The 57,671-nt window shown below is 40.5% G+C and carries 43 protein-coding genes and 1 pseudogene (2 of these 44 running past the window's edge); 21 read left to right on the forward strand and 23 right to left on the reverse strand.

Translation table 11 applies throughout. The features are described 5' to 3' along the window. Both gltB and AC0UA9_RS02730 read left to right on the forward strand, forming a co-directional pair. On the forward strand, positions 1–2,715 hold the 3' portion of the coding sequence (gltB, locus tag AC0UA9_RS02725; RefSeq protein ID WP_475656679.1) for a glutamate synthase large subunit. 1,893 nt of this gene lie to the left of the window's left edge; the window shows 2,715 of its 4,608 coding nt (coding positions 1,894–4,608); its start codon lies beyond the left edge, outside the window; the stop codon is at positions 2,713–2,715. A 20-nt stretch (positions 2,716–2,735) separates the two neighbouring features. Beyond that, entirely contained in the window at positions 2,736–4,226 is a 1,491-nt protein-coding gene (locus AC0UA9_RS02730; protein ID WP_475656681.1) for a glutamate synthase subunit beta, read from the forward strand. 94 nt (positions 4,227–4,320) lie between these two features. Here AC0UA9_RS02730 and AC0UA9_RS02735 read toward each other — a convergent pair whose 3' ends face one another. The 7 genes from AC0UA9_RS02735 to rplU form a co-directional block, all read right to left on the reverse strand. Next, positions 4,321–5,889 (reverse strand): Na+/H+ antiporter NhaC family protein, encoded by a 1,569-nt coding sequence (locus AC0UA9_RS02735; protein ID WP_475656683.1) that lies wholly within the window; start codon positions 5,887–5,889, stop codon positions 4,321–4,323. Further along, the gene (gene folA, locus AC0UA9_RS02740; RefSeq protein ID WP_475656685.1) at positions 5,849–6,430 is read right to left on the reverse strand and encodes a type 3 dihydrofolate reductase; all 582 of its coding nucleotides are present in this window, start codon (positions 6,428–6,430) and stop codon (positions 5,849–5,851) included. The genes AC0UA9_RS02735 and folA overlap by 41 nt, the downstream gene beginning before the upstream one ends. A gap of 165 nt (positions 6,431–6,595) precedes the next feature. Beyond that, positions 6,596–6,910 carry a YkgJ family cysteine cluster protein gene (locus AC0UA9_RS02745; RefSeq protein WP_475656687.1) on the reverse strand — a complete coding sequence of 105 codons (315 nt, stop codon included), beginning with the start codon at positions 6,908–6,910 and terminating at the stop codon, positions 6,596–6,598. A gap of 145 nt (positions 6,911–7,055) precedes the next feature. Next, entirely contained in the window at positions 7,056–7,541 is a 486-nt protein-coding gene (locus tag AC0UA9_RS02750; RefSeq protein ID WP_475656689.1) for a hypothetical protein, read from the reverse strand. Between the two features lie 425 nt (positions 7,542–7,966). After that, positions 7,967–9,130: an Obg family GTPase CgtA gene (cgtA, locus tag AC0UA9_RS02755; protein ID WP_475656693.1), complete on the reverse strand. Its 1,164-nt coding sequence runs from the start codon at positions 9,128–9,130 to the stop codon at positions 7,967–7,969. Between the two features lie 163 nt (positions 9,131–9,293). Then, complete coding sequence (gene rpmA / locus AC0UA9_RS02760; RefSeq protein ID WP_475656696.1) at positions 9,294–9,551, reverse strand: 50S ribosomal protein L27; 258 nt, start codon at positions 9,549–9,551, stop codon at positions 9,294–9,296. A gap of 16 nt (positions 9,552–9,567) precedes the next feature. Then, on the reverse strand, positions 9,568–9,879 hold the full coding sequence (gene rplU, locus AC0UA9_RS02765; RefSeq protein WP_475656700.1) for a 50S ribosomal protein L21: 312 nt from the start codon (positions 9,877–9,879) through the stop codon (positions 9,568–9,570). Between the two features lie 312 nt (positions 9,880–10,191). On the opposite strand from rplU, the gene ispB reads away from it, so the two are divergent. Both ispB and AC0UA9_RS02775 read left to right on the forward strand, forming a co-directional pair. Beyond that, positions 10,192–11,178 (forward strand): octaprenyl diphosphate synthase, encoded by a 987-nt coding sequence (ispB, locus tag AC0UA9_RS02770; protein WP_475656704.1) that lies wholly within the window; start codon positions 10,192–10,194, stop codon positions 11,176–11,178. A 62-nt stretch (positions 11,179–11,240) separates the two neighbouring features. Then, the gene (locus AC0UA9_RS02775; RefSeq protein ID WP_475656894.1) at positions 11,241–11,651 is read left to right on the forward strand and encodes a VF530 family protein; all 411 of its coding nucleotides are present in this window, start codon (positions 11,241–11,243) and stop codon (positions 11,649–11,651) included. Positions 11,652–11,712: 61 nt separating this feature from the next. Here AC0UA9_RS02775 and mdh read toward each other — a convergent pair whose 3' ends face one another. Then, positions 11,713–12,645 carry a malate dehydrogenase gene (gene mdh, locus AC0UA9_RS02780; RefSeq protein ID WP_475656707.1) on the reverse strand — a complete coding sequence of 311 codons (933 nt, stop codon included), beginning with the start codon at positions 12,643–12,645 and terminating at the stop codon, positions 11,713–11,715. 239 nt (positions 12,646–12,884) lie between these two features. On the opposite strand from mdh, the gene argR reads away from it, so the two are divergent. Further along, positions 12,885–13,358 (forward strand): transcriptional regulator ArgR, encoded by a 474-nt coding sequence (argR, locus tag AC0UA9_RS02785; RefSeq protein ID WP_475656709.1) that lies wholly within the window; start codon positions 12,885–12,887, stop codon positions 13,356–13,358. Positions 13,359–13,415: 57 nt separating this feature from the next. Here argR and AC0UA9_RS02790 read toward each other — a convergent pair whose 3' ends face one another. From AC0UA9_RS02790 to AC0UA9_RS02810, 5 genes are all read right to left on the reverse strand, one after another. After that, positions 13,416–16,733 carry an ATP-binding protein gene (locus AC0UA9_RS02790; RefSeq protein WP_475656711.1) on the reverse strand — a complete coding sequence of 1,106 codons (3,318 nt, stop codon included), beginning with the start codon at positions 16,731–16,733 and terminating at the stop codon, positions 13,416–13,418. 253 nt (positions 16,734–16,986) lie between these two features. Continuing rightward, a complete protein-coding gene (locus AC0UA9_RS02795; protein ID WP_475656715.1) occupies positions 16,987–17,775 on the reverse strand; it encodes a sugar-binding protein in 789 nt (262 codons plus the stop codon). Then, the gene (locus AC0UA9_RS02800) at positions 17,768–18,352 is read right to left on the reverse strand and encodes a gluconokinase (protein WP_475656720.1); all 585 of its coding nucleotides are present in this window, start codon (positions 18,350–18,352) and stop codon (positions 17,768–17,770) included. Before AC0UA9_RS02800 ends, AC0UA9_RS02795 begins: the two co-directional genes overlap by 8 nt. Then, entirely contained in the window at positions 18,345–20,732 is a 2,388-nt protein-coding gene (locus AC0UA9_RS02805; protein ID WP_475656723.1) for a GH36-type glycosyl hydrolase domain-containing protein, read from the reverse strand. The genes AC0UA9_RS02800 and AC0UA9_RS02805 overlap by 8 nt, the downstream gene beginning before the upstream one ends. Positions 20,733–20,743: 11 nt before the next feature. Beyond that, positions 20,744–22,132 (reverse strand): MFS transporter, encoded by a 1,389-nt coding sequence (locus AC0UA9_RS02810; protein WP_475656726.1) that lies wholly within the window; start codon positions 22,130–22,132, stop codon positions 20,744–20,746. A gap of 434 nt (positions 22,133–22,566) precedes the next feature. Between AC0UA9_RS02810 and AC0UA9_RS02815 the strand changes: the two genes are divergently transcribed. From AC0UA9_RS02815 to AC0UA9_RS02850, 8 genes are all read left to right on the forward strand, one after another. Then, positions 22,567–25,548, forward strand: coding sequence for a TonB-dependent receptor (locus AC0UA9_RS02815; RefSeq protein ID WP_475656728.1), 2,982 nt, complete (start codon positions 22,567–22,569; stop codon positions 25,546–25,548). Between the two features lie 99 nt (positions 25,549–25,647). After that, entirely contained in the window at positions 25,648–27,195 is a 1,548-nt protein-coding gene (locus AC0UA9_RS02820; RefSeq protein ID WP_475656732.1) for a tryptophan halogenase family protein, read from the forward strand. Positions 27,196–27,235: 40 nt separating this feature from the next. Then, complete coding sequence (locus AC0UA9_RS02825) at positions 27,236–28,720, forward strand: tryptophan halogenase family protein (protein WP_475656736.1); 1,485 nt, start codon at positions 27,236–27,238, stop codon at positions 28,718–28,720. Positions 28,721–29,143: 423 nt separating this feature from the next. Next, a complete protein-coding gene (locus tag AC0UA9_RS02830; protein WP_475656738.1) occupies positions 29,144–30,475 on the forward strand; it encodes a GH1 family beta-glucosidase in 1,332 nt (443 codons plus the stop codon). A 123-nt stretch (positions 30,476–30,598) separates the two neighbouring features. After that, positions 30,599–32,134, forward strand: coding sequence for an MFS transporter (locus AC0UA9_RS02835; RefSeq protein ID WP_475656742.1), 1,536 nt, complete (start codon positions 30,599–30,601; stop codon positions 32,132–32,134). A gap of 16 nt (positions 32,135–32,150) precedes the next feature. Next, positions 32,151–33,479 (forward strand): glycoside-pentoside-hexuronide (GPH):cation symporter, encoded by a 1,329-nt coding sequence (locus AC0UA9_RS02840; protein WP_475656745.1) that lies wholly within the window; start codon positions 32,151–32,153, stop codon positions 33,477–33,479. Positions 33,480–33,569: 90 nt separating this feature from the next. After that, a complete protein-coding gene (locus tag AC0UA9_RS02845; protein ID WP_475656748.1) occupies positions 33,570–34,574 on the forward strand; it encodes a LacI family DNA-binding transcriptional regulator in 1,005 nt (334 codons plus the stop codon). Between the two features lie 426 nt (positions 34,575–35,000). Next, a complete protein-coding gene (locus tag AC0UA9_RS02850; protein ID WP_475656752.1) occupies positions 35,001–36,581 on the forward strand; it encodes an AbgT family transporter in 1,581 nt (526 codons plus the stop codon). A gap of 83 nt (positions 36,582–36,664) precedes the next feature. Here AC0UA9_RS02850 and AC0UA9_RS02855 read toward each other — a convergent pair whose 3' ends face one another. The 3 genes from AC0UA9_RS02855 to AC0UA9_RS02865 all read right to left on the reverse strand — a co-directional run bounded on the left by AC0UA9_RS02855 (position 36,665) and on the right by AC0UA9_RS02865 (position 38,244). Continuing rightward, on the reverse strand, positions 36,665–37,309 hold the full coding sequence (locus tag AC0UA9_RS02855) for a DsbA family protein (RefSeq protein ID WP_475656755.1): 645 nt from the start codon (positions 37,307–37,309) through the stop codon (positions 36,665–36,667). Next, positions 37,309–37,761 (reverse strand): disulfide bond formation protein B, encoded by a 453-nt coding sequence (locus AC0UA9_RS02860; protein ID WP_475656759.1) that lies wholly within the window; start codon positions 37,759–37,761, stop codon positions 37,309–37,311. Before AC0UA9_RS02860 ends, AC0UA9_RS02855 begins: the two co-directional genes overlap by 1 nt. Before the next feature lie 147 nt (positions 37,762–37,908). Continuing rightward, positions 37,909–38,244 carry a c-type cytochrome gene (locus tag AC0UA9_RS02865; RefSeq protein WP_475656763.1) on the reverse strand — a complete coding sequence of 112 codons (336 nt, stop codon included), beginning with the start codon at positions 38,242–38,244 and terminating at the stop codon, positions 37,909–37,911. Between the two features lie 438 nt (positions 38,245–38,682). On the opposite strand from AC0UA9_RS02865, the gene clrA reads away from it, so the two are divergent. The 6 genes from clrA to AC0UA9_RS02895 all read left to right on the forward strand — a co-directional run bounded on the left by clrA (position 38,683) and on the right by AC0UA9_RS02895 (position 47,216). Continuing rightward, entirely contained in the window at positions 38,683–41,469 is a 2,787-nt protein-coding gene (gene clrA / locus AC0UA9_RS02870; protein ID WP_475656766.1) for a chlorate reductase subunit alpha, read from the forward strand. Next, on the forward strand, positions 41,466–42,446 hold the full coding sequence (gene clrB / locus AC0UA9_RS02875) for a chlorate reductase subunit beta (RefSeq protein WP_475656770.1): 981 nt from the start codon (positions 41,466–41,468) through the stop codon (positions 42,444–42,446). The genes clrA and clrB overlap by 4 nt, the downstream gene beginning before the upstream one ends. A gap of 10 nt (positions 42,447–42,456) precedes the next feature. Beyond that, positions 42,457–43,200 (forward strand): molecular chaperone TorD family protein, encoded by a 744-nt coding sequence (locus tag AC0UA9_RS02880; protein ID WP_475656772.1) that lies wholly within the window; start codon positions 42,457–42,459, stop codon positions 43,198–43,200. A gap of 28 nt (positions 43,201–43,228) precedes the next feature. Continuing rightward, positions 43,229–44,092: an ethylbenzene dehydrogenase-related protein gene (locus AC0UA9_RS02885; protein ID WP_475656775.1), complete on the forward strand. Its 864-nt coding sequence runs from the start codon at positions 43,229–43,231 to the stop codon at positions 44,090–44,092. 116 nt (positions 44,093–44,208) lie between these two features. Further along, positions 44,209–45,297, forward strand: a complete 1,089-nt coding sequence (locus AC0UA9_RS02890) for a P-loop NTPase (protein WP_475656778.1) — start codon at positions 44,209–44,211, stop codon at positions 45,295–45,297. A gap of 62 nt (positions 45,298–45,359) precedes the next feature. Further along, positions 45,360–47,216 carry a WD40/YVTN/BNR-like repeat-containing protein gene (locus AC0UA9_RS02895; protein ID WP_475656782.1) on the forward strand — a complete coding sequence of 619 codons (1,857 nt, stop codon included), beginning with the start codon at positions 45,360–45,362 and terminating at the stop codon, positions 47,214–47,216. Between the two features lie 54 nt (positions 47,217–47,270). Here AC0UA9_RS02895 and AC0UA9_RS02900 read toward each other — a convergent pair. The 3 genes and pseudogenes from AC0UA9_RS02900 to AC0UA9_RS02910 form a co-directional block, all read right to left on the reverse strand. After that, positions 47,271–48,095 (reverse strand): annotated as a pseudogene (locus tag AC0UA9_RS02900) (TorF family putative porin). A gap of 119 nt (positions 48,096–48,214) precedes the next feature. Then, positions 48,215–49,774: a Fic family protein gene (locus AC0UA9_RS02905; RefSeq protein WP_475656785.1), complete on the reverse strand. Its 1,560-nt coding sequence runs from the start codon at positions 49,772–49,774 to the stop codon at positions 48,215–48,217. Between the two features lie 299 nt (positions 49,775–50,073). Then, positions 50,074–50,454: a tyrosine-type recombinase/integrase gene (locus AC0UA9_RS02910; protein ID WP_475656787.1), complete on the reverse strand. Its 381-nt coding sequence runs from the start codon at positions 50,452–50,454 to the stop codon at positions 50,074–50,076. 185 nt (positions 50,455–50,639) lie between these two features. On the opposite strand from AC0UA9_RS02910, the gene AC0UA9_RS02915 reads away from it, so the two are divergent. After that, the gene (locus AC0UA9_RS02915; RefSeq protein WP_475656789.1) at positions 50,640–50,804 is read left to right on the forward strand and encodes a hypothetical protein; all 165 of its coding nucleotides are present in this window, start codon (positions 50,640–50,642) and stop codon (positions 50,802–50,804) included. A 335-nt stretch (positions 50,805–51,139) separates the two neighbouring features. On the opposite strand, the gene groL is transcribed toward AC0UA9_RS02915, so the two are convergent. The 3 genes from groL to AC0UA9_RS02930 form a co-directional block, all read right to left on the reverse strand. Next, positions 51,140–52,798, reverse strand: coding sequence for a chaperonin GroEL (gene groL, locus AC0UA9_RS02920; protein WP_475656792.1), 1,659 nt, complete (start codon positions 52,796–52,798; stop codon positions 51,140–51,142). Between the two features lie 183 nt (positions 52,799–52,981). Further along, a complete protein-coding gene (locus AC0UA9_RS02925; RefSeq protein WP_475656794.1) occupies positions 52,982–53,272 on the reverse strand; it encodes a co-chaperone GroES in 291 nt (96 codons plus the stop codon). A gap of 104 nt (positions 53,273–53,376) precedes the next feature. After that, positions 53,377–53,925, reverse strand: a complete 549-nt coding sequence (locus tag AC0UA9_RS02930; protein WP_475656796.1) for an FxsA family protein — start codon at positions 53,923–53,925, stop codon at positions 53,377–53,379. Between the two features lie 443 nt (positions 53,926–54,368). Between AC0UA9_RS02930 and AC0UA9_RS02935 the strand changes: the two genes are divergently transcribed. Continuing rightward, on the forward strand, positions 54,369–56,252 hold the full coding sequence (locus tag AC0UA9_RS02935; protein ID WP_475656897.1) for a protein-disulfide reductase DsbD: 1,884 nt from the start codon (positions 54,369–54,371) through the stop codon (positions 56,250–56,252). A gap of 162 nt (positions 56,253–56,414) precedes the next feature. Here AC0UA9_RS02935 and AC0UA9_RS02940 read toward each other — a convergent pair whose 3' ends face one another. Beyond that, positions 56,415–57,671, reverse strand: partial view of a putative bifunctional diguanylate cyclase/phosphodiesterase gene (locus AC0UA9_RS02940; RefSeq protein ID WP_475656799.1) — the 3' portion only. 1,188 nt of this gene lie beyond the right edge of the window; the window shows 1,257 of its 2,445 coding nt (coding positions 1,189–2,445); the start codon falls outside the window, past its right edge — the gene reads right to left on this strand; its stop codon occupies positions 56,415–56,417.

The raw sequence follows: 57,671 nt of genomic DNA on the forward strand, positions 1-57,671 counted from the left end.
GACCGCGAGGTTGACAGTGATCATGTTGCTATTCCCTCAATTTTGGCCACAGCGGCGGTTCATCATTATTTAATTCGTGAGAAACTCCGATCAAATGCCGATATCATCCTTGAGGTTGGTGATATTCGTGAAACTCATCACTTTGCCACCGTTATTGGCTACGGTGCTGCGGCAGTAAACCCATACTTAGCACTAGAAAGTATGTATGCTTTACGCAACGATGGGGTGCTTGACGCTGAATTAACCAATGAGCAAATCACTAAAAAATACACTGCTGCCGTTGGTAGTGGCTTATTAAAAACGTTTTCTAAAATGGGCATTTCAACACTCCAGTCTTATTTAGGCGCGCAAGTGTTTGAAGCTTTGGGCATTAACTCAGACGTTATTGACCAGTACTTTACTGGTACAGTCAGTCGTATTGGTGGCTTAAGTTTAGATCAAATAGCACAAGAAGCCCTGCTACGTCATCGTGAAGGTTTTCCTGAAGCGAACCGTATCGCCATTGAAAACTTGTTGCCAACAGGCGGTGAATACTCTTGGCGTCATGATGGCGAACGTCACCTGTTTAGCCCTACGGTCATTCGTCTGCTACAGCATTCAACCGCAAGTAACAATACTAGCCAATTCAAGGAATATGCAAAAACCGTTGATGCACAAAGTAAAGAAGCATTTACATTACGTGGTTTATTGGCATTCAACAGCGACCGGCCTTCAATTGCCTTAAGTGAAGTAGAGCCCGTTGAAAACATTTTCAAACGCTTTGCCTCGGGTGCTATGTCTTTTGGTTCAATTTCATGGGAAGCACATACCACGTTAGCCATCGCAATGAACCGTATTGGCGGGAAAAGTAACAGTGGTGAAGGCGGCGAAGATCCAATCCGCTATAAGCCGTTAGAAAATGGCGACTCAATGAACTCACGCATTAAGCAAGTGGCATCAGGTCGTTTTGGTGTGACTAGCCATTATTTAGCGAATGCTGACGAATTACAAATTAAAATGGCGCAAGGAGCGAAGCCTGGTGAAGGTGGACAATTACCTGGCGATAAAGTAGATGCTTGGATTGGCAAAACCCGTGGTTCTACGCCTGGCGTTGGTTTAATCTCACCACCACCACATCACGATATTTATTCGATTGAAGATTTATCACAATTAATATTCGATCTTAAAAATGCTAACCGAGATGCTCGCATTAACGTTAAATTAGTGTCAGAAGCTGGTGTAGGCACTATCGCTTCAGGGGTTACAAAAGCCTACGCAGATGTGGTACTTATTGCTGGCCATGACGGTGGCACTGGCGCTTCACCATTAAGCTCAATTAAGCATACTGGTTTACCTTGGGAGCTAGGTTTAGCTGAAACTCATCAAACCTTAGTACGTAATAAATTACGTAGCCGTATTACAGTACAAACCGATGGGCAGCTTAAAACGCCGCGTGACCTCGCCATTGCAACCTTACTTGGTGCAGAAGAATACGGTATGGCAACCACAGCACTTGTGGTTGAAGGCTGTATCATGATGCGTAAATGTCACTTAAATACCTGCCCTGTTGGTATTGCTACCCAAGATAAAGATTTACGTGACAAGTTCACTGGCCGGGCTGATATATTAGTAAACTTCTTTACCTTAATGGCAGAAGGTTTACGTGAAATCATGGCAGAGCTTGGCTTTAAAACCATCGATGAAATGGTTGGCCAAACACAATGTCTGAAGCAACTTGAAGGCGTTGATCATTGGAAATACCAAGGTGTTGATTTAAAACCGCTGTTACACAAAGAAACAGGTGCTGACAATGAGACCTTGTACAAATCTATCGATCAAAAACACCTGATTGACGATATTATTGATCGTAAAATGATAAGGGATGCACAAGCAGCACTAGACTCATCGCAAAGCGTTTCGCTTGAATATGATGTGATCAATACTGATAGAACCATTGGGGCGATGATCTCTAACGAAATCTCTAAAAAGTATCATGCACAAGGTTTACCTGAAAATACCATTAAAGTTAAATTCAATGGTTCAGCCGGTCAAAGCTTTGGTTGTTTTTCTGCTAAAGGATTACGATTTGAATTAGAAGGCGATGCCAATGATTACTTTGGTAAAGGTCTTTCAGGGGCAAACTTAGTGGTATACCCCAGTAAACAAGCCACCTTTGCTGCGAGCGAAAATATTTTAATTGGTAATGTTGCCTTCTTTGGTGCCACCTCTGGCACTGCCTTTATTCGTGGCATTGCCGGTGAGCGTTTCTGCGTACGTAACTCAGGTGCTACCGCGGTTGTTGAAGGTGTTGGCGACCACGGCTGTGAGTACATGACAGGTGGTAAAGCAGTTATATTAGGCAATACAGGTCGTAATTTTGCTGCCGGTATGTCTGGCGGTATTGCTTATGTACTGGATAATAAAAACGACTTTGCCCCTAAATGCAATATGGAAATGGTTGCCTTAGAAACCGTTGATACTGACGCTGAAAGTGCAGAGTTAAAAGCATTAATTTCCGAACATTTTAATGCAACAGGCTCAGATGTTGCCAGCGAACTATTAAAAGATTGGCAGAGTAGTGTTAAGCGCTTCGTGAAAGTAATGCCTGTTGATTATAAACGTATGCAGGGTTACATGAATGACGTACGAGACAGCGGTAAATTTGAATCAGAATATGACATTGCCGTTGAAGCTTTCGATATCCATTTAAACAAACTAGCTAGCGCAAGCGCTTAAACTGACGAGGAGAATATATTATGGGAAATCCAACAGGATTTATCAACGTAGGTCGTGCCTTGGCAACTGAACGCGATGCAGGTGAGCGACTCATTGACTGGCTTGAAGTGTATGAAGAAATTCCGCAAAGCGACGTAGAAAAACAAGCTTCTCGCTGTATGGATTGTGGTGTGCCATTTTGCCAATCAGCAAAATCAGAGTTCGCCCCCGTTGTAGCAGGTTGTCCGGTTAACAATGTTATTCCAGAATGGAATGATTTAATTTACCGCGGTCGTTGGAAAGACGCGATTGAGCTATTACATAAAACCAATAACTTTCCAGAGTTTACCGGTCGCGTTTGTCCAGCGCCTTGTGAAGGAGCCTGTGTACTTGGTATTAATAAAGATCCTGTCGCCATTAAGCTACACGAAAAAGAGATTATTGACCACGCGTTTAAGCAAGGTTGGGTTGTTGCACAGCCGCCATCAGCACGCACCGGTAAAACGGTTGCCGTCATTGGCTCAGGCCCAGCGGGTCTTGCCGCTGCTGCCCAACTGAATAAAGCAGGTCATATGGTCACTGTCTATGAACGTGCTGATCGGATTGGCGGTTTGCTTATGTATGGCATTCCAAACATGAAACTGCAAAAAGAGTTAGTGCAACGTCGGGTCGATATTCTGGCTGAAGAAGGTATTGTCTTTGTGACTAACACCAACGTTGGAACAGACGTGAGTGTAGAGCAACTCGAAGCTGACTTTGACTCAGTTGTTTTATGTATTGGCGCAACTGTGCCACGCGATTTACCCGTTGAGGGTCGTGAACTTAATGGCGTCCATTTTGCGATGGACTTTTTAACAGCCAACACTAAAAGCTTACTTGATAGCGAGCATAAAGATGGTCAGTTCATTAATGCCAAAGGCAAAAATGTTGTCGTTATTGGTGGCGGTGATACCGGTACCGACTGTATTGGTACATCATTACGTCACCAATGTGCGAGCGCTATTCAACTTGAAATCATGCCTCGCCCGCCTGAGCAACGTGTTGAGTCAAGCAACCCTTGGCCACAATGGCCTAAACGCTTGTTAGTAGATTATGGCCAAAAAGAAGCGATTGCTGTTCAAGGACAAGATCCTCGCCAATATTTAGTGATGACAAAAAAAATTGAAAGTGATGGCCAAGGAAATGTAAAAGCCGTGCATACTGTCGATATTACTTGGGAGCGTGACGAGAAAGGCCAGATGTTTCCACAGGAAGTTGCTGGCAGCGAAAAGGTCATTCCTGCTGACATCGTTTTGATTGCCATGGGCTTTATGGGCCCAGAAGGGGGTTTAGTGAAGCAGTTTGGCCTTGAGCAAGATGGTCGTTCAAACATTGCTGCAGAATACGACAAGTTTGCCACGAGCAAACCCGGTATTTTTGCTGCAGGTGATGGACGCCGCGGTCAAAGCTTGATTGTTTGGGCTATTGATGAAGGACGTCGTTGTGCTCGTGAAGTTGACCGTTACTTAATGGGTTACACTTACTTGCCTTAAGCCATGCTTTCACAAGAACTACCGTGTTCACGCACGGTAGTTTTCATGCCAAACACTTCAACAAGTAATTACCCCAGTGATCATGTTAAAAATCTTACGTAAATAACAACACAGTTAACGTCCATAGTACTGCCGCCAAACTAGCAGCATAAGTTGCTGGCACAATTTGCGATTTAACATGATCCATCATGTCACACCCTGTAGTCATCGAGCTTAAAATTGTTGTATCTGAAATAGGTGAGCATTGGTCGCCATAAACACTGCCATTCAAAGTGGCAGCAAAACACACCGTCATAAATAACGCTGGGTTATCAACGCCAGTACTTTGTGCAATAGCCCAAGCTAATGGCATTGATAGCGGAAAGGCTATCGCAAAAGTTCCCCAGCTTGTGCCCGTAGAAAAAGCAATAAGCATAGCCATAATTTGTAAAACAACGGGTAATAACCAATAAGATAACTGGTCTGAGAGCAGTGAAACCAAATATAAACCACCGCCTATTTCTTTACTAATTGTCCCTAATGTTACCGCTAAGACTAAAATAACCGAAGCAAGTACTACGCCTTTCAAGCCGTTGCCAAAACCATCAATAATATTACCCAGTGACATCCCTTTGCTTAAGGCAATCACAACACTTAATAACAACGCCGCCCCAAATGCCCAATTTATTTTTGGTGCCCCCAAAAAAATAAAAGTTAACACCGCAATCGCAATTAAGCTAACTAGGGGAAGAATAAACTCAAGTACATGGGCATTATAACCTTGAGGCACATCACATACTTGTAACTCTTTAGCACTTAATGGTTTAGCTCCCGGCGCGTCTAGTTCACCTGTTGTCGCTGCGCGATAATGTGCAGCCTTAATGCGCTTGCCAGAAAACTGAGTGATATTCAAACTAAGCAATAAGGTTCCTATTACAGCAATAATGCCATAAAAACTAAAAGGTACTGCGCTAAAAAAAAAGGCGATACGATCCGCCTCTGTGGCTAAAAAACTAACCCCAGGAACAAATATTAAGGCTTGTACATAAGCTGGCCAAGCATTAAAGGCGATAACCACGGCAATAGGTGATGCCGTAGAGTCAACAATATAGCTCATTTCTTCATGGCTGACTTTCGCTTTATCTGCTAATGGTCGCACGGTTGTTCCAACAAGCACCGTACTCATGGTGCCACCTTGAAAAAACAGCACGCCTAGAAACCATGCGACAAGTTTTGCCGAACGCTGACCGCGAACAAAGTGTTTGGTCATGTAGTTGGCAAAGGCCTGTGCTGCGCCTGTTTTTGACCAAACACCGAGCAAACCTCCCAACAACCATAAATAAAGCAATAAAATACCTGCTGTCCCCACCTGCGCCATAGAAGGAATTAATATTTGGTCAGTCAGATCATATTGCCCCATCATAAAGGCACCAATAGCAATACCGCTTAATAGTGCTGTTAAAGGTTCTCGGGTGAGCCAAGCAAGCATAATCGTGATACCTGCTGGCAGTAACGACCAGAAGCCATAATGATAGGCTGTTTCCACTGTGGTTGCTTCAATAAAAAAATTGACATATAAAGCAGCGCTCAGTCCAAACACTAACAAAAGTAAGGCAAATGAATTTCGGCTTAACGACATAGTATTAGCTGCCATGACACGGGTTTGATAAAGACGCTCGCTCATAAATACAAAAATCGAGATCGTACGCATTTTTTTCATCACTGGGTCGCAATTCACTACTCACCTTTTGCCAGCTGCCATCGTTATAGCTTGGAAACTGGGTGTCACCCTCAATATCGGCTTTTATATGGGTAATATAGAGTCGGTTGGCATTAGGTAAACAGTGTTGATAAATAGCACCACCGCCAATGACCATCACTTCCGTTATCGCTTCCTTACTGCTAGCAACAACGGGCGTATTTTTTAAAGGCGTACGAGCGTCTTCAATTAGCGCTAATGCTTGTTCAACAGAAGTCACTACATCAACCGCTTCAGCTCCTTTACCTTGAGGTGTGTAATTTTTATCGCGAGAAATAACAATGTTTCGACGCCCTGGTAAAGCTCTACCAATAGACTCATAGGTTTTTCTACCCATAATAATAGGTTTACCAAGCGTTACCTTTTTAAAGTAAGCCAAATCCGCTGGCAGATGCCAGGGCATATCATTGTCTTTGCCAATAATGTTGTTATCAGCCGTTGCTACTATCATGGAAAGAATGGTCATGGAGATCCTAAAATTAATTGAGTCATTTTGTGCGCTATTATCGCTAGATTTATTATAAAAAAATAGCCTTGATTTAGGCTAATATTAGGAAGGCATTATTGCTTGACCAAAGGCAATGCCCATAGCCTAAGAGGGCTATAGTTACTGATTGCTGCCCGTCATAGTTTATGATTGGTTGTTAAGTATTACTATTTGTTCTCTTTCAGTGAGGCATTCATCTGAAGCCATTTCAAATTCTCGACAAATTAATGGTCTATTTTCATAAATTGTACACCTTAAAGTGTCTCTATCAAGCGCTGAACACCAACCATCGTCTAACCGTAACATGGTTTCACTCCCCCACTGGTCTATAGCAATATGCTTATCTGGCACTCCCGTATCGGTCAGTATCATCACCTCTAACCGGCAGCAACAAGCTTGGCAGTTTGCGCAACTGATCTCAGACGCTGATGCGGTTAAATTTTTAACATCAATGGGCATAAACAACTTTCATAATGTGCTTTTGCTTATCATACGCTAAAATGATAATTTTTCGAAGTAAAGAGCAATGAAGGCTTGTGCTAATATTGTCAACTATGCCACAGTGCTACATTATTTTATTGTGCTCACAGCCGGTGTTACCAAACTAATCCGTTGGATTAACTAGCTTCTGCAGCTCAATGCTTTCCTCTATTACGCTATCCCGCATATCAGAAAGCTCTTGTAGTGCAGCTTGTTTTTCTTCAGGACTCATACTTTCGCTGTCAATAATATCTTGCATCTTCTCCTCTATTTCTAGCAATTTTTCACGGTCAAGCCCTGTTCGTTTATCTAAAACACTTTGTATCATGTCATTGAAGCGACGTTCACTTTCAGTAGGCTCATTGCTATTATTTGCTGTTTTATTTTGTGCTAGCAATTCACGAGCAGTAACAGGTTTTGCATAGGTTGGATGTACTGTTGTTATGTTGTCCCCTTGCATTATAGTTTGAGCTTTTGTAGACAAGGTAACCGTATCTTGGGCAGCATGGGTTGCTTGGCTCACCGTTATTTTTTTATCAAGGCTTGCAGTTGAATAATTATTAAACCTTGCCTGTTCAACTACCTGCGTATAGTTTTTATTGATGAACATACTGACTCACCCTTTATTTAAGGATAATTGTATTAGGGGGTTATCCGCCTAAATGCATTAGTAGCAATTTAAAGCATAATTTATGCCATTATTAAAAGCATGCGAATTTAGCGATTACAGCTTATAGGTAATGTTAGGCGGCAAGATTTGGTTGAACCGCAGTGGCAACAAGGAAATCACAGTGGCAACAAATAGCCTGTTCATTGTATTATTTTATCGCGATGGTAGCTTACTGACACCATTTCAGTTAAACCGTATATCTGATATTACTCACTGCATTGCCTTGTTAACTCAACCATAGCCCTAAGTAAAAGCCCCAGATGCCGGGCATAAAAAAAGAGCCTTACTTACCCCCAACAGGAGAGTAAGTAATTGCTCTTGTTAACTCGCTAAGCGGTATATGATATATTTAGCTTAACTGACACTTATGGGCGATATTCTACCTCAACATCGTAGTCGTCTTCATCCCAATCTTCATCGTCAAAGTCGTCATCTAAACCATCACCAGCTAGTGCATCTTCATGGTAAGTATCCCACTTAAATTCAACATTTTTACCGTCAACAACCTCTTCTTCCTCTGGTGGTAGCTGTTCAATAAATGCCATGACTTTTTGCGTTAATTCATCTGTGCCAAGTTTATTAAATGCTGAAATACTGTGTACTTCGCCTTGCCAGTCAAGTCCTGCTAAAATTGAGTCGGTTAACGCTTTTGCTTCTTCTTCAAGCATTAAGTCAAGCTTGTTAAAAATAATCCAACGCGGTTTCCCTGCTAACTTTTCATTATGCTGCTCGAGCTCACTGATAACAACTTTCGCATTTTCTAGTGGGTCTGAACCATCAACTGGCATAATATCAATTATATGCAGTAATACACGACAACGTTCAAGGTGCTTTAAGAACTGCGTTCCTAAGCCTGCGCCTTCTGCAGCGCCTTCAATAATACCTGGTATGTCGGCAATAACAAAACTTCGCTGTGTATCTAAGCGTACCACACCTAAGTTAGGCACAAGTGTGGTAAATGGATAGTCGGCAACTTTTGGTGTTGCTGCTGAGACACTACGAATAAGTGTAGACTTACCAGCATTAGGTAAACCTAATAAACCTACGTCTGCTAACAGTAATAATTCTAATTTTAAGTTGCGAATTTCACCTGGCGTGCCATCTGTTTTTTGCCGAGGTGCTCTGTTAGTGCTGCTTTTAAAACGTGCGTTACCCAAGCCATGCCAGCCCCCTTTAGCCACCAAAAGCCGTTGGTTTTTATGGGTTAAATCACCTATCACTTCACCTGTATCCACATCTGTAACGCGGGTTCCTACAGGTACTTTTAGCACTAATTCATCACTACTTTTACCTGTACAGTCACGGCTTTGTCCATTTTGTCCACGCTTAGCACGGTGAAAACGTTCAAAACGATAGTCAATAAGTGTATTTAAACTCTCATCGGCAATAAGGTATACGTCGCCACCGTCGCCACCGTCGCCACCATTAGGACCGCCAAATTCAATATATTTTTCTTTTCTAAAACTGACACAGCCGTTACCGCCGTCGCCAGCTTCAACTCTGATCTCAACTTCATCAACAAATTTCATGGTACTTTAAACAACCCTAATATTTTGTGGCTTTGTGTTACTAGTATAAACGATTTCTGCTTAAGAGAAAAATTATGACAACAATAACAAAAAACTAAAACAAATAAAAAAAACAAAAAAAAACCTCGCATGATGCGAGGTTTTTAGCAAACCGAATTTAGCTTTAGTCAGCAATAATGCTAATAAATTTACGGCTTTTTGGACCTTTAACATCAAACTGAACTTTACCGTCAGTTAATGCGAATAAAGTATGATCTTTACCAATACCAATATTGCTACCAGCATGGAAACGTGTTCCACGTTGACGAACAATAATGTTACCTGCGAGTACTGATTCACCACCAAAACGTTTAACACCTAAACGTTTAGCTTCTGAATCACGACCATTTCGTGTACTACCTGCCGCTTTCTTATGTGCCATGTCTAAATGCTCCTAATTAGCCGTTAATACCAGTAATTTTCACTTCAGTGAACCATTGACGATGGCCCGCTTGTTTGCGTGAATGCTTACGACGTTTGAATTTTACAATAGTAATTTTATCCGCACGACCTTGGTTTACAACTTCAGCCACTACTTTACCGCCAGCAACGTAAGGCGCGCCTACGTTAATTTTGTCGCCGTCAGCGATCATTAAAACGTTATCAAATTCTATTGCAGCGCCTACTTCAAGCTCAAGCTTTTCTAGGCGAACTGTTTGTCCTTCGGTTACACGATGTTGTTTACCACCGCTTTGGAATACCGCGTACATAGCTACTCCGTACTGCGCCATCTTCATTAAGTTAAATGGCGCTAAATTTAAAAATATAGGGCGCGAATTCTACGCGAAGAAACCCCGTAGAGCAAGTATAAAAACGCTCATTTGTAAAGTTTTTCTATTCGGCTAGCAAAATAACCCAGAATAATATAATAAATTGATAACAAAGTGCTTATAAAGCGCCTTCTCGGCTTTATTGTCGTGCAATATAGTGTAGAATTTACTTCGTAAAAGCCATCAACATCGTCATTATACTAAAGTGTTGGTATTAAATAAATCACCTAGCTCAAGCGGAAATTACGTACTGTGGACATAAAAGCTATCCAGGCGCTCTCTCAAACTGATATGAATAAGGTTAATGACCTTATTTATCAACAATTACATTCAGATGTTGCTTTAATAAACCAATTGGGTATTTACATTGTGAATGCCGGCGGCAAAAGAATGCGCCCTATGCTGACAGTGCTCACTGCTCAAGCATTAAACCAAGTAGACGCAATTGACTTAAACGATAAACACTGCCTAATAGCGGCAATCATTGAATTTATACATACCGCTACTTTATTACATGACGATGTGGTTGATGAGTCAAATATGCGCCGAGGCCGTGAAACAGCCAATGCCTTGTTTGGTAATAGCGCTAGTGTTCTCGTAGGTGACTTTCTTTACACCCGCTCTTTTCAAATGATGACTAAGTTAGGCGATATGCGCATTATGGATATTTTATCTGATGCCACTAATATTGTTGCTGAAGGTGAGGTATTGCAGTTGATGAACTGTAATGACCCTAACACCACTGAAGAAAACTATATGCAGGTTATATACTGTAAAACGGCCAAACTTTTTGAAGCCGCAACACGTCTTGCTGCAGTTGTTACTCAACAAAACAGTGCTATTGAACAAGCAATGGCTGATTACGGTAAATATTTAGGGACGGCTTTTCAATTAGTTGACGATATTATGGATTACACTGCTGACGCTAAAGCAATGGGTAAAAATGTTGGCGATGATTTATCTGAAGGTAAACCAACTTTGCCATTACTGTATATTATTGAGCATGGATCTGATACCCAGAAACAACTCGTAAGAGATGCAATTGAGCATGGCAATGGTATGGACCATTTAGAAGAAATACTAAGCGCTATGCAGCAAACAGGCGCTTTGGTTTATACTCAGAAAAAAGCAGAAATGGAAGCTGACAAAGCCATTAATGCTTTAGCTGTATTACCTGAATCTCAATATAAACAAGCATTAATAACTTTGGCACATATAGCCGCTAATCGCGGTGCTTAAGTGTACAACCTAGCGATTAAGCTATAACGGCCCTGACAAATAAATGTCGACGAGAAATAATGATGAGTACTAATAACATTTACGAAAATAACCCGCTTCATGGTGTTGGCTTAGAGCAAGTGCTCACTGAATTAGTAGATCACTACGGTTTTGAAATTTTAGATGCTTACTTAAATTTAAATTGCTTTAGAACGAACCCAAGCATTAAATCAAGCCTCAAGTTTCTTAAAAAAACTGATTGGGCTAAAAACAAGGTGGAGGCGTTTTATTTGTATCAATATAAAAACCTACCAAGAGCGGATGACACTCAATTTGAATTACCGCCGCGCGACCGGATAGTACCTGCCGATCAAAAACCTGGAGAGCCAGCAGAATTAAGTTTTGAAGACGCCGAACGTCTTCGCCAAAAAAGAGCTGAAAAGACACGCGCTAGAGCCTCTGTTGCTTCACCTAGTAACCCTTGGGCAAGGTAAAAAAAGAAAATAAAAAAGGGCCTTAATCATACAATTAAGGCCCTTTATTACACTTGGCGTGCTACGCCATAAAATCAATGCCTTCTTTGATGTCTTTATTCAAAGTGGCTAGCATATCTTCTTTCGCTTTTTGTTCAAAAGCACTTAATTCGCCGTAAGGTAAAATTTCACTAACACCGTTAACGCCTAAACGTACTGGGTGAGCAAAATAGGGTGCATCGCCATCGTCAATTGCAACATAAGCATAATCCACCACGTCTTCGCCCTGTAAACCTTTCACTAAAGACATACAAAAACGTGCTGCTGCAGCGCCCATTGATAAAGTAGCTGAACCACCACCTGCTTTTGCTTCTACTACTTCAGTACCAGCATTTTGAATACGTGGTGTTAAAGCAGCAACTTCTTCATCCGTAAAAGTAACCCCTTCTACTTGTGAAAGCAAAGGTAAAATGGTGGTACCAGAATGGCCACCAATTACAGGTACTTTAACAGTAGCAACGTCTAAGCCTTTTAATTCAGCAACAAATGCTTCTGAACGAATAACATCTAACGTAGTAATACCAAATACACGGTTAGCATCATAAGTTCCCGCTTTTTTGAAAACTTCAGCAACAATCGGTACAGTGCCATTAACTGGGTTAGTAATAATACCTACAAGTGCTTTTGGACACGCTGCCACAATACCTTCAGCTAGCACTTTAATAATACCGGCATTAACATTAAATAAGTCAGCGCGGTCCATACCTGGTTTACGCGGCATACCCGCCGGGATTAATACAATATCTGCGCCTGATAAAGCAGCATTTAAATCATCACGGCCAAAACCTGAAACTTTTACATCAGTAGGGATATGAGATAAATCTACCGCTACACCTGGAACCACAGGAGCAACATCATAAAGTGATAACTCAGAGCCAGCTGGCAATTGAGTTTTTAATAATAAAGATAGTGCTTGACCAATACCGCCTGCGGCGCCTAAAACTGCTACTTTCATCTGTTATCTCCGAGATTAAATAAGGGTAAACTTAGATCGATTGATCTTAGTTTTATATTAACAAAATAATTGAGTAAATACGTAAAAATTTGCTGCGCAAAAGATATAGCATCGTCAGCAAAAAAACAATTAATATTCAGTTATACCGTATATTTGTTTAGATGATAGCGTATAATGCCCCTTTGAAAAAACTCAACTTTAGTATTACACCCACTGAAAAAAGGCCTTGATATCAAAAAATGAATGCCCAACAAAAACAAGAAGCACTAATACAAGCATTTAAAGACTTACTAAAACAAGAGCAATTTGGCTCGCAAGGCGAAATAGTTGAAGCCTTAAAAACTCAAGGCTTTAATAACATTAGCCAGTCAAAAATATCACGAATGCTAAGTAAATTTGGCGCTGTACGAACACGTAATGCTCGTCAAGAAATGGTGTATTGTTTACCTGCTGAGTTGGGCGTTCCTACCGCACAAAGCCCATTAAAACAATTAGTACTAGAAATTGAGCACAATGGCATTATGATCATCATTCAAACGAGCCCTGGGGCGGCCCAGTTAATCGCGCGTTTACTTGACAGTTTAAGTAAAAGTGACGGTGTTTTAGGGACAATCGCAGGAGATGACACCATTTTCATTGCCCCTACTGATGTTAATAATATTGAACGAAGTATCAAAAGAATAGAATGCTTGTTCAGTAAAAACCTAAAATAATTGCAGGTTTAGCGTTAAATATAAGGTGAATACTACCTTAAACTGAGTTCACGTTATTTAACGCCCTTCAATTGCTTGTAAAAGGCTGGTTAATAGTAATGTGGTGGTAATCGGTTTAGCAATGTGGTTATTCATACCCGCGGCTAAACTACGTTGCTTGTCTTCTTCACGGGCATGGGCTGTCATTGCTATAATAGGCAAGTGTTGATATTTTTTTTGTTTTCTAATGGCTTTCGTTGTTGTTAGGCCATCCATTACTGGCATTTGAATATCCATTAACACCACATCAAACGCTTGCTCTTCAAGTAGCGCTAATGCCTTTTTACCATTATCAGCAATGGTAACTGTTGCCTTCAAGCTCATTAACAATTCCTTTGCAACCAGTTGATTAACAAGGTTATCTTCAACCAAAAGCACCCTAACGTTAGCTAAATCACTGGGATTACTCGAGGGGGTGGTCTCGCTAAGTAATGGCGTTTGTTCTGCAACAGCTAGCTTATCAGCCGTGCTTGCTTTGGCTATCTCGTCTGTCGTACCAAACAATATTTTATCTATTTTTTCTAAAGAATAACGATATAAAGGAGTGTCTAGTAAAATATAAGCTATTTTCATGTAATCTAGTTGTATGCATGTTTTCCGTTTTAGTTCACATGTTGCGGGCTGGCACAGACAAATTAAATCAATAACATCCATCAATGCTTCATTTATTCCTTGTTGGGCAAGCGTTTTTTCGTCAACAAGCAACACAACCTTGCTTTGGGCTGCCTTATTCTGGCCTAGCACTTGGTTTAATTCGCTTAAATCATCAAATTGATGATAATGCCAAGATAGTGCCTCTATCGTGTCAATATAGCTCTTTGAAAGCGATTGGTTAATGCTGCAAACATGAACCTTACAGGGGGCACCTTGCCCTACCTTAGCAAAGTTTAATTGCTGTATGCTTGCGTCGTTAGGTAAAGAAAGTGGTAAAACAAAACTAAATTCACAGCCCATACCAAGGTCACTTTTAACGGTTATTTCTCCTCCCATTAATTTAACTATTTGTTGGCAAATAGATAAACCTAAGCCGGAGCCACCGTATTTTCTTGTCATTGAAATGTCGGCTTGTGAGAAAATTTCAAAGAGGTTTGCTTGGTTTTCTTTTGCGATGCCAATGCCGGTATCTTTCACTTTAAAGCGAATTAATACATTAGTATCACTCGAACCAATGGTGTCTATATATAGCCCAATTTCACCTTGTTCAGTAAATTTAATGGCATTATTCAGTAAGTTTGCCAGCACCTGGACTAAGCGCATTTCATCACTCATTACAAAGCGGGGAACATCCGCCGCTAATTCAACCCGCATGGCTAAATTTTTTAGATCAATATTAGCAACATTTAACTTAAGCGCTTTGTCGATAACACTGGGCACATTAACCTCTTCGTCAACGACTACCATTTTTCCTGCTTCAATTTTAGATAAATCAAGCAACTCATCAATCAGGTGTAACAATGAAAAGGCTGCACTTTGTGCGTTGGTTAAGTAATGTTGTTGTCGTGAGTCAAGCAGCGTTCCAGCCAATAGGCTCATCATGCCTTGTATTGCATTCATGGGTGTTCTTATTTCATGGCTCATATTAGCCAAAAATTGTGTTTTGACTTTATTAGCATGCTCTGCTTGATTTTTAGCTTTTTCTAACGCTGTTTGTGTTGCTTGCTGTTCGGTCACATCTTGTAAAATAGTAATGGTACCAAGCACTTCACCTTGCTCATTCAAAAACTGATTGCAGAATGCTTGATAGCTTTCTTCCCCTGCTTCAATCAAGGCCTGTTGAGGGTATTGCGAAGCACAGTCCTGGTCGAGCCGAGCTATTTCATGTGCCAGCATTCTGGGCATATATTCATTTGCTGTTAACCCCAACATTGCACTTTCTAAACGCCCTGTTAGTTGCTCAAATGCTTGGTTACAGCCAATCAAGTTTCCTTGCGGATCATTAAAAATAATCAACTCAGGAATGGCATTCATTACTGAGCGTAGTAGAACATAATCACGTTGGTGCTTAATACTAGTTTCTAATAACGCTTTTGTTTTTTCTAATACTCGGCTGTCTAGCACTTCATTTTGTTCTTTTAGTTGCAGCAATAAGCTTCTATTTTGTGTAAAAATATCTTCAACAAGTTCAAACCAGTGCAACCAGTCAGCGCTAGCTTTTACTTTACCAGGGTCACCCTGAGCACAAAACTCTATATGGCTAATAAAGTCATGGGTCGGCTTAATAAAACTACGCCTTGTCATAGCGTTTACTAGCATTAAGAAAGCAAATAAACCGACTAACAAAATGGTGAACATAAATACAAAATGGCTTCGTAGAGGCGAAATAAAGCTGGCATACGGTTGATACTTTAATAAGGTCCAACCATTAACGGGTAAGGTTTGCTTTTCAACTAACCAGTCTCCAACTTGTACTGAATCAGGTAACTGAGTTAAATGCTCCTCTTTTAAAGAGTGTAGGTCTTTGGGTAATAGTTTCTGCCATGACGATATATTATCTAGTGGCTCTGTATCTTTTTGCTTAAAAAGTAGAATGTCATTCTGTTGATTTACTAATACCAAGCCTTGTTGCTTAGTTGTTAGCTCTGCTAAGCTTTTCTGCAAACGTGCCAAGCTAACATCTATCACCACAGCGCCCAGCATACTGGCTTCCTGATAAACGCCTATCCCGAGAGAAAAGTTACGACCTGTGCCCGCTGCGTCAATGTAAGGGGGTGACCAAACAACCTTATTGTTATCTTCACCCAACGCTTGTAGTGCTGTGATATGCTCGCTCGTTAATACTCGGTCGCTAAAGCGCCAACTGTTTTGGTCGATCCAAGGAAAAATATTAACAAACTGCTGCAGTGAAACATAATAAAACCAATTGGCTTCTGGAATCATTTTTTGAGTTGCGGCAAAGGCTGGCGTTAGTGCATAAGCCATGGTTATTTCTTGTGTTTTTTTTGTTGTAAACTGAGTAATATTACCAAAGCCAGTGATATTACCACTCACGCGCTTGTGCTCTGCTAATGAGCTACGATTAGAGGAGTCTAGAAAAAATAATGCACCATTTTGTTTTAAAGGTGGCGTTTTAGCATAAAGTGCTTCAGGGTATTTTAACGTGTATTGTGCAAAGTCATGCATACCTAAGATGGCTTGCTCACTTTGCACTAACATCGCGTTTAACTGTTCTGCTTGTGCTGTTAATTGCTGTAAGCTTTGCTGTTTGTGCTCTGAAATTTCGCTGTAATAACGCAGTGAGGCTGCCGATAAAGCAACAAACACAATAACGACAAAAGCAACAACAACAGCCGTGTTATAGCGCTTAAATACAGTATTTCCTGCCGTTTTATCAAACACAGCTAGTCCCTTTTAAGAAAATCAATAGCAGCCTACGTTAATTCACCTACCTTAACTACACAAGTAAAATATTGCATAGACCACAATATTAACCGGCTAGTTATTTTATATTGTTAAAATGCGCTTAGCAATTTTGCATTAATACCCTGAATAAAACCTTGGTTTGTTGGCGCCTTACTATTATATTTCAATACCTTGCTCTATTGACCACTATTACTACTCCCTATGTTATTTGTGCACTGTTATTTTTTAACTAGGGCAAAAGTATTAACTTTTGAAAAACATCAGCCGTTATATAGCCTAAGTTTTTACTGCCATTTATTGGCTCTATGTCTATAGATCCAATAAAGCTTTCTCGCTCTTTAGAGCCATCATTATCGCAATAAGCCAACATAAAACCCATCACTTTACCTGCTGATAATTTAACCGGCTTATGTTCTCCTTCAAGCGTAAAACTGTCATCGTATACATTAATGGCAATTTCCCAAATAATGCTATTTGGCTTATCGGCGCTCCTTTTCCACACACTATTGATATGCTCATTAAGTAAAACAAAGTTCGTTGCACCGCCTGCATTGTTTGGCCCAATATCAACCACTTGATTGTCTAACGCAATATGATAAGCAAATGCATTAAAGCTAAATTGATGCTCACCCCCTGATGCATCTTCATCGATAAAAACCTCTAAACAATCGTCATCCCAATAGAGATAGAGCGGGTCGGCATGTTGATCAAATAAAATATCGTCCGTTATTTCAACCAACAAAAGCAGCTGATTTTCATGCCACATAATTTTATATTGACCACTAAAATCTTCAGAGCTTGGTTGTTCCCCCAAGATTAATTTATCTAAAGGTTGCCAATCGGCGAGTTCCCAACTGCTTTCATCATTCATACCATCAATGATAATTTCCCCCTGAGCCTTAGGCGCTTTAAGGAAATTAATGCTTTCAATTGCCTGCTCAGCAAAGACTAAGTGGCTAAACGAAAAGTGTAAGAAGAAGGTGGCCGTGATAACTAGGTAGTTCAATTTATTATTCATGTTTTTTCCTTTGTATTGCTTGCTGAGCAAGCGTATAAACCTGCTGGTATGCTTCATCTAATGTGCCACTAACATCAAGTTTGATAATATCTTGTTCGTCATGTCGTATCGCTTCCATGGCTGAAAATTGACTGGCTAATAATTCGGCCCTAAAAAAATGATTTTCACGATTGATCATACGCGTTCTAATGGTATTGATATCGGTACTAAGGTAATAAAAATGACAATGAAAACCGAGGCTTCTAAAGCGTTTTCGGTGCTGGTATTTCAGCCCTGAAAATGCTAACACTACATTTTTATTCTGTGCATGTAATTCAGTGAGTTTTCTGGCAATGGCTTCAACCCAAGGTTTCCTCATGGCATCATCAAGTGGGATGTTCGCTGCCATGCGTTGCACCGCCTCAGGCGAGTGAAAATCATCCGCGTCAAGAAACGCATAATCACCTTGTGCATTTAACTGCTCAACCAAACGTTGGCTTATTACGGTTTTGCCTGAGCCGCTAACACCCATTACAATAAAAAGTGTCGGCTGTGACATTTTTTGCGGCTTTTGATTTCTACTGAGTATGTTAATCATTATTTGGCACCAGCACACTTAATTGATAAGTTTGATTATTAGCTAGAGCTTTTAGCTTATTATCTTCAATAAAGTCGCCGTCCATATAGGTTTGAATTGCTGTAATATTAGCCGATTTCTCAATTGTAAAATGAATATTAGCGCCACGATATAAACGCTGTCCTGCTATTTTATCTAAACAACTTGGCAGTTTGGGGGCAACATGTAACACACCATTTCCGCCTTTTAATCCGCATAATTCTTCCACAATGCAACGATATAACCAAGCTAGCGTGCCGGTATTAAACAGCTGGCTTGAACGCCCTGCCCTACTAGGGTATTGATGATAAGCTCCACGATAGTAATTTGGGACAAATACTGCTAGCTGACCACTTTGGGCGGCTAATGCTTTTGACGGTAAAATTTTAGTAAGTACGTCAAAGGCGAGATCATTTTCACCTACTTGATATAAGCTATACGCGTAAAAAATAGCCGCGTGATTATAAACAGAGCCATTTTCTGAAACGCCGGGGTGTTTTTGGGTGATCCTGCCAATATCTTCAACCATACGGGTATAACTCGGTGCTAACATCATCACGCCAAAAGGTGTCATTAATTGCTCTGTCACTGCTTTGATGATTTTTTCTTGCTGATCTTTTGACGCAGCGCCACTTAACATTGCCCAGCTTTGGGGATTTAAATAGATTTTTCCCTCTTTATCATGCACCGTACCAAAAACACGATTGTCATCGGTAATACCACGGGCAAACCACTGGTTATGCCAAAAATATTTGTTAACCGCTTCATTAATGGTGGTGGCTTTAAGGCGATATTCATTAAGCTTTTGTTCACAAACGTTTATGTTATATTCTGCACATAAATCACACCAGGTATTAAGCGCGTAAGCAGTCGCTAGAGAGAGCCAACTAGAAACGCCCTTCCCTTTATAACCCACCATATTCATAGGGTCGCACCAGTCCCCTTGTTCGATAAAGCTCAACCCGCGATGATCAGTGGCATCAATTAACCACGAAAGGGCAAGCTCTATATGTTCGCTAAAAGACTTTACTGCATCTGAATCAGCAAACGGAATTTTTGTTGATAATAAAGCGACATCCCCTGTTTCACTTAAATAAACAGCCAAGCAGATAGGCAACCAGACACAGTGGTCTGCATGCGGTATTTGATTAATGTATTTAAGCTCGGCTTGGGCATTTAATAAAATTCCGTCTGGCATCGCACCATTACTTTTTTGTTGAGACAAGGCTAAAGTAAAAGCGTCGCGGGCAACATCAGGCTTTATGTAGCACATACCCATATTATCTTGGATATAATTACGTGTTTGTGGGTCAGTACTTAAGCGGTTAACATCACCATGATAAAACATTTGTCTCGGCAACCAATGATTCACAAAGTTGTCAAAATCAACCCTGCCAGATTCAAGGGTTAAACAAGCCTCTCCTTGAGCAATGTAATCATCATAGGCTTGCTGTGCTTTCTCAGTTTTATTTTTACCTAAATAACGATCACGTATTTGTGCTATTTCAGCTTCATCTTTCGCGGGGCCAAATAAAAATTGATAATCAACACACGCATTTTCAGCCAACGACTCTTGGTATTGATAAACAGCAACAGGCGTTTCGTATCGAGCATCGCAGCTCGCTAACGTTGGCTGTGTTAATGCATCAGGAAAATGTAAACCACCTTCACCTTCAAAGATCGCTTGGTTTGCCTGCCACGATACTGGTTTTTTATCGGCAATAAAAAAAGTTTTCTCTTTTAATGCTTTATTTTTAAAATACTGTTCAACTTTTTGATAAGGGCTTACCGCTGTCGCCACAATCGCATTAAGTTTTTCATCATAATTAGCTGATTGATTCATCCAAGACATATAACCAATTGTAAAATAAGGGTATATGCTAATATTTCGCTTACCTTCGCCTTGCCTTAAGTTCTCTACGGCTAATGACCAGCGCTCAACCACATCGTTTGCGGTTAAGCTCAAGGTTATTTTTATCTTTAATTCAAGGTGCTCAATTAACCAATATATTTCACTCAAGCCTTGCACAAAGCTAAATTTGTCTAGCTTTGTTCGCATAGGCTCGTAAGGCACTGAAAAGCACTCTTGCTGATCTTCATCTTTAATATAAAAAAAACGTCCTGGGTGATGAGGAAAATAGCTATGCTCTGGTTGAATAAAGGTCTTTTCTTCTAAATTTGGGGCATAAGAATATTTTCTAGGCTCGGGTTGCATAAACTGAGCATTAACATACCCCCGACAATTCACTTGCACCACCATATGTTTATTCCATAAAAAGCCATTAGCTTTAGGCATACGGGTAGGGGAATTAAGTTTAACTATTGCACTTTTTTTCTTATGACTACTGCATACATTACGCATTGAATATGACCTTATTGCTTTTTAAAACCATTATGTAAACGATTATCAGCGCTATTGACTGACTCTTTACTTCTTTGTTCTAACGCTTTTTGTACCTTATCTAGCGTTTGATCATCCAATGAATAAAGCATTATCAAAGGAACAGATAAGGCGGCGAACACTGCAGGAATAATAGTTAGCAATAGCACAATCCCTTGCTCCGACACACCTGTTTGTACTTGATTTGCAACATAGCCAAGTGAGGCTAATAGCCAACCAATAGTAGCGCCCGCCATTGCCCCACCCAGTTTTTGCGCAAAGGCCGCGGCTGAAAATATCATTGCTGTTGCTCTTCTCCCTGTTTTCCATTGAGAAAAATCGGCTGTGTCAGCATACATAGAAAAAACAAGGGGTGATTTAGGCCCTAGCGCCAAGCCAATCATTATTTGTAGCGCAAACATCAAAGTAATACTTTTACTGGGTACAAAATAAAAAGCAGTAGACAGCAAGGCGACCAAACTCATTAAAATAATCAGTAATTTTCGTTTATCAAAGAAGCGGGTTAATAGCGGTGTAGAGGCTGCACCTACCGCTAAGGCCAGCATATAGACCATAGCAAAACTGCCAATGAGATCAGGTCGTTGAACATAGTATTTAAAATAAAATGTACCTGAACTAGCACGAAGCGAAATAGTAATCATGATAATAAGCGCGAGTACAAACAACACTAACCAGGGTTTATTTTGCCCTAAGTCCTTAATATCTTGCCAGACAGGTGTTTTCTGCTCTGGGGGTGGAGCAATACGCTCTTGGGTACCATAAAAAGTAATAAAAAATAACAGCGCGGCGACACAACCATACAAACCCATCGTCAGCTGCCAACCTAACGCTTCATTGCCTTGGCCTAAATATTGAACTAACTCAGGGGTAAGATAAGCAACTAAGCTACCACCAGAAAATGCACCAATAAATCTAAAACTCGTTAATGTAGTTCGTTGCTGTGTATTATGAGTCATAACACCCAATAAAGCGCCATAAGGAACATTAATGAATGTATACGCCAACATCATAAAAATATAGGTGCCATAAGCCCATATTAACTTATTATTATCGCTGACATCAGGTACTGTAAAGGTGAGTACCCCCCCAGCAACGATTGGAATAATACCCCAAAGCAAATACGGGCGGAACTTACCAAAGCGCGTTTTAGTCCTATCAGCTAACGCGCCCATTAATGGGTCAGAAAAAGCATCAATTAACCGAGTGACTAACATTAAGGTACCAACCGCTGCCGCTGAAATACCAAAAACATCGGTATAGAAAATAAAAAGAAATACATCAAAAACGCGCCAGTAAAAATTAGATGCCACATCACCACAGGCATAAGCGATTTTTTCTTTCAAAGGCAGTTTACTCTTCACGTTTATATCCTCTTTTAAAGCATAAGTTGTCTTTTTTTTGCCTCACATAACATGCCTATTATTGAGCTAATAAGTTTCATATCACCGTTATGTTTGATGCTAACCAATAAAAATGTAAGCGCTTACAAGTTAATTCATATTGTATATAAACACAATAAAAACTTGAACAAAACAAAGCAGATAAAACACAATCAATTGATTTTTAATAACTTAAAATAAACAAAACGTAGCAACTCCACTTAGGATTAATATGATTAAAAATTATCCGCACAAAAAATAAGTAAATAAATATTGACCTTTGCTATTTTATAATCTAATTTAAATGTAAGCGCTTTCATTTGGGTTTAATCTTCCCTTACACACGAACTTAATTACTAAGTGAAAGCGCTGAGCACAATAAATAATTATAAATATGTAAACTGTGGGAGAAATTCATGAACAAGCAAAGCTTTATTAAAACAAAAGTAGCGACAAGCCTGTCGTTAATACTCGGTGCAACAGCACTACCGGCAATCTCAGCAGAAACAACATCGCTAGCTGAAGAAAGTGTTGAAGTGATTACCGTTACGGGCATGCGCTCAAGTATCAAAGAATCTACACGTCTTAAACGTGATGCAAGTGGTGTTGTTGATGCTATTTCTGCAGAAGATATCGGTAAATTTCCAGACACTAACTTAGCAGAATCGTTACAGCGTATTACGGGCGTGTCAATTGACCGAGATAACGGTGAAGGTAGCAAAGTAACCGTTCGTGGCTTTGGCCCTGACTATAACATGGTGACCTTAAATGGCCGTACCATGCCTGCGTCAAGCCTCCCAGGTGGGGGTGGGGTATCAAACTCACGTGCTTTTGAGTTTTCAAATCTGGCTTCTGATGCAGTAAAGTCAGTTTCTGTTTATAAAACAGGTAGAGCAAACGTGGCGACGGGTGGTATTGGGGCAGTAATCGATATCGTCACCGGCAAGCCATTAGACAACCCAGGCATGCATGCCAGTGTTGGCGCTAAAGCCATCATGGATACAAGCAACCGGGTCGGTAATGATGTGACACCTGAGTTATCCGCTTTACTTAGCTGGACTGATGAAGATGAAATGTTTGGTGCCTCGTTAACTGTCAACACACAACAACGTCATAGTTCAACCTCGGGCGCCTTTGTTAATGAATGGCGAACTAGCCTTTACGACGGGACTATTCCACAAGCGGCAAGTGATATTCAACTAGGAAACGAGCCTGAACTTGGTCAAATTTATTCAATGCCTTCAGATTTACGTTATTTTATTTCTGATCAAGAGCGCGATCGTACTAATGCCCAATTAACATTACAATTTAGACCGGTTGAAGCGTTAACAGCGACACTAGATTACACTTATTCAAAGCAAGACACGTTTCAATCTCGTGCCGAACAATCTATTTGGATGGACACTTATAAGTCAAACTTAGGCTTTGACGATGAAACTGTTACTACCCCAGTTGATTACAATGAAGATCGGGGTGATCAGCCACCACGCGATTTAGGTTTAGCTTTACAAGAGCTGAACCAAGTCAATGAGAATGACTCCATTGGTTTAAACATTCAATACGAAGTTAATGATTATTTCACCCTCACTTTTGACGGTCACAGCTCAACAGCAGAAAGCTCGCCTGATGCCGCTTATGGTGCTTGGGTTAACGCCGGTTTAGGCGCAAACATCGTTGCTGGTCAAAGTGTCGACTATAGTAAAGATTACCCCACTATGGGGGTTGTATTTGATGACTGTGATGCTAGAAGAGGCTTAAACTGTAATGGTGTGCTCGACCAAGATGACGTAGGTACTTCAATACTTGATATGAACTACTCATCTCAAAAAAGTGAGATTGATGAATTTCGTATAGTGGGTGATTATCAATTTGATGAAGGAAGTATCGAGTTTGGGGTAGAATCACGCTCAATGGAAAGCCATTCTGTACAAAGTTTAACACGTCATACTATGGGTAACTGGGGGATTGAAAACCCAGGAGAGTTACCTGATAACTACTTAACTCCGATTGACTTCACCAGCGAAATTAATGATTTTGATAAAACAGATGCTTTTAATCAAGGTTTTACCGGTAGTGCTGCACAAATTGGTGCATGGGCTGCAACTGAATATGGTTTTGACTTTGTTGCTAACGGCGCTGCAGCGACTGACCGCACGATAAAAGAAGATATTACCGCTGCCTTTGTTCAACTTGACCTTTCAGGAGAATTAGGTGGCCGCCCCTATAATATTTCTGCCGGTCTTCGTTTTGAAAACACAGATATCACCTCTTCTGCTAATGTCGCCTTACCTAATGCTGTCGCATGGGAAGGTAATAATGACTTTAACGTACGTTTCGGTGATGGCATGCAAGACTTCTCTGCGAAAGCTGATTATAACCATCTATTACCAAGCTTTGATTTTGATATCGAAGTTGTTGATAGTGTAGTAACACGTTTTTCTTACAGTAAAACCATTGCTCGCCCTACCTATGACCAATTAAGTGCCGCCGCAGCGGGTGTTAGTGGCCCTTCTGGACCAACGACCATGGCGGGTGTTCAACTAGGCACAGCTTCAAATGGTAACCCAGGCTTGGTGCCGTTAGAGTCAGACAATATTGATTTTTCAGCCGAATGGTATTTTGCTGATACAAGTTATGTTTCTATAGGCTACTATGAAAAACGTGTTAATAACTTTGCTGGGCGTGAGCCTGTGGTAGAAAATGTTTATGGCTTACGTGATGCAACTGCTGGTCCTCGGGCTCAAGCTGCCATGTTAGCACTAGAAGCGTTAGGTGAAGAAATAACAGACACTAACTTATTTGCCATGGTTGCAGCCACTGAAAATAATGTTGATTATTTCTCAATCCCTGCTGAGCAATTTGAGGTTGATTATGATGTCTTACCAAACGGCGATGACCCATTAATGGACTTTACCGTGACCAAGTTTGTTAATAATAAAGAAGCTAAAATCAACGGTTTTGAACTCGCTGCACAACACTTCTTTGGCGACACAGGTTTTGGGATACAGGCGAACTATACCACGGTTTCTGGTGATGTTGGTTTTGATAACAATGCCGACCCATCGGTTACACAATTTGCGCTTGTTGGTTTAAGTGATACGGCAAATTTAATTTTAATGTATGAGAAGGACGATTTTCAAGCTCGTTTAGCTTATAACTGGCGTGATGATTTCTTAAACTCACAAGCGAGATATATCAATGAACCTGCTTATACAGAATCGTACGCACAAATTGATTTTAATGTTGCCTATCAAGTTAATGAACAACTGTCGGTCTTTATAGAAGGCATTAACATTACAGGTGAAGATACCCGCATTCATGGTCGTACAGCTGTACAGCTATGGAACTTAGCCGAGCAAGAAGCTCGTTACGCTTTCGGTGCGCGTTATACTTTCTAATTAAATTGAGTTAATTTAAATAGTAAGTGGACTTATAAATGCCGTGCACTAGCACGGCATTTGTTTTTAAAATAACGCTTATGCTCCATAGGGGGGAATATGGATAAACCGATTAAAAAAGTTGTTATTGTCGGTGGTGGCTCTGCTGGCTGGATCACGGCAGGGAGTATTGCAGCCGAACATTGCACCAACGCATCAAGTACTGTCGAAGTTATTTTGATTGAATCTCCTGAAGTTAACAGCATTGGTGTTGGTGAGGGTACTTGGCCATCAATGCGAAATACTCTAGAAAAAATAGGGATAGACGAAAAAACATTTATACAAGCATGCCAAGCTGCTTTTAAACAAGGAACCAAGTTTATAGGTTGGACCACAGGCGCACAGGATGATTTTTTTTACCACCCTTTCATGACGCCTCATGGCTACGCGCAGGTAGATCTCCATGCCGAATGGCAAAGAAATCATGCACAGCAATCGTTTGCTGATACCGTTAACATTCAAAGCCACGTATGTGAAGCAGGCTTAGCGCCGAAACAACAGGCAACCCCCGATTACGCTGCTGTTACAAACTATGGTTACCACCTAGACGCAAAAAAATTTGCCGCGTTATTGCAAAAACACTGCATTGAAAAACTAAAGGTACAACACATAGTCGACCACATGGATGGCATTATTTCAGCAGACAATGGCGACATTAGCGCCATTAATACCAAAGAAAACGGCATAATAACCGGTGACTTATTTGTTGACTGTACGGGTAGTGCTTCTTTACTGCTCGGTAAGCACTTCAAGATCCCTTTTATCTGCAAAAAACATATTCTCTTTAATGATTCAGCGCTAGCGGTTCAAGTTCCTTACCCTAGCCACGACACACCAATAAACTCCACAACCTTATCAACTGCACAAGCCGCCGGCTGGATTTGGGATATTGGCTTACAAAAACGACGGGGGGTTGGTTATACCTACTCAAGCCAGCACACAAATGATGTAGACGCTGAAAAAGCATTAAAGCAATATATCGCCAACTCAATTGGTGAGGAACAAGCAAACTTACTGACCCCAAGAAAAATTACTTTTGCACCGGGTCATAGAGAAAAGTTTTGGCATAAAAACTGTGTTGCCGTTGGAATGTCTGCGGGTTTTCTCGAGCCGCTTGAGGCATCAGCACTAGCCTTAGTGGAGTTATCTGCCATGATGATCAGTGATGAATTACCTGTCACGCGTAGTCATATGGACATTATAGCCGAGCGATTTAACGACCGATTTACCTATCGGTGGCAACGTACTATCGACTTTTTGAAGTTGCATTACATCCTAAGTAAACGCACAGATTCGCCCTACTGGCAAGACAACCAAAAACCAGAAAGCATTAGTAAACAATTACAAACATTCATTGAACTTTGGCAACACCAACCACCTAGTCGTTATGACTTAATTCAAAATGAAGAAGTATTTCCTTCGGCCAGTTATCAATACGTACTTTATGGTATGGGCTTTCACACTAAACAACGCCCTAACCCTCGGCAATTTGAAGATAAACCAACTGCTGAAAAAGCTATTGCTGAGGTACAAGCTAAAATAGCTAAATATCTTACTGGTTTACCAACAAATAGAGCGTTACTTAATCAATTAACCGGTATAAATTAATCATCGATATATACAAACACATCAGGAACGGTAGTCAATTATGAACAATAAAATTAAAAACGTAGTAATTGCAGGTGGCGGTACCGCAGGCTGGATGGCAGCCGCCGCATTTTCAAAGCTAATCGGCAAAAACTTAAATATAACCCTAATAGAGTCTGATGAAATTGCTACCGTAGGCGTAGGTGAAGCCACTATTCCCCCAATAAGAACCTTTCACAAATTACTCGGCATTGACGAACAAGAAATTATGCGAGCCACCAATGCCACGTTTAAACTCGGCATAGGGTTTGAAAACTGGGGACAGCAAAAGAGTGAGTATATTCATTCTTTTGGTGTCACAGGGAAAGAGTGTTGGGCTGGTGAGTTTCATCACTTCTGGCTACATGGTCTACGTAAGGGGATCAATGCTGACTTTAGTGAGTACTGTTATGAGCTACAAGCGGCAAAAAAAAATAAGTTTGCTTTATCAGCTAACAGCCCTATCAATTATGCCTATCACCTTGATGCAACACTTTACGCCAAATACTTACGTAAATTTAGTGAAGATTTAGGTGTGGTTCGCCTTGAAGGTAAAATAAAACAAGTACACAAAGATCATAAAACAGGCAATATCAGCTCACTTACGCTAGCGTCTGGAAAGGTTATTGAAGGTGATTTTTTTATCGACTGTACTGGTTTTAGAGGCCTGTTAATTGAGCAAGCACTACATACTGGCTTTGACGACTGGTCACATTGGTTACCTTGTGACAGTGCCGTCGCAGTACAAACCAAAACAGTATCCGCAGCTTTGCCCTATACTCGCTCTATTGCCCATAAAAGTGGCTGGCAATGGCAAATACCACTGCAAAGTCGCGTTGGCAATGGCTTAGTGTATTGTAGTAAGTATTGCTCTGATGAAGAAGCAATCAACACGGTCAAAGCGAATATAACAGGAGAGATGATTACAGAGCCAAGGGTTATAAAATTTAAAACAGGAAGACGTCGTAAAGGATGGAATAAAAACTGCGTGGCTTTAGGCTTGTCTAGTGGCTTTGTTGAACCTTTAGAGTCAACCAGTATTCATCTCATTATGTCTGGTGTTATTCGATTATTACGCTTATTCCCGTTTGAAGGCATACACCCGTCTGCTATTGATGAATACAACAGTAAACTTGATTCTGAATTAAATGCTGTGCGTGACTTTATTGTATTACATTATAAAACAACACAACGGGAAGACAGTGACTTTTGGTTGCACTGTAAGAATATGGAAGTCCCTGCTTCTTTACAGCATAAAATTGATCTGTTTAAAGAAACGGGGCGTGTATTTTTAGACGACGGCGATATTTTCCGCGTTGACTCATGGACTCAAGTACTGATTGGTCAAGGATTAGTCCCCAAGCAATACCATACAATAGCAGAGATAATGAACGACAAGGAATTAAACAGTTTTATGGCCAGCATAAGAACATCAATATCGCATGCCGTAGATAAGTTACCTACACATGCTCAGTTTTTACAAGATTACTGTAAATCAAACAGCTAACGTTATAGTTATTTTATACGCAACTTTATCAATATAAGGGGATGTTGTGGTTGCTTATTGACTCAATAAGCAACTTAAGATTGAGGTTAAAGTAGATTATTTTTAGTTAATAAATGCCCTATTAATCCTAAAACATAACTGCCTAGTTGTTAACGCACCAGGCCAAAGCAAAGGGCTTAGCATTGTTTACGTTTCGCTATCACAAACAATGACAACCTCAATATTAAACCGTTAACACAAATTAAAGAGAATAATAAATAAAGTTATTGACCTTAGTTACAGAAAGCACTAACCTTAAATGTAAGCGCTTTCATTTGTTGTTCAAACATGATTTATCGTAATTTTCCTGTGTTTGTTAGCGCTTTACATCCAGGGTAAATAGACGTTACCCGACTAAATTTTATTACGTAGGTACAATTTAAAATGACAGCCAAACTCACTCTACCCCACAACTCAACCATGTTATCAAAAGACTTTGTTTATGGTGTAGCCACAGCTTCATTCCAAATTGAAGGTGCTTATGAGTCAAGACTACCCTGCATATGGGATACCTTTTGCAATACCCCAGGTAAGGTTATTGATGGTTCAAATGGTAAAGTAGCTTGTGATCACTACAATTTATGGCAACAAGATATTGAACTAATTGACTCTTTAGGAGTTGATGCGTATCGGTTATCAATTTCTTGGCCACGCGTTATAACTGAATCAGGTGAATTAAACCCAGAAGGTGTTGCCTACTATGTCAATATTTTAGACAAATTAAAATCTAAAAATATTAAAGCCTATGTCACACTTTATCATTGGGATTTACCACAGCATTTAGAAAACAACGGGGGGTGGTTAAACCGTGATACTGCGTATAAGTTTAGAGATTACGCCGATTTAATTTCAGCGGCCTTTGGTGATAGGGTTTATTCATACGCTACTTTAAATGAACCTTTTTGTAGCTCCTTTTTAGGTTATGAAGTTGGTATTCATGCACCAGGTATTGTAGGTAAAGAGTTTGGTAGAAAAGCGGCCCATCATTTATTACTAGCACACGGCTTAGCTATGGCGGTATTAAATAAAAATAGCCCTAATTCATTAAACGGTATTGTACTTAACTTTACCCCTTGCTACCCAGAAACTGACGCCGCTGACGATATAGCAGCAACCGCTTTTGCGGATGACTATTTTAACCAATGGTATATTAAGCCGTTGTTTGATGCTGCATACCCTGACATTATAATGCAGCTCCCTGTTGAAAACCGCCCTGACATTCAAGAAGGTGATATGGCCATAATATCGCACCCAATAGACTTCTTAGGGGTTAATTTTTATACCCGAGCAATATACCGTGCCGATGCTAATGAACATTTTTTTCAAATAGATCCACCAAAGCCGCGCACTGATATTGGTTGGGAGATTTACCCTAAAGCCTTTACCGAGCTCTTAGTGTCGCTTAATCAAAAATATAAATTACCGCCTATTTATATTACTGAAAATGGTGCTGCTATGGCTGATGAGCTTATTGATGGTGTTGTCAATGATCAAGATAGAATTAATTATTATCAAAGCCATTTAAATGCTGTTAACGATGCGATTGAATTAGGTGTCAAGGTTGATGGTTATTTCGCTTGGAGTTTAATGGATAACTTTGAGTGGGCTGAAGGTTATTTGAAACGTTTTGGCCTTGTTTATGTTGATTACGACACACAAGTAAGAACCATTAAAGCCAGTGGCTTAAGTTATAAAGCATTAATAAGTAACAGGTAAACAATCAATAGATGGACATTAATTGCTAGGTATTTCATCGCTATATTGTAATATCTAGCTTAGTGTAAATACAAAAAACAATAAAATACTGACCCCCAACAATAATAACCAATAGGTAATCAGATGACCAAGCTCCCTTTTTATGAAAAAGTAGGTTACGCCATGGGCGATGCTGCCGCTAATTTAGTGTGGCGCGGCGCACTCGCGTATTTAGCGGTATTTTACACTGACACCTTTGGTTTAACCGCAGCTGCGGCCGCCATGCTATTTTTAGTGGTACGTCTATCTGATGGCGTAACCGACATTATTATGGGAATGATAGCCGACAGAACCAACACGCGTTGGGGCAAGTTTAGGCCATGGATATTATGGTCAACCCCTTTTTTAGCCCTTTTTATGGTGTTAAGCTTTACCACGCCCGACTTAAGCTATACTGGCAAACTTATTTATGCCTACATTACCTACATAGGTTTAACACTTGCCTATACCCTAAATAATGTGCCTTATTCCGCATTAATGGGCGTAATAACCCCTAGTGACACTGAACGTACCAGCTTATCTGGTTTCCGTTTTGCCGGTGCATTTGCCGGCGGCTTGCTTGTTATGGGCTTTTTACCTGATTTAGTTGCCTATTTTGGTGGCGGTGACGATGCCACAGGCTATCAATACACCATGTATTTGTTTGCTGTTATTTTAGTTTTGTTAATGATCACGACCTTTGCCACAACCAAAGAGCGTGTCACCCCCAGTATTGATAAATCCAGTAACTTAAAAGCTGAATTGCTCGACTTAACCAAGAACTTACCCTTTATTATTTTGCCCTTATTAGCCATGACATTATTTTTCTACTTTCGAGAAATTTATAGCGGGTTGTTTTTTGTTGCTGTTATGGGGGGCATGTGGCTTGTTATAAAAAAACTCATCGCCAACCCCGATGAAAAGTTAAGCGGAACCCAACGCGACATGGTTGACTTATTAACCAATAAACCGTGGTTAATCTTGTTAGGAATGGGCTTTATCACCATGTTATTTAATGGCATTAAATATGGCACTATCGCCTATTACTTTAAGTACCATGTGGGTAGTGAGCTATTAGCTGGAAAATATTTTGTCATATTATTAATCGCTTCTATTTTAGGTGCATTATCAACAAGTTACATAGCAAATAAAATTGGAAAACGTAAATTATTTATAGGCTCACTTCTGCTAAGTGGCTTACTTACTGCTGCTTTTTACTGGGTACCTAAAGGTAACCTTATCGCCATTTTTGTTTTAGGGGGGGCTGCTGAATTTTTTGCCGCTATTATGCCAACCCTATACTTTACCATGCTAGGTGATTCTGCCGACTATTCTGAATGGAAAAACGGCCGCCGTGCTACTGGCCTCATATACTCTGCCGGCACTTTCGTCCAAAAAACTGGCGGGGGCTTTGCCGGTGCACTCGTTTTAGTGGTGCTTGCTGGCTATGGTTACAATGGCATGGATAAATCTACCATTGAAGCGTCTTTACCAGGTATGCAATTACTGATGAGTTGGATCCCTGCAGCCTTTGCTTTTGCAGGTGCGTGCTTAATGCTTTTTTATCCATTGTCAAGTAAAGACAACCAAAAAATAGGCCGTGAGTTAGCGCAGCGTAGAGCTGCAGTACCAGTATTTTAATGAGACTTAATTATCAATGATCAGCATCAAAGAAAAAATAGCCTATGGGCTCGGTGATACAGCCAGTAATATTATTTTTCAAACCGTGATGATGTTTTTACTGCTATTTTATACTGACGTGGTTGGCTTATCTCCTGCGGTAGTAGGTACTATGTTTTTAGCCGTACGCTTAATTGATGCAGTTACCGACCCTATTATGGGTAATCTAACGGATAAAACCCAAACAAAATGGGGGCAATTTCGCCCTTACTTATTATGGATGGCACTGCCCTTTGCCTTACTTAGTATATTGGCTTTCACCACACCTGATTTAACCGACAACAATAAAGTCATTTACGCCTTTGTCACTTATACACTGCTAATGATTGCTTACACCGCGATTAATATTCCTTACTGTGGCTTAGGCGGCGTACTAACTAAAGATGCAAAAGAACGTGTAACTGTACAATCCTACCGCTTTGTTTTTGGCATGCTAGGCGGTGTTATTGTTGCTTCAGCAACCATGCCAATGGTTGAATGGTTTGGTAAAGGCGATGCTGCCAAAGGTTACCAACTCACTATGATTACCATGAGTTCACTGGGTGCCATCTTATTTTTATTATGCTTTTTAGGCACAAAAGAACGTGTGAAACCGCCAGAAAGTCAGCAGTTATCTATGAAAGAGAGCCTAAAAGCATTATGGAAAAATGATCAATGGCGAATTTTATGTATCGCTGCTTTTTATTTACTCTCTGGCCAAGTATTACGCCTTACACTTGCTGTGTATTACGTTAAATATTTCCTTGGCCGTGATGACCTCATTACTGCCTTTTTAACCTTAGGCGTCATTGCCAGCATGGTCGGTTGCGCCGTTGCACAACCGCTGGCAAAACGCGTTTGTAAAATAAAAGCCTATATATGGCTACAAATTTTAGCCGCTTCAATTTGTATTGCTAGCTTCTTTATTCAAGCAGATCAAATTATTATTGCCTTTGTCGCCTTCATTTTTTGGAAGTTTTTTCTTGATATGGCGTCACCATTGCTTTGGGCAAAAATGGCTGACACCATCGACTATGGTCATCAAAAAACAGGCATCAGAGTAACTGGCTTAGTGTACTCTGGTGTCATCTTTTTTATTAAGCTGGGTATCGCTATCGGTGGTGCTTTAGCTGGCTGGTTATTAACTTTTTATGGCTACCAAGCAGAGACAGAGCAAAGTGAAAACACCAAGCAAGGTATTATATTATCCTTTACTATTTTTCCTGCGCTTGGCTCATTTGCTGTTGCTTGGGTTATGCGAAAATATACACTTACCGAAGAGAAAATAACTAAACTGCAAGTAGAATTAAAAACCGTATCGAGTTAACATAATTAACCGTATATTAGAGTTTTTCTTAACAGTTTTTTCTTACAAATAAACTCTATTTAACATTAAATTGCGCAATTTAGGAAACACATGGCAACAATATATGAAGTATCTCGCATGGCAGGTGTTTCACTAGCAACAGTTTCAAGAGTAATAAACAATAATACACGTGTTAGTGATAAAACACGTAAAAAGGTTGAAGACGCTATGCTCGAGCTAGGCTATCGACCAAACTCTATTGCGCAATCCTTAGCCTCTAACCGCACTAACAGTGTGGGTATATTAGTCTCTGAATTAGACGGGGCGTTTTTTGGTCAAATGATGGCTGGCATTGAGTCTGAACTAAGAGCTGCGGGCAAACATGTTATTATTACAACAGGGCACAGTGAAGAAGATAAAGAAAAAGAAGGCATTGATTTTTTAATCTCACGCAATTGCGACGCGCTTATAATACATGTAGAAGGCGTCACCGATGAATACTTAATTGAACAGGCAAATAAGAGTAAAACACCGATTTACTTGATGAGCAGAATTGTTAAAAAACTCAAAGCAAACTGCATTTACTTAGATAATGAACTTGGCGGCTATCTCGCTGCAAAAGCGGTTATTGATAGTGGCCATACCCAAATTGCTTATATTTCAGGCCCCAAATTTAAACCTGATTCAAAAGACAGATTAACAGGCCACAAAAGAGCGTTAGCTGAGCAAAACCTGACCTTTAACGACGCCTTATATTTTGAAGGTAACTTTAAAGAAAATGGCGGCAAAGAAGGGCTTAAAAAGTTTATCACTGAAAAAACACCTTTCACCGCGTTAGTTTGTGGCAATGATGAAATGGCTTCAGGTGCCATGACGTATGCCCGTGAACATGGTTTAGCATTACCAGAAGACTTGTCAATTATCGGCTACGATAATATTATTTTTTCGCGCCACATTTACCCAAAACTAACAACCATAGACAACCCTATTTATGATATGGGACACATGGCTGCAAAATTAGTACTTAAAAATGTTTATCAACATAAAGACCTAGTAGTAAACCACTCGTTTGAACCCACGCTGATCTTACGAGACTCTTTAGCTAAAATACCATAAAGTCAGATTGACTCGACGTGCACGTTTCTTTTTATAATCAAGCCACTGCCTGCTCATCTACTTTGCTATTTCAAAAAACGATTAAGCTAGCGTCTCGAAAAAAGTGATTAAAGGTATCTTAAGCCGGCAACTGGTTAGTTAATGCCATTAAAGCTTTTGATTGCCCGCATGTTACCTTATTGAACTTTACTTATTCAGTGAATGATTCATTCCCTTTTTTATACATCAGTATTCATTTACTATACGAGTGTTCACCTGCCCTACTTGAGCTAAAAACGCTAAAACCAACGACTTGACTCACACTAACCTTGGCTTATAAATTAACGTTCAAAGACATAAACAGTCGATTCATCGTTTTTTTTTCGCTTTGTAAGCATTAAAAATGTTAGCTTACGCTCTTTGATTTATTTATTAGACACTAAATTTATGAACGTAAAAACAACACAGCAAACTTCAAAAGATAGTTGGTTTAACCGATTTTTAGCATCGGTAGAGTACTTGGGCAACTTACTACCACACCCAATCACATTATTTGCCTTATTTTGTCTGTTTATCATTGTCTTTAGCGGCATTGCTGATTGGTTTGGCTTAAGTGCAATAGACCCTCGACCTATTGGCTCTGCGGGTAGAGACCCTGACGGGGTGATTGAGGTAATTAGCTTGTTAAGCGGTGATGGTTTACAAAAAATCGTCACTGGGTTAGTCACTAATTTTACTAATTTCGCACCACTTGGAACCGTTTTAGTGGCTTTGCTCGGCGTAAGCGTGGCTGAGCATTCAGGGCTTTTATCAGCAGCACTTCGTGGCATGGTAATGGGTGCGTCAAAACGTTTCGTGACCTTTATGATAGTGTTGGCCGCTATTTTATCTAATACCGCTTCTGAGCTTGGCTACGTGGTGTTAATCCCGCTTGCTGCAATGATATTCCACAGTTTAGGTCGCCACCCGTTAGCCGGCTTGTCTGCTGCGTTCGCTGGGGTTTCTGGTGGCTACAGTGCTAACCTATTACTGGGCACTATTGATCCTCTTTTAGCAGGCATAACAACGCCGGCAGCCCAAATGATTGACCCAAATTACCAAGTAGGACCAGAAGCTAACTGGTACTTTATGATGGTATCTACTTTTCTGATCGCGATACTAGGCACGTTCATAACTGAAAAAGTGGTAGAGCCACGACTGGGGAAATACAGCGATGATGAAGCCAGTGAACCACTTGATTCAAACATTGCTCACCTTTCTCCTCTTGAGCGTAAAGGGTTAATGTATGCTGGGCTTACTTTCCTAGGTTTAGTAATTTTATTAGCACTTACCATTGTGCCTGCCGACGGTATTTTAAGAAACCCTGAAACAGGATTGGTCAAAGGCTCGCCATTTTTACAAGGCATTGTTGCCTTTATATTTATCACCTTTGCTATCCCAGGTTTTGTCTACGGTAAAGTGGTGGGTACCATGAAAAACGACCGTGACGTTATTAATGCCATGAGTAAAAGTATGAGCTCGTTAAGCATGTACATTGTGCTGGTATTTTTTGCTGCGCAATTTGTTGCCTTTTTTAAATGGACAAACTTAGGCACTATTTTGGCTATTAATGGTGCTGAATTCTTACAAGCATTAAGTATGACAGGGCCAGAAGTCTTTGTGTTGTTTATTTTAATGTGTGCTTTAATTAACCTGACATTGGGCTCTTCTTCTGCGCAATGGGCCGCAACCGCACCAATATTTGTGCCTATGTTAATGTTAATTGGCTATGCACCAGAAACCATACAAGCCGCATACCGCATTGGCGACTCAGTCACCAACCTTATTACACCAATGATGAGCTATTTTGGTCTAATACTCGCCGTAGCGGCTAAGTATAAAAAAGATGTTGGCATAGGTACATTAATCGCGACCATGTTACCTTACAGCATGGCCTTTTTAGTTGGTTGGATAGCGTTATTTTATCTTTGGGTATTTGCTTTTGGCTTACCGGTTGGGCCTGGCTCTCCTATATATTTTCAACCATAGTGAGTAAAAGTAGGCTTAATACTATTGCTTATATTAACGCACCACACTGTGAATAAGAGTGCGGTGCGTGTTTCTAATTATTTTTATTGATTAACTTCTGACACAACAAGTTGTTGAAGTTGTTTATAACCGAAATGAACAAGTGGTTTTCCATTAACAAAAAAGCCAGGGGTTTTATTCACATTAAGCTGTTTCGCATCTGACATGTCGAGCTTTACTCGCCTTAAAACCTCAGCACTTTGGCTATCTTCTCTTAATTTGTTCATATCTAGACCAAGACCGTCTAGTTGCTGCCAAAATTTTTCGGGGTTAGAAACATGATGTTCTATCCATGAATCCCTCGTTGCATAAGCGCGCTGTAACGTTTGCCAAAAACGATCCTGCAAACGAGAGGCTTCTAAAATGGCAACGATCACATCTGAATTTTGATGTAATGGTAAATAACGCAAGACCAAATTCACTTTACCAGGGTTTTCGTTCATCAACTGCTTAACAAAAGGATAAAATGCACTGCAGGTTCCACAGGCTGGATCAAAGAATTCAACAATCGTTACCTTAGCGTCAGGTGGCCCCATCATGGGTGAGTGTTCGCGCTCTATATACTCACTATTTTTTTGCGACGTACTGCTAAGTTCTTTGTTTTTATGGTTGTTATATGTGGTCGCAGCCACAATAAATAACACAATAAAAAAAATTGCCGTAGCGACAACAATTATATTTTTTTTCATTAACAAAACCTTTTTCGATAAGTAAATAAAAGCACAATGATGGCACTATAAGCAAAAATAGAGAGCATAGGAATAGTAATAAAGCCCATAAGCTCCAAGTTGATTTTTGCACAAGACAACTCTTCACTGCATGGCTGGAGTGACTCAGGAATAACCCCCATATAAACGAGGTAGTGATATACAGCAAACCCTAAGCCAATAATGGCCAGAGGCAAGGTATAACGCACCACAGCAAGGTCTACTTTGTTATCTTGAGGAAACATGCCTACCAAGAACAACACCGCTAACGGATAAATAAAAACACGCTGCCACCAGCAAAGCACACAAGGTTTTAACCCCATAACTTCACTAAAAAACAAGCTGCCAAATAAAGCCGCCATCGCAATTAACCAGCAGATAAAAATTAAACCCAACCCCGCTGGATTCTTAGTTGATATTTTATCTTGTGTCACTTTATTAATAATCTCGCTTAAAGTTTTGGCTAATTAAAGTCGGTTGTTCTCTTTTTCAAAGGTTATCATAATTCCTTAGTGTATATAACAGTACCGATAATAAACAAATGGTAAAAAGTCTATACCGAGTAAATTGGTTAAGATTACTTATTCCTGTGCAGCATAATAAGCCGCAATATCGGCAATGTCTTGCTCACTTAAATTAGCGGCTTGAGGTGCCATCATCATTGTCATGCCACCTGTGCGCTCACCGGCTTTGTAAGCGTTAAGTGCACTAACTAGATAGTCGGCCCATTGTCCATTCAAGTTAGGGTACATACTGACCGCTGACTTACCATTTGCGCCATGGCAAGCCGCACAAACAGCAACTTTATTTGCACCCGCTTTTGCATCCCCGACGATTTGCGCCTCAGCTACACGTGGTAGCGCCAGCATGCCTAACACCAATATGGCGAGCGAGATTTGGTTCCATTTAAAAAACATGTTTTTCCCCTATAATAAAATGTGAAATAACACAGTGTTGACGTAAAGGTTATAGCCAAGTAGAAGCTTAATTTAGCCTATTTGCAATTGCTTTTAATTCAAACAACTCAATACATTGATTCAAGTCAAGCTAACAGGCTAAAAACCGCTGAACAGCAGTGAATATATGGTGTTCACTACCATTAGCTGCTACTCTTTTCTTATCAATTATAGCGTAAATTAATGCGTGCATTTTATCGTTTAGTCTTTCATTTGATGCATTAATGTAATTGGGTTTCATGTAGAAGTCAGTATGTCTGACGTTTTGCAAAACTTAACAAAGTCGAGAGCCAAACCAGCTAAGTGCATTATCAAAATAAAAGGTGACACTGCTGCTCTATAAACTTGGCACTTTGCAAGATAGTTGAGTCAACCACTAAAGTCGATGAGGAAAAAATCATGGGAATGTTTAAGCTAAAGCGCCGAGATTTTCTTAAGGGACTGGGGCTAACAGGCACCAGTGTAATGTTAAGCGGCAATGTTTGGGGACTTAATAGATTAGCGCCAATAGGCGATACCTTAGCAAACGAATACCCTTACCGTGGTTGGGAAGACTTATACCGAGACGAATGGCAATGGGACACGGTTGGGCATGCTGCACATTGTATCAACTGCATGGGCAACTGCGCGTGGAATGTCTATGTTAAAGATGGCATCGTTATTCGTGAAGAGCAAATCGCTAAATACCCTCAAGTAAATAAAAACGTACCCGACGCAAACCCACGTGGTTGTCAAAAAGGTGCTATTCACTCCACTTCCATGTACGAGGCCGACCGTTTACGTTATCCACTGAAACGAGCCGGTGAGCGCGGTGAAGGTAAATGGCAACGAATTTCTTGGGATCAAGCAACAGAAGAAATCGCTGATAAAATCATTGATATTTTTGAAAAATACGGACCAGGCGCACTGAAAACACACCAAGGCTCTGGCAACCAAACAATGGTGCGAAACTCGGCACCTAACCGTTTCTCTTCCTTAGTAGGCGGTATTCAGTTAGATGGTTTTACCGTGGTGGGTGATTTAAACACCGGTGCGCATTTAGCCTACGGCAACCCGCTTGAGAGTTTTACGTCTGATGCATGGTTTGACGCTGACTACATTATGTTAGGCATGATAAACCCAAACGCCACCCGTATTCCTGATGCGCACTACATTTGGGAAGCAAAATACAACGGCGCGCGTATTACCAGCACAGCACCTGATTACAACCCTAGCGCTATCCATACCGACCTATGGATGCCCATTACACAAGGCTCAGATCCGTTTTTAGCCATGTCGTTTGTTCACGTCATTATAGCAGAAGGTTTAATTAAACCTGACTTTATAAAAGAACAAACTGACCTACCTATGTTAGTGCGTAAAGACAACGGTAAGTTGTTACGCGAAATTGACTTTGAAGAGGACGGCTCTGACGAGGTGTTTTACCACTGGGATTTAAATACCAACAAAGCGGTTAAAGCAAAAGGCTCAATGGGTGACAAAACTAAAACCCTAAAACTTGGCAATATCGACCCCGCTATAGAAGGCGAGTTTGAAGTTGAAGGTATTGCGGTTACCACGGTATTTGAACAAGTAAAAAAAGAAGCGGCTAAATATTCGCCTGAAGAAACACAACAATACACCAATATTCACCCTGATATTGTACGTCAAGAAGCACGTCACTTAGCCGCGGCTAAAAAAGCGATTATTATGCTTGGCTACATTACTTCCAGTTATTCAAACTGCTTATATATTGGTTGGGGTTACGCCTTAGCACTAGCACTGACTGGGCATGGCGGCAGAACAGGTGGTTTAGATACCTCTTGGGTTGTGTGGAACCACCCTGCTTGGACAGAACTGGCTACCTTTGATGGGAAAAAATCAGCACGCTATGAAGCGGGCGGTTTAGGTGAATTTTTACGCGGCGGCATGATGGAAGGTGCGCGTAAGCACTTTGATAACAAAAAACTAAAAGAACGTGTGGGCTTTGACCTTGACGAGATGGAAGAGATGATGGATGAGTCTCTTGAAAAAGGTTGGATGCCCTACTACGGCGAAATAAAAGGCATGATTACAGTGGCTGACAACACATTCCGCCGTAACAAAATGTCGAATAAGTATCGTGAAGAGCATTTACGTCAAGCCAAAGAGTTGTACGTAAACGTAAATGTGCGCATGGATTCAACGGCAGAGTGGGCTGATTATGTATTACCCGCAGCGAGTCACTACGAGGCTTGGGATTTGCGCTCTCAAGGCTACCACCGTTTCGTGAACGTGTTTACTCGTTCGGTAGAGCCGGTAGGCGAGTCTAAGCCTGACTGGGATATTATGGCGCTATTAACCAAGAAAATTCAAGAGCGCGCTCTAGCTCGCGGCGTAAGTTCTTATCCTGACGGTGAGGTAACCCGAGATCTCCATACGATTCACGATGACTTTACCAAAAATGGCATGTTAAACACTGATTATGATGTAACCAAGTATATTGTTGAGAATTCGCCTGAGCTTGGCGGCGCAACGTTAGAGGGAGGCGCTAAACAAGGTTTCTTCGTAATGAATGAAAAGGCGGGGTTAAATCAACCGTTGAAAAAAGACGAGCCATATAATCCGTTTACCGCGCAAACTGATGGTAAAAAACCATACGATACCCTAACAGGGCGCATCACTTTCTATTGCGATCATCCACGATTTGAAAGGCTAAAATCAACGGTACCTACAGCACGTTTACATGCAGGGCCTAAAGCCTCTAATTATCCATTAGAGTTTTATTCACCTCATGCGCGTTGGGGAATACACTCAAACTGGCGTAGTAATAAATTTTTGTTACGTTTACAACGTGGCGAACCCAATATCTATATCAACCCACAATTAGCTGCCCAGAAAGGCGTAAAAGACGGTGATCGAGTGAGGCTATTTAATGCAAATGGTGATTTTTATGCCCAAGCAAAGTTTTACCCAAGCATTCCGGTTAACTCAATTATGATGGAACATGGCTGGGAGCCTCATCAGTATATTCAACGAAAGAATATGAATATATCCAATGCTATATTCTTACAGCCACTTGAGCTTGTAGGTGGGTGGGGACATTTGAAATTCCTATATTGCATGTGGAACGCTAACCAGCATATTCATGAGAGTTGCTACGATTTAGAGTTAGCGAAATCTGAAGATGTTCTGTTCCCAGGCGACCTTAAGGAGAAATTAGTATGACCGTTAAACGCCAACTCAGCATGGTACTCGACTTAAACAAATGCATCGGTTGTCAAACATGTACCGCCGCATGTAAGTTAATGTGGACTAACCGCAATGGCCGTGAATCAATGTACTGGAACAACGTAGAATCTCAACCTGGTACTGGCTACCCTAAAAACTATGAAAAAATGGGCGGCGGTTTTGATAAAGACGGCGCACTACGTTTAGGCCGCCAGCCTAGCCAAGAAGATTATGGCGTTCCTTGGGAGTACAACTATAAAGAGGCGTTAATGACAGGCACCGACCCTTGGCTACGTCCTAATGTTAAACCTACTTGGGGCGTAAACTGGGATGAAGATGAAGGCGCAGGTGATTACCCTAATAGTTACTACTTCTATCTTCCTCGTTTGTGTAACCATTGCGCCAATCCGGCTTGTTTAGCTGCTTGCTCACGTAATGCAATATACAAACGCCAAGAAGACGGCATTGTGCTGGTAGACCAAGAGCGCTGCCGCGGTTACCGCTACTGCGTAAATGCGTGTCCTTACAAAAAAGTTTATTTTAATGAGGAAATTTCTAAATCAGAGAAGTGTATTTTCTGCTATCCACGCATAGAAAAAGGCCTACCCACCGCGTGTGCACAGCAGTGCGTAGGACGAATACGTTGGATTGGCTATCGGGATGACGAAGAAGGCCCTATTCACCTATTGGTAGAAAAATACAAGGTTGCTTTACCACTGCACGCTGAATGGGGAACAGAGCCCAATGTGTTTTATGTGCCACCTACTTCGCCGCCTAAGTTTGGTCCTGCTGGCGAACAGTTAGATGAGTCACGTATTCCTTTATCGTATCTTGAGAGCCTGTTTGGGCCACGAGTAGGCGAAGTATTAGACACCTTAGCCGAAGCTAGAGAACGCAAAGCAAAAGGCCTAGACAGCGAGTTGATGGACACTTTAATAGGCTTTAAGCACGCTGAAATGTTTAAGTTAAGCTAGGATTAATGTAATGACAACACTGAAGATTCGAACGAAGCAACAGCGTGAAAGTGACTACGCACAAGCACGACAAGCGATTTATCGCTTGTCTGCTGTAATGTTTGCATATCCGCTGCAAGAAACGCAACAAGCACTAGAAGAAGGCCGTTTGCAACAGGCGCTCGATAATGCATGGCAAGCTTCAGGCTACGAACCATGGCCTGTGTTTGATATTAGCGAAAATGTAAGCAGCCTAGAAGTAGGCTACATGAGTACATTTATACATGGTCGTCGCGGCAAACCTAGAGTGCCCTTAGTAGCAAGTGCCTACGAGGGGCTTGTTAACGGGCAAACACCGGGTACCTTCATGTTAAATGTACAAGCATTTTATAGTCATTTTGGTGTAAAAGCGGCGGTTGATGATGAAGGTGTGCAAGACGAGCCAGATCATTTGGTATCAATGCTCGAGTTTTGTGCATTATTATGCCATTTAGAAGTCGAAGCACTGGAGAATGAGCGTGATGCTACCCCCTATAAACGAGCGCAGCGAGATTTTTTGGCGCGCTATCTGCAACCTATGCTACAACAATTACGAAGCACATACGCTAGAGAGAGTCAGTACGGTTTAGACCCTAACATCGCGCATCTCATTGAGGTGTTACCGGGTTGGGTAGGCACACAACAGCTAGCACTTGAATCTCAAGTAGGGCCGAGTATTAAGCCAACATCTGATCGAATTTCAGTTGCCACTAGCAGTGAATCACTGTGGGACTAAATCAGCCTCGATAATAAGGAGTTACGCCGTGAACATCTACCACTACCTCAAGAAAAGCGCTCTTTGTTTAACACTTGTCATAACAAGCAGCGCATTAATGGCCGACGACAGCCCATTAAACCCGAACAGCCAGCAAGTGCAACCAGGTGATACCATAAAAGCTACACCAATCCCAAGTAATCTTTTTTTGCGCAGACAAAATGATCCCGATGATCTCATTTGGGACCGTGTGCCTATCTATGGTACCAAGCTATCAATAGCACCACCGGTGCACCAATCAGCAACGATACGCTTTAATGACGATGCTACTGTAATGCAAAACCTCTATTTTCAGATTGCACGCTCAAACAAAAGGCTTTATGTGCGCTTTAATTGGCGAGATAAAACTGAAGATCGTAACAGTACAGTTGAAGAGTTTCGTGACGCTGTAGCTATTCAATATGCACTTAATGGACAAGACACATCTTATATGATGGGTTCAGGCCATGACAAGCCAGTTAACATTTGGTATTGGAAAGCAGATACAAATACGGTTGAAAATTTAGCCGCGGGAGGCTATGGCAGCACAACCATCCTTGAGAGTCAGAACGTAACGGGTACAGGTGACTATATCGTTAAGACACGAGAACGTGATAACGAATGGCATGTCGTTATGTCACGCCCTTTAAAAGCAAGTAACGAGCACGATGTCGACTTTACTAGCGCTCAAGTGCCAATCGCCTTTGCTTTATGGCAAGGAAGTAAGGAAGAGAGAGACGGAAATAAACGCGTAAGCCATACTTGGATTATACTCGACACTGGGGCTAATGACGTCACAAAGAATACCAAACCCAAAGAGACTGAGCAAAAGTGCGGTTGGCTATGGTTTTGGCAAAATGATGATGATTGTTAAACTACATTTGCCGAAAAATATATTTGCACTTAACGGCTTTAAGTTAACAGTAGGCTTGTGCTTCACATAGCCTAACTGCTAGCTTGAGAATTATCATAAAAAATAAGGTTGAAACAATGTCTGTTACTCAATTTCCTGGCTCTGACCCACTTGCTGTTTCCCCACATGATTGCAAACGTGGTCATGCTTGCCAGTTTTGCCCTGAGGAAAACACCTGTAAGCTTGATAAGGGACACCATGAGAAACGCTTGATTGAGTCTCGTTTAGCAAAAATGGGACAAATTATTATGGTTATGGCAAACAAAGGTGGCGTTGGTAAAAGTACAGTATCCGCCAACTTGGCCGCTGGCTTAGCCGCAAAAGGTTATAAAGTAGGTGTCGCTGATGCTGATGTGCATGGTCCGAACCAAAGCCGGTTTTTTGGTTTTGTTGGTGAACGCGTACGGTTAAGTAAAAATGGATTACCGACCCACGAGTTCAAATACGACAGTATTGAGCAACCAATAAAAGTAGGCTCACTGGCTTTCATGATGGACCGTGACGACACCCCTATAGTATGGCGTGATGCATACAAGCACGACTTTATGCATCATCTAATAGGCTCTTTTGATTGGGGGGCATTAGATTACTTGATCATTGACATGCCGCCTGGAACAGGCAATGAACTGATCACCCTAGCTGACTTGTTAGAGGGCCATGATGTTGCTGCACTGTTAGCCACCACCCCACAAGCAGTAGCGTTAATGGATAGCATGAAGGCCGTGCGCTTTTGTCAAGAGCGGAGCCTGCCCTTAATCGGCGTAGTTGAAAACATGGCCGGCGTAACCTGCCCTCATTGCAGCGGTCATTTCCATGTATTTCCAAGAGCACATTTAGCACAAGCTTTAGCTGTATCAAACGTAAGTTCGGTCGCGCAAATTCCATTATCGCTGGCTTTATCAAGCGGTTCCGATTCAGGTGTACCGGTAGTTTTAACTGACCCACAAGGGCCGGAAGCGCTTGCCTTTGCACCTGCCGTAGAGGCCTGCATAACTTACACAAAAGCTGTATTTGCAGAAGCGGCAACACAATCTCTTGCACAGTTCAAGCAAGCTGGTGTATCCGCCTCACAGCTAGAAAGAGCCCTTAATGCAGTTCCTTCTGAGCAAAGAGAAGAGTTGCGTAAACAGCTTCAGACTATGTTAGATAACAACACCAATCACTAAGTTAAGTGTTGTTCACCCCCATTACTATTAAGCTTCACCCTTTTACTTGAGAGTACACCACAATGACTGAGTCAACCCCTTCCGATCGTCGCCGATTTTTCAAGCAATTATTTGTACCTGATATTAAAGCCCCAAATCGCGCACCGTGGCACAGAGTACCCGAAGTTGGTGCCGGAGATGGTGACGTATTGTGGTCAGGTTGGACGAGCGAGGGTGAACTATTTGTCGTGGGTGATGAAGGTAAAATATTACACTATGATGCCACCGTTGCTGACAATACCCCGCAATGGCAACAAATGTCTGTCCCCGTGCGCCAACCATTACATTCTATATGGGGCAGTTCTCCTAAAAACATATTTGCAGTTGGCTGGATGGGCTGCTTACTGCACTATAACGGGATAGAATGGCAACAACTACGCGGCGGACTCATTGATAAACATACCGAGCGCTTTGCTGCATGCCAAGAAAACACGCCCCTATTTGCAATTGACGGCAACCTAAAAGGTCAAGCTTGGGCAGTGGGTGATGATGGGGTTATTCTCCATTTTGATGGCCATCACTGGCAAACACAAGCGAGCCCAACAACAATGAACCTTCGCACTGTATTATGCGCCGCTGACAATACAGTATATGCAGCCGGTGGTGAAGGGACAGTGCTCAAATGTGCAGAAAATGGTGAGTGGACGCAAGTAGAATGCCCTTATGGCTCAGGCTTTCAAACCATGTTACAGATGCCTGACGGTAGTTTGCTATTAGCAGGTGGACGTTATTTTGTGAAACAAGGTGGCTTTAAAGGTGAATTAGTACACTATAAAAATGGTATTTTTCAAGCGTTAGAGTTTAATCAAACTATGCCCCGTATACGTTCACTTAAACACTATAAAGGCGGCGTTTTAATTACTGGTGATAGAGGTCATTTATACTATTTAAATGATTTACGCTTAGATAAACTAGAGAGTAACACCCATCACGATTTGATGAGCAGTGTAGTGATGCCAACAGGCGAAGCGATTGTTGTAGGTGATTTTGGCACAATAATGACTGCAGCTGAAGACTTTACTCAAGTACTTGCCTTACCTGCACAAGCAAAAGAAACAAGTGTTTGGGATACCTTAGCGGCTCCGACTAATCGGCAGTTGTGGGGCGTCACCGAAGGCCTTGATGGTAGCGTTTATGCCTATGGTGAAGAAGGTACGGTATTACGGCGATATAATGATAAATGGCAAGTTTTACCAGCACCAAGTGACTTGACTGTGCATTGTCTGGTGGATACCGGTAACGGTTTATTCGCTGCAGGACAGTTTGGACGCATATATCGCTTTGGTGGCGAACACTGGACATTGCATTTTGACTTGCATTTAGACATTACCATTTTAGCCTTATGGGCTAGTGGCCCTGACGCTATTTATGCGGTTGGTGATGAAGGGCTAGTACTGCATTATAATGGACTAAGTTGGGAGCGCTTATCAAGTGGCACTAAGTCAGCGTTGTACAGCATTTGGGCATGGGATGAAAAACACATGCTAGCGCCAGGCGATTTTGGCCTAATACTTCGATATAACGGAAGCGAATGGACCGATTTTAACGTAGGCACAGAAAACTTTATCTATGATGTGTGGGGCGATAGTTTAAGCAATATTTACGCAGTGGGTTTGTCAGGCACCTTGTCACACTTTAATGGTCAACGCTGGCAGAAAATGGCTACCCGCATGCAAGACGACTTATTGGCTATTGATGGCTCCCCCGAACAAGGTGCTTATATAGTAGGTACTCGAGGGCGTATATTACGACTTAAAAGTGGCCAACTAACACCTGAGGAAAGTGGCACAGATGCAGGTTTACGTGCCGTTTGCGTGACTCAGAGCAACGGTATCTTTGCAGTAGGTGACAAAGGAGTCATTCTGCGTCGGCTAGCATAATAAAGCCCGAAAGTTGAGGCAACTTTCGGGCGGTGCTAAATAAGTGCCAATGCATTAAAATGTTTTTGAAATCGCAACAACTATACGGTTATCAAATATTTGATTTGAATTAGTATTCGTACCATAAAAGGCATGGTAACCATCTAGATCTGTGTCGTAATACCTTAAGTCAAGCAAATAGCCTAATACAGGTCTGCTCACCCCTATATTCCAGTGCGTCCAATCGAGGCTTGCTATATCTTCATAGCCGGCATCGCCAGAATAATCAAAACCTTGATAACCAATAGATGCTGCTAGCGTGAACTTGTGTGGCAGTGATAGCGCAACATGCGTCGCCAGATGCCATGACATCAAGTCTTTAATACCAAACCATTCGGTAAGCGTTGGTGAAAACTCAAATTTAAGATTAACCTTGCCAAACTACTTGTCAACAAAGTTAAACATTTCTAAATAATTCGATGGGCTATCGCTTGGGTATATATACTGAAATAGAGAGCCATTGTAATTAATACCGCTTCCGCCAATATCATTGACCGCATACCCACCCGTAATACCATAAATACCGTTAATTTTGGGGTTAGTAAAGGCTGCCGCCTCATCTTCACCCGGAAACAGTACGTTAGCCATATAAAAGCCAGTGTAAAATCCACTATTATGAGCCCAGGTTATTTGCCCTTTCAATGACGGAATTTGCCCATCATTAGTTTCTGATTCTCCACGAAAGACATAGTCACTGGCAAACTCTACCCACGTGCTTATTTTACCTCCAGCAATTAAATTATCTTCTTCAGAAAGACTTGCCTGAGCACTAACGTTAGCACTGAGGGATGCAGTTAAAAATACAGAAGCAATGAAGCTTGTTATTCGACTAAATTTCATAATTTACGCTCCTAAATAGTAAGTGCAAATTATCATCTATAAGGGGAGGATCGTTATTGACCCTGGTCAAGCAAAAGACGTGAAAGTAAAAATTCCCGTATCCATAAATTCCATTTTGATTACTCCTTTGTCATTAACTGTTGTACGTCAATATTAATCCTTTTTTTCATTGCTTGGATTAAGTTAACTGATAGCTGTTCAATTAAAACCAGCTTCTCTTGATCTATATGAGATAGTACTAATTTTTGCTTAGCTTTTGAAACTTTGCCGCCACCGTTTATGATAATTGATGTTATTTTATCTAACGTGTTATTTGGTATGTCTGTTAGATCATTGATCGCACCTTTGATAGCATCAAAAACGACAAGTAAGCCAATCTCTTCTACTAATTCGTTTGAAATAGCTTTGTTCATCATGTCGTACACAAATTTTACGTGTTCTGTGTAATCAGGGTAGCGGTACATATAGTCAATATCGTTGTGCACGATTAATTTATTATTATTTTCGCTATCAAGCTCCCAATCCAGCATTGCTAAGATAGGGCGTGAAATTGTTTCAAGAACAGAGTCATACTGTTTTTGATTTTTCAATATAGCTGCTGAAATGGGAATGATAAATTTATACTCAGGCTCTCTTTGCTTCATAACATCATGAATTAAGTAACGATGAATTCGACCATTACCATCATCAAGTGGATGTATATAAACTTCACCAAATGATATAGCGGTGGCATGTATTAATGCTGGCACTGCTGAATCTATCATTAGTCGTTCATGCGTTTTTAGTAATCCTTCCATCATACTAGGTATATGCTTAGCTAGTGCGCCGATATAATGTACATCTTCATCTATTCCAGCTGAACGATAGATAGTAGTACCTACATAGATTTCGTCTGTTCGATAGTCATTAGCTTGTTTATTCTTTTCTACTATTTTATTTTGTAAATCGATGAGTTTTTCTTTTGTTAATTCAAACAAACCGACATTTTTGATGGCATTTAAAAAACGCTTCATCTTGTGTTTATCTGGCGTTTCTCGTTCAATTTCGTTTGATGATTTTGTTTCTTTTGTATATAAATAATTTATCGAGCGACCTAATACATCGGCAGTGAGCGGGTCGCCAACTTTTTGCATTTCAGCGTATGCTGTTTGATAAACGTCTATATCTTCTAGTGCTTTTACTTCTTTCGTTTTTCGGAAAGTAGGACAAAAATCTTTTGTGCCAATAGCATTATTAATAACACGAGTACGTTTATCTTTATCTCCGTTAGTTAACGTATAATAAAATTCATCTTCAAAAAGTTGAATATAGTTACCTTTGGTTAAATCGTTCAGGTCTAGTTTTTGTTCTGTTAACCATTCGTATAAATACCATATGACTCTGTTGTATTTTGAATTAGGCTTATCTTCGATAAAAGCAGTTAGTGCTTTTACATCTACTTTCTGAAAAATAGCGGCAAAAAAATGAAGTCGAATACCCTGATATTTGATTGCTGATACCATATGTTCAAAAGACGTTTCTGCTTGTTTACGCGAACCCGGTATAATTTTTCTTTTTGACGCGCCATAGAAGATCAACTTTTCAGTATCGGCTTGAGGGTCTTGATATACTTCAACATCTAGCTTTGGTAGCAATAAATTGTAGTATTGATTTAAGTAGGTATAGCCAAGTGGTGTCATATTAAACTTTACTTATTCAGTGAATTATTCAATACTTTCTGTATAAAGTACTTATGTATGTGCTTTTTCTATCAAGAAATGTTCATTCCTTACAAAACACTTACAATATGTAAATTACACTTACAAATCAAACAAAACACTTATAATTTTAGTTTTTAAAGTGAATTTCAACTTTTCACTTACTTTTTATTTTGTAAACTAAGTTCTTCTAGGTAATCACTCCACGTTTGCATCATTTTTTTACGCTCTGGTACATATATAGCTCGGTTGTATGCACGTGCCCCTGTTAGGTGAGCTAATTACACTTCTATCACGTCATGCGACCACCCTTGTTCATGCAAAATTGTTGAAGCCGTGCTTCTAAAACCGTGAGCTGACATAACATCGGCCGAATATCCCAAGTCTCGTAATCGATTTGTCATTACATTTTTACTCATAGGCATACTGCTGTCACGGCTATTTGGAAAAACATAAGGTGAATACCTTGTTTCAACATAAATATATTCAAGCTGCTTAATGACTTGTTTAGAAAGCGGAACAAGGTGGTCTCGGTCTTTTTTCATTTCTTTTACGGGAATCCGTATCAGCTTTTCCTCAAAGTCAACATACTCCCATTTAAGCCCTCTAATTTCTTTTAGCCGCAGAAGCACCCTTGGAATAAGTTTTAAGTAAGCGCGCATGATAGTCAACTATCAAGACAAGCTAAATATTCTCCTGTATAATCTCGCCCAATTCATTAAAGCCTAAGCAAAGACCCTGAATTTGCACTAAAGGCAGTTAAACCACCATTTATGACGCTGTAATACCTTATTAAACGATAAGTTAATGCATCGACAACGCTATACAGTTCAAGTTGAGAGAGCACATGACCGTAGAGCAATTCGACCCAAGCACAAGTAACTCAAATAAAAGCCAAACAACCACGTTAGATATTCCATCTAAAATAATTGAAGAGCAAAGTAAAGCGACTGTTGCTTCAAATAATGAAACAAATCGCGCTGCAAAGGTAGGCTTCGTAAGTCTCGGCTGACCAAAGAACTTCGTAGATTAAGGACGCTTTTTTATTTATGACAATGCCCCCTCGGGTTAAATTAGTCAAATACCCCCTCAATTATTCATTACCATTTATGTCAGCAATACAACATTAAGCTGACTGTAAGTAATCCTGATATTTGAAATAGTTAATGTTACCTTAGCGCACAGAAAAGTCATAAAAACGAAATAGTAAAACTTCCGCTTTCGTATCAATTAAGACATAATAAAAATATTCCTAGAGATTAATAAACAGCTAATAAAAAAGCCTGAATATCACTATTCAGGCTTTCGTTTAAATGGTTAGAACTTCAGTTATAGATGTAAAATCTATTACATCATGCCGCCCATACCACCCATGCCGCCCATGCCGCCCATATCAGGCATTGCAGGGGCTGAACCAGTATCTTTTACGGGTGCATCGGTAATCATCGCTTCAGTTGTTAGCATTAAGCCGGCTACTGATGCTGCAAATTGCAATGCTGAACGTGTTACTTTTGTTGGGTCAAGAATACCCATTTCAAGCATATCGCCGTAAGTAGAGTTACTTGCATTGTAACCGTAGTTACCTGTACCACCAGTACGTACTTGATTTAATACTACTGAGGCTTCGTCGCCTGAGTTAGTCGCAATTTGACGTAATGGTGCAGACATTGCGCGAATAGCAACTTTAATACCGTGTGTTTGGTCTTCGTTGATACCTTCAAGGTCTTTAATGGCGTCTGCAACTCTAACTAATGCAACACCACCACCAGCAACTACGCCCTCTTCAACGGCTGCGCGTGTGGCATGTAATGCATCTTCAACACGGGCTTTTTTCTCTTTCATTTCAACTTCTGTTGCTGCACCAATTTTAATTACAGCCACACCGCCAGCAAGTTTAGCTAAACGCTCTTGCAGTTTTTCTTTATCGTAGTCTGAAGATGACTCTTCAATTTGGCCGCGAATTTGAGCAACACGTGCTTGAATGTCTGCTTCTTCACCAATACCGTCGATAATCGTAGTGTTGTCTTTTGAGATAACAACACGTTTTGCTTGGCCTAAATCTTCTAACGATGCTTTTTCAAGCTCCATGCCTATTTCTTCAGAAATTACCGTTGCCGCTGTTAGTGTGGCAATATCTTGCAACATCGCTTTACGACGGTCACCAAAACCAGGCGCTTTAACAGCTGCTACTTTAACAATACCGCGCATGTTGTTTACAACTAATGTCGCTAAGGCTTCACCTTCAACGTCTTCAGCAATAATTAATAATGGCTTACCAGCTTTTGCCACGCCTTCAAGAGTAGTAAGCAATTCACGAATATTAGAGATTTTTTTATCAACTAATAAAATGAATGGGTTTTCAAGCTCAACGGTGCCACTTTCTTGATTAGTCATGAAATAAGGAGACAGGTAGCCACGGTCAAACTGCATACCTTCAACAACGTCAAGCTCATCTGTTAATGCTTGTCCTTCTTCAACGGTAATAACGCCTTCAGTGCCCACTTTGTCCATCGCGGTTGCAATAATTTTACCTACAGTATCATCAGAGTTGGCTGAAATAGTCCCAACTTGTTCAATCGCTTTGTTGTCTGCACATTGCTGAGAGGTTTCTTTTAATGCTTCAACAGCTGCGATAACCGCTTTGTCGATACCTCGTTTCAAGTCCATTGGGTTCATACCCGCAGCAATTGATTTTAAACCTTCATTAACAATCGCTTGTGCTAATACAGTAGCAGTCGTTGTACCATCACCTGCTTCATCATTAGCTTTAGACGCAACTTCTTTCACCATTTGCGCGCCCATGTTTTCGAACTTATCTTCTAACTCGATCTCTTTGGCTACAGACACACCGTCTTTTGTAATTGATGGGCCACCAAATGATTTGTCTAATACTACGTTACGACCTTTTGGCCCTAAGGTTACTTTTACTGCGTCTGCAAGCACGTTTACACCATTAAGCATTTTTACGCGTGCATCATTACCAAATAAAATATCTTTTGCTGCCATGTTATCTATTCCTATAATTTTGTTTATTTACACCGTTTTTAAACGATGCCCAATATATGTATCGATTAAACTTCCTCTTAAGCAACTGTGCTCAAGAGCAAAGAGAAAGTGCGGTACTAACGTTAGCCAGTGAGCACTTTTATGCCGTTATTGGGAAACAGTAACGACAAGTTAACATCTTAATTATTCGACGATAGCGAGAATGTCTGATTCAGAAAGAATCAATACTTCTTCCCCGTCAATTTTTTCAGTTTTAATGCCATAACCTTCAGAAAATATAACTTGATCACCCACTTTTACGTCTAAAGGGCGTACATCACCATTTTCTAAAATACGGCCGTTACCAACAGCAATCACTTCAGCACGTGTTGATTTTTCTGCTGCACTGCCTGTTAGCACAATGCCACCAGCTGATTTAGATTCAACTTCTTTACGTTTAACAATTACGCGATCATGTAATGGACGAATACTCATTTATTCTCTCCTAAGAGTGTTAGTTTTAACAAATTTATTGATGTATAGTAAATGGGGCTAAAAAAACACTTCACAAGTGTTTTTTAGACTAAAAATAGCAATTATTAATCTTTCCGTTTTCCGTCACCTTTTATATCACTTTGATGGGGATTTTTTTCCGAATAAATAGCCTTACCTTCAATAAAAGCAACTGCGCTAGCTTCCTCATTATTCACCTCATTTTCATAGGTATAACCCGTTTCTTGGGTGAAAGTAGAGGAATGAAAGTGCGTATGTGTGCCAAAGCTATGTGTTTGATGAGTTTTCATGCGCTTTTGTACTGCTTTTGCTAACGCTTGACGTGCACCCGGTATGAGGAGCATCAAACCAAAAAAGTCAGTAACAAAGCCTGGTGTAACTAAAAGCACCCCAGCCACTAACAACACTAAGCCTGTCACTATTTCACTTGAGGGCATTTCCCCTTGTGCCATTTTAGTTTGTACTGATTGCATTGTTGCCAAGCCTTGCTGGCGCACATACTTTGCGCCAAGCCAAGCACTCATTATAACGATAGCCACCGTTGGCCACGGACCTATCAATTCTCCAACTTGCATTAACACTGTAATTTCTATGATAGGTATGATAATAAATAGTGCAAATAATAGGCGAAACATAAAGACTCCTGTTTTCTTTGTAAGATATATTGGGTTCAACAGGTCTTTTTCAAGCACAAGATATATTTATTACTGGCTTAGATCATATTTACTTCACTTAACTGCCTATATTACTGGTGTTATTTGCTTGTTTTTATGAAAATAGCATAAGGCATCATTATCGGTGGATCATGCTATGATTTTTTAACGCTTATACCTTAGCAGTAATAACCTTATCCAATTAAATGCTAGAATGAATAATATCCAGCCACTTCAAGAGAGAAGTCTAAGCGCTGAGGTGTTTTGGATATACATCCTTATCGAGATGATTATGATGTAGTGCACGTGATTGCTTTGAATATCCAGCAAGGTGATCACTCTTGTTTAAACTGGATCAGTGAATATTTAAAGTAGTATTAATGACAACTCCATTCTCTTTTTTTAACACTTATGTGAAGACGTTGCTGGTATTAGTAATAACATTAACCTGTCTTCAATTAACCGTGAATAACGCGCAGGCTTCTATTTTTGACACTTCAAGTGCATCATTATTTAGTAATGATGATGAATTTTTAAAAGTAGACCAAGCATTTGTTTTCAACTTTAATCAAGAAAATGACCTGCTTCACATTAGTTTTGATATTAGTGAGGGTTATTATTTATACCGTCATCAATTTTCATTCACGAGTGACAAAGCTCGTTTAAGCCATGTCGATTTACCACCTGGCATAGAGCACGAAGACGAATTCTTTGGCGTACAACAAATTTTTAATACTGCTTTAAGCTTCACTTTACCAATTGAACAAGCTGAAAAAAATGCGATACTCACTATACGTTACCAAGGTTGCGCCGATAAAGGCTTATGTTACCCACCAACAAAGAAAGAGATTTCACTAGACCAAGTACTTGAGCAGGCAAATAAAAATGCACCAGGCGCTGTTTTGTCGGCTTTAAACAACGGCAATAGTAGCGCTTTATTAGCAAAGGAAACCAACCAAGCAAAGGCTAGTGAGCAGCATCAACTTGCTGATATGCTAAAACAAGATAGCTTATTGCTAACTTTAATAGCTTTCTTTGTTGGCGGAGTGTTGCTTGCTTTTACCCCGTGTGTGTTTCCAATGTACCCAATATTAACAGGCATAATTGTTGGTGCTGGCAAGGGTAACGCGAAACCACTAACCACCAAGAAAGCTTTTACCTTATCTTTCTTTTACGTACAAGGTATGGCGATAACCTATACCTTACTTGGTATTGTGGTTGCGCTTGCTGGCGCACAGTTTCAGGCCATGTTTCAACATCCCTATGTATTAATAGCCCTCAGCCTTTTGTTTATATTTTTAGCTTTATCTATGTTTGGCTTATTCAATTTAGCGCTACCTGCGAGTTGGCAAAATTATTTAAATAATTTAAGTAACAAACAAAAAGGCGGCTCTATTGTAGGTGTTGTTATTATGGGGGTGATTTCTGGTTTAGTGGCATCACCGTGCACAACCGCACCGTTAACTGGGGCTTTGTTGTATATATCACAAACGGGTGATGTTGTTTTAGGGGCATCTGCCTTGTATGCCTTAAGCTTAGGTATGGGGTTACCTTTATTAGTGCTAGGTAGCTCTGGTGGTAAATTATTACCTAAAGCCGGTGCATGGATGAATATTATAAAGAATATTTTTGGTTTATTACTACTCGCTGTCCCTATTTTCTTATTAGAGCGGCTTATCCCAGCAATAGCGACACAAGCATTATGGGCCATATTAATACTCGCTGCAGCAAGTTATTTATACGTAGCTAATTATAATGCATCGGCGAATAGCCATCCTGGTACAACGAAAGGCTTTGGTTTTGGCTTGCGCTCACTATTGATTTTTTTAATGTTATTTTTTGGTGCTAATATGCTTTATCAGCTGTTTGTCCCTTATGGCAGCGCTTCTCTTAATAATCGTGTCAACAACAGTACAGCTGTCACGACAAACGCGCAAGAAGCCGTTCAACATTTTACGCAGGTCGCAAGCTTAAAAGACTTACAAGCTGCTATAGCTAAGGCTAATGATGCCGGAAAAACAGTTATGCTAGATTTATATGCTGATTGGTGCGTTGCCTGCAAAGAATTTGAGCAATACACCTTTTCTGATGCAAAAGTACAACAAGCGCTGGCTAACTCTGTTTTATTGCAAGTCGATTTAACCAAAACTGGTACTGCGCCAAATGTTGAATTAATGGAGCATTTTGGCGTATTTGGTTTGCCGTCAATTTTGTTTTTTGATTTAAAAGGTAACGAGTTAACGCGACAACGGGTCACTGGCTTTATGGATGCGGATAAGTTTAGTGCACATATTAACGCAATCTTTTAATGGCCAACTGTCTCTATATGAATGATTTGATTATTAACGAAATAGCATAAGGCATAGGCTTTTTGCAAGTTTCAATGATTGTACCACCTATCAATGTAAATACTGGTAGGTGGTAAGATCTACACGCACCAAGGCTTTGGTTAATCAGCCTAAAGTAATCACCTACCTAAGCCTTGTTTCTACTTTTGTTTTCCAGTAGCCGTTAGCTGTAGAATTTTGAATAAAATCAATTAATTCAACCTCGGGTACTGGCTTTGAGAAATAGTAACCTTGAATTAAATCACAATTATTTTCAGTCAAACTCCGTAATTGTGCCGCAGTTTCCACGCCTTCAGCAACAACCGTTAGCCCTAAGTTTTTCACCATAACAATCGTCGACATAATTATTTGGTAGTCAGCATGGTTTTCTAACATACCAAAAATAAAGCTTTTATCTATTTTAATAACATCAATTGGCATTTTTTTAATGTATGCCAATGAAGAGTACCCTGTGCCAAAGTCATCAATAGAAAAGCTAAAACCCATTGCTTTTAAACTATCCATCATGGTGATGGTGTGATCAATATCTTTCACTAGCGTTTGCTCTGTTAACTCTAATTCAAAGTTATCTGCTGATAATGAAAATTGATCTAATAAACTTTGCATATACGTGGGTAAATTCGTATCAACAAACTGACCTGCTGATAAATTTATAGCAATTTTTACATCGGTTAGCCCTTGTTCTTTAAACATTATAGCCAATTCAAAACAACGATGAATTATCCAATACCCTAATTCAATCATGTGCTGTGAGTTTTCTAAAATAGGGATAAAGTCTTCTGGTGAAACCATGCCTCGCTCAGGATGTTCCCAGCGCAGTAGTGCCTCAAAACCATGCACTTTGTTGTCTTTAGCACGTAGTTGAGGCTGCAAGCTTAAACTAAACTGGTTTTTAGCCAAAGCTTGTCGCACTTCACTCTCAAGCATTACTCTATGGGCAACTCGTTGATACATTTCTTGGTGATATACATGCAGCTGGCTACCGCCATTATCTTTTGCTTCATACATAGCAATGTCAGCATGTGAAATTAAGTTTTCTGCTTTTTCGTCACTCGATTCAGTATAAGAAATACCAATACTCGTAGAAACATAAAATATACTTGAGCCAAGCTTTATCGGCTCTTTAAACTGTAACAGCAGCTTGTCTGCAACATCAACCGCATCATTTACCGATGTCAGACCAGTTAACACCACCACAAATTCATCACCACCAAAACGACAGGCTAAATCTACTTTACCTACACTTAAACGAACACGCTCGGCTGCTTGAATAAGTAACTTATCCCCTTCTGTGTGCCCATTGCTGTCATTGACCTTTTTAAAGTCATCGAGGTCTAAAAACAAAACTGCCACACCGCTGGGGTAGCGTTCAATATTGGC

The organism is Colwellia sp. F1 (assembly GCF_056238625.1).

Excerpts from the sequence above, each read along its gene's own strand:
- AC0UA9_RS02775 (WP_475656894.1), top strand. The coding sequence starts at position 11,241 with ATGAGTACTAATAACATTTACGAAAATAACCCGCTTCATGGTGTTGGC.
- AC0UA9_RS02925 (WP_475656794.1), bottom strand. The coding sequence starts at position 53,272 with ATGAGTATTCGTCCATTACATGATCGCGTAATTGTTAAACGTAAAGAA.
- AC0UA9_RS02830 (WP_475656738.1), top strand. The coding sequence starts at position 29,144 with ATGACAGCCAAACTCACTCTACCCCACAACTCAACCATGTTATCAAAA.
- AC0UA9_RS02895 (WP_475656782.1), top strand. The coding sequence starts at position 45,360 with ATGACTGAGTCAACCCCTTCCGATCGTCGCCGATTTTTCAAGCAATTA.
- AC0UA9_RS02825 (WP_475656736.1), top strand. The coding sequence starts at position 27,236 with ATGAACAATAAAATTAAAAACGTAGTAATTGCAGGTGGCGGTACCGCA.
- AC0UA9_RS02745 (WP_475656687.1), bottom strand. The coding sequence starts at position 6,910 with ATGCCCATTGATGTTAAAAATTTAACCGCATCAGCGTCTGAGATCAGT.
- rplU (WP_475656700.1), bottom strand. The coding sequence starts at position 9,879 with ATGTACGCGGTATTCCAAAGCGGTGGTAAACAACATCGTGTAACCGAA.
- groL (WP_475656792.1), bottom strand. The coding sequence starts at position 52,798 with ATGGCAGCAAAAGATATTTTATTTGGTAATGATGCACGCGTAAAAATG.
- AC0UA9_RS02845 (WP_475656748.1), top strand. The coding sequence starts at position 33,570 with ATGGCAACAATATATGAAGTATCTCGCATGGCAGGTGTTTCACTAGCA.
- folA (WP_475656685.1), bottom strand. The coding sequence starts at position 6,430 with ATGACCATTCTTTCCATGATAGTAGCAACGGCTGATAACAACATTATT.
- AC0UA9_RS02855 (WP_475656755.1), bottom strand. The coding sequence starts at position 37,309 with ATGAAAAAAAATATAATTGTTGTCGCTACGGCAATTTTTTTTATTGTG.
- AC0UA9_RS02735 (WP_475656683.1), bottom strand. The coding sequence starts at position 5,889 with ATGAGCGAGCGTCTTTATCAAACCCGTGTCATGGCAGCTAATACTATG.
- AC0UA9_RS02750 (WP_475656689.1), bottom strand. The coding sequence starts at position 7,541 with ATGTTCATCAATAAAAACTATACGCAGGTAGTTGAACAGGCAAGGTTT.
- AC0UA9_RS02910 (WP_475656787.1), bottom strand. The coding sequence starts at position 50,454 with ATGCGCGCTTACTTAAAACTTATTCCAAGGGTGCTTCTGCGGCTAAAA.
- AC0UA9_RS02840 (WP_475656745.1), top strand. The coding sequence starts at position 32,151 with ATGATCAGCATCAAAGAAAAAATAGCCTATGGGCTCGGTGATACAGCC.
- clrA (WP_475656766.1), top strand. The coding sequence starts at position 38,683 with ATGGGAATGTTTAAGCTAAAGCGCCGAGATTTTCTTAAGGGACTGGGG.
- AC0UA9_RS02800 (WP_475656720.1), bottom strand. The coding sequence starts at position 18,352 with ATGATTAACATACTCAGTAGAAATCAAAAGCCGCAAAAAATGTCACAG.
- AC0UA9_RS02850 (WP_475656752.1), top strand. The coding sequence starts at position 35,001 with ATGAACGTAAAAACAACACAGCAAACTTCAAAAGATAGTTGGTTTAAC.
- clrB (WP_475656770.1), top strand. The coding sequence starts at position 41,466 with ATGACCGTTAAACGCCAACTCAGCATGGTACTCGACTTAAACAAATGC.
- cgtA (WP_475656693.1), bottom strand. The coding sequence starts at position 9,130 with ATGAAATTTGTTGATGAAGTTGAGATCAGAGTTGAAGCTGGCGACGGC.
- AC0UA9_RS02890 (WP_475656778.1), top strand. The coding sequence starts at position 44,209 with ATGTCTGTTACTCAATTTCCTGGCTCTGACCCACTTGCTGTTTCCCCA.
- AC0UA9_RS02930 (WP_475656796.1), bottom strand. The coding sequence starts at position 53,925 with ATGTTTCGCCTATTATTTGCACTATTTATTATCATACCTATCATAGAA.
- AC0UA9_RS02795 (WP_475656715.1), bottom strand. The coding sequence starts at position 17,775 with ATGAATAATAAATTGAACTACCTAGTTATCACGGCCACCTTCTTCTTA.
- AC0UA9_RS02835 (WP_475656742.1), top strand. The coding sequence starts at position 30,599 with ATGACCAAGCTCCCTTTTTATGAAAAAGTAGGTTACGCCATGGGCGAT.
- AC0UA9_RS02805 (WP_475656723.1), bottom strand. The coding sequence starts at position 20,732 with ATGCGTAATGTATGCAGTAGTCATAAGAAAAAAAGTGCAATAGTTAAA.
- AC0UA9_RS02905 (WP_475656785.1), bottom strand. The coding sequence starts at position 49,774 with ATGACACCACTTGGCTATACCTACTTAAATCAATACTACAATTTATTG.
- AC0UA9_RS02915 (WP_475656789.1), top strand. The coding sequence starts at position 50,640 with ATGACCGTAGAGCAATTCGACCCAAGCACAAGTAACTCAAATAAAAGC.
- AC0UA9_RS02865 (WP_475656763.1), bottom strand. The coding sequence starts at position 38,244 with ATGTTTTTTAAATGGAACCAAATCTCGCTCGCCATATTGGTGTTAGGC.
- AC0UA9_RS02730 (WP_475656681.1), top strand. The coding sequence starts at position 2,736 with ATGGGAAATCCAACAGGATTTATCAACGTAGGTCGTGCCTTGGCAACT.
- mdh (WP_475656707.1), bottom strand. The coding sequence starts at position 12,645 with ATGAAAGTAGCAGTTTTAGGCGCCGCAGGCGGTATTGGTCAAGCACTA.
- argR (WP_475656709.1), top strand. The coding sequence starts at position 12,885 with ATGAATGCCCAACAAAAACAAGAAGCACTAATACAAGCATTTAAAGAC.
- AC0UA9_RS02820 (WP_475656732.1), top strand. The coding sequence starts at position 25,648 with ATGGATAAACCGATTAAAAAAGTTGTTATTGTCGGTGGTGGCTCTGCT.
- rpmA (WP_475656696.1), bottom strand. The coding sequence starts at position 9,551 with ATGGCACATAAGAAAGCGGCAGGTAGTACACGAAATGGTCGTGATTCA.
- AC0UA9_RS02880 (WP_475656772.1), top strand. The coding sequence starts at position 42,457 with ATGACAACACTGAAGATTCGAACGAAGCAACAGCGTGAAAGTGACTAC.
- AC0UA9_RS02815 (WP_475656728.1), top strand. The coding sequence starts at position 22,567 with ATGAACAAGCAAAGCTTTATTAAAACAAAAGTAGCGACAAGCCTGTCG.